We start from the raw sequence: 57,671 nt of genomic DNA on the forward strand, positions 1-57,671 counted from the left end.
TCATCATCTCCATTATCCTAAAAAATGAAAACAAGGCCTTTAAGGTCGAAAAATACGAACACAGCTATCCGCATTGTTGGCGTACCGATAAGCCCGTGCTTTACTATCCATTGGAAAGCTGGTTTATCAAAACTACCGCCTACAAGGATAAGTTAGTGGCCCTCAACAAAACTATCAATTGGAAGCCTGAGGCTACGGGAACGGGCCGATTTGGCAACTGGCTAGAAAATTTAGTGGATTGGAACTTGAGCAGGTCCCGATTCTGGGGGACACCCCTTCCGATTTGGAGAACAAGCGATGGATCTGAAGAAAAATGCATCGGTTCGATCTCCGAACTTAACACTGAAATTGAAAAGTCTATCGCTGCCGGTTTCATGGAGAAGTCTCCATTTGAAGGGAAGGAACTGGACTTGCATAGACCCTATGTAGACGATGTGATTTTGGTTTCTCCAAAAGGGGAAAAAATGTTCCGAGAGCCGGATTTGATTGACGTTTGGTTTGATTCTGGAGCCATGCCTTATGCACAATGGCATTTTCCTTTCGAAAACCAATCGGTGTTCAAACATAATTTCCCGGCGGATTACATTGCTGAAGGGGTGGATCAAACTAGAGGTTGGTTCTTCACCCTGCATGCTATCGCGGTAATGCTTTTTGACTCTGTTGCTTTCAAAAATGTGATTGCCAATGGGCTGGTTTTGGATAAAAATGGCAATAAAATGTCCAAGCGATTGGGTAATGCTGTTGATCCGTTCAAGACCTTGAAAGAATATGGACCAGATGCCCTGCGATGGTATATGCTGAGTAATGCCAATCCTTGGGATAACCTGAAATTCAATTTGGACGGGGTGACTGAAGTGCAGCGACGCTTCTTTGGTACCCTACAAAACACCTATAATTTCTTCGCGCTTTATGCCAATTTGGATGCCTTTGTCTATGACAAGTCCAAAGCGATTCCGGTAAAAGAGCGGGCTGAACTCGATCAGTGGATTGTCTCCAAGTTGCAGTCTTTGATTGCAGAAGTGGAGGAAGCGATGGATCAATACGATGCGACCCGAGCTACCCGAGCGATTATGAATTTCACGGTGGATCAATTATCCAACTGGTACGTACGCTTGGCTCGAAAGCGATTCTGGAGAGGGGATATGAATGAGGACAAGCAGGCAGCCTATGAGACCTTGTACGAATGCTTGCTTACCTTGACTCAATTGATGTCCTCCTTTGCTCCTTTCTATTCGGATTGGTTGTACCAAAATTTGACCGAAGCTGGGGGAAGTGGAGAAGATTCTGTGCATTTGACCGATTGGGTTTCTGCAGATCAATCCTTGATCGATGAGGATTTGGAGAGGAGCATGGAATTGGCGCAGACTATTTCTTCCTTGGTGCATTCCCTTCGAAAGAAGGAAAAACTAAAAGTTAGACAGCCTTTGCAGCGCATTTTGATTCCTGTACTCTCCAAGAAGACCCAGGCACAAATTGAACATGTGGCTGAGTTGATCAAAACTGAGGTAAATATCAAGGCGATAGAATTCCTGGATGATGCTTCCGGTATTTTGGTGAAAGAAGTGAAGCCAAACTTGCCGGTTTTGGGTAAAAAGTATGGCCCAAAAATGCGATTTGTGGTAGCGGCCATCAAATCTTGGGGTCAGGATGAAATCAATCAAATCGAGCGGGAGGGAAAATTCTCCATCGATGTGGAAGGTGAGTCCGTAGATATCCTTTTGGAGGAAGTTTTGATTTCTTCTCAGGATATTCCAGGTTGGTCCGTAGCTTCTGATGGAGGCGTTACGGTAGCTTTGGATGTGACCCTGACAGAAGAATTGAAGCAGGAAGGAGTTGCCCGTGATCTCGTCAACCGAATCCAAAATCTTCGTAAGGAGATGGGGCTGGAGGTTCAGGATAAAATTCATATACAAATAGCCGATGGTAATCCATTAGTAGACGCTTCTGTAGAAAATTTCGGTTCTTACATTCAATCTGAAACCCAGGCCCTGACTTTGCGTGTGACAGAGGAAGCGAAAGGCGGTACCCTTTTGGATATGGATGATTTTGAAATCGCAGTCAACGTCCTAAAGGCCGAAGGCAATTAATAAGATGAATAAATACCTTAAATATTTTGGGATCACACTTTTGGTAATCGCTATTGATCAGGCGGTCAAGATGTTGGTTCACTTCCAAATGGACTTTGGAACTCCAGGTCAGATCAAGATTTTCGGAGATTGGTTTAAGTTGCATTACACGACCAACCCAGGGATGGCTTTTGGAATGGAACTGGGAACTGAATACGGCAAATTATTGCTGACTTCTTTCCGCTTGGTTGCCATGTTCGGTATAGGTTATTATTTATACTATATCATAAAAAAGAAACAACATCCAGTATACATAGTATGTATTGCCATGATATTAGGAGGTGCTATTGGCAATTTGGTAGATTCAATATTTTATGGAGTTTGGTTGAATAATGCTCCTTATGATGCGCCTACACCTTGGCTTCATGGGCAAGTAGTGGATATGTTTTACTTCGATATCTGGGAAGGCTACATTCCTGAATGGGTTCCGCTGTGGGGAGGTTCTTATACAGCGCTATGGCCAATTTTCAATATAGCTGATGCTGCTATTTTCATCGGGGTAGCGATAATTTTGATCTTTCAGGGGAAATTTTTTCCTGAGAAACCAAAGGAAAACCTGTCTCATGAAAGCACGCAATTAGAAGAATAGACCCTTTTCTTTTCTAAATCATCAATAAAAACCCTTTTGTATCTCTGTCAAAAGGGTTTTTTTATTATTTTTCGAGCTATTACCTTTTCTAAATTACCCAAGGCATGCACTATTTATAGCCTTGGTCTTTATAATAAAGTAATATTTAGATGATTGTAGATCCCAGCAAGCCTTTTCAAATAGTATATTCTATTTTCAGTCATGAGTATTTAGGATTATTATTTGAATCCTTTGTAGTCCAGTTGGATGAGCAGGACAGGCTTTCGTTGGCTTATCAAAATATCAGTTCGGCAAATGCGAAGGAGTTTGATGCGGGTCTAGATGAGCGGGATTATGAATTGATTAAGCTGATGGATGCCATGCAACCGGAAGAAGTTATCAAGTTACATATTCCATCCAAGAAGAAAGTTCGTCCAAAAGATTACTTACAACAGGTTTTTGATGCTAAAACAGCAAATCCTACCGTACAGGAATTGGTAAAAGCCCGCTTGGAACGGCAGCGGTCAGCAATTTTGCCGAAGTTAATCGGACGTAGACTTTTTGAAATGGGCTCAGACGGAAGCCCTACCTGGAAGGAGATCGAAGTATTGCCGGAACCTGCTTCCATCATTTTTCACTTCCATAAAAATCCGGACAATACCCATTACTACCCTACCATTAAATACAAGGGTGAATCCATCAAGATTCATGGAAAAGGAGGGTACTTGTTGTGTAAAGATCCGGCTTGGTTCACTGTAGATGAGAAGCTTTTTCATTTTCACATTCCTGTGGATGGAATGAAGCTGCTGCCTTTCTTGAAAAAGAAATTTATTCTTATCGAGAAAAAAATGGAGCCTGTTTATTTCCGAAAATTCATGGCTCCCATGATGACACAATATGAGGTGGATGCACGGGGATTTGAGGTTTCCAGAGAACATGGAAAGCCCGAGCCCATCCTCCGTATCCATACCTTGGCAGGGAATGAAAATGGTCTTTTTGAAGGTGTCGCAGAAGACGGGGAAGAGTCCAAAATTGTTTTTGAAATTCGCTTTCAATACGGTGATGAAAACTACCCTTTGGGTAATTCCAATGATGCCGCTTCGAGTCAGCCCGTAACCCTAATTGAAAAGGATGGGGAGTTTATGTTTAAGCAAACGATCCGGGCTGTTCAAAAAGAAAAATCCATTGTTTCCTATATCAAGAAATTGGGGCTGAACTTGAGCCATGGAAAGGTAGAGCTGCCAAAAACCCAGGCATTTGAATGGATTGGAGAAAATGAGGAATTGTTGTCAGAAAAGAATATCAAAATCAAGCAGCGATCCAATCCAGATGGAAAAATCTATCATATCGGTAAGGCTCAAATTAGTATTGAGGTCAATGAAGGCATTGACTGGTTTGATGTGAAGGCCATGATTAAGTTTGGGGTTTACTTGGTCCCTTTTGCTAAAATCCGAAAAATGGTCATGAAAGGGCAGACTGAGTTTGAATTGCCCAATGGCGAAATGGCGGTAATTCCAGCTTCTTGGTTTGTGAATTATTCCGAGCTTTTCTCATTTATGGAGGAGGGAACTGTCGATGGCCAAGTCATTATGCGAAAGCATCACTTGGCCCTTGCTAAGCAGCTTGAGGAAGGAAATCTGGTGCAGCTCAGCTTGAGTCGTAAACTCGAAAAACTCCGGGATTTTGATAGCATCGATGATTATGAGATGCCTAGGGGTTTTGAAGGAACACTGCGTCCGTATCAAAAAGCTGGTTACAATTGGCTTCGTTTTTTGAATGAATTCCGGTTTGGGGGATGCTTGGCGGATGACATGGGTTTGGGTAAAACCGTTCAGACCCTTGCCCTTTTGGCCTATGAAAAGGAGGAGAATCCGGGTTTTTGTTCCCTCTTAGTAATGCCTACCTCCTTGATTTACAACTGGGAATTGGAGGCCAGAAAATTTTGTCCAGATCTTAAGATTTTGGTGTATTCAGGTACGCAGCGAATTAAAGATCCTTGGAAATTCCGGGATTATGATCTGGTACTGACTTCTTACGGAATCACTCGTTTGGACATTCATATTCTGAAGGACTTTTATTTCAACTATGTGATTTTGGATGAGTCACAGGCTATCAAAAACCCGAGCAGTAACATTGCTAATGCTGTCAATAAACTGAAAAGTAAGCAAAAGCTTATTTTGACGGGTACGCCAGTGGAAAATGGTACCATGGATTTATGGTCTCAGATGAACTTCGTTAATCCGGGACTTTTGGGTTCTCAGAATAGTTTCAAAAAGCAGTTCCTGCAGCCCATTGAAAAGCAAAATGACAAGGATAAGTCAGCCAAATTGCACGCACTGATCAAGCCTTTTATCCTCCGAAGACTGAAATCTCAAGTTGCTACTGATCTCCCTGAGAAAATCACCAATGTGAAGTTCTCGGCCATGACTGCGGAACAAGAGAAGGTTTACGAAGAAGTGAAGAACTACTACCGAGAGAAAATCATCGGCGAAAACCCACTTGCAAATTTGGGAAGGCAGCAGTTCACTTTGCTACGTGGCCTGACCCAGCTTCGTCAAATTGCTAATCACCCCAAATTGGTGCGGGATGACTACGAAGGAAATTCCGGGAAATTGGAGGATGTGACCTACATGCTTCAATCAACCATTTCAGAAAATCACAAGGTCTTGGTATTTAGTCAGTTTGTTCGGCACCTTTCCATCGTTCGAGAATACCTGGATTCCGAAAATATCGACTATTGCTACCTAGATGGATCCACCAAAGACAGACAGGCACAGGTGGAGCGTTTTCAGCAAGATGACAAGGTGAAGGTATTTTTGATTTCCCTAAAAGCAGGTGGTGTTGGCTTGAATCTGACCAAAGCAGAATATGTCTTTTTATTGGATCCTTGGTGGAACCCTGCGGTCGAATCTCAAGCAATTGACCGAGCGCACCGAATCGGTCAGGAGAACAAAGTCATTATCTACAAATTCATCAGTAGGGGATCTGTGGAGGAAAAAATCATGGCCCTTCAGGATCGGAAATTAGCCTTGGCGGGAGAACTCATAGGATCTGAGGAAAGCTTTATGAAAAGTCTCGATAACGAGGATATTCGGGCTTTATTGGATTAGAGAATTGGAAAATTGAAATATTGAAAAATTAAAAAATTGAAAATCAGTCTACTACGGCTTGATTTACAATTGTTAACCATAATTTATTCCCATTTGGTAATTTTCTCGAGGATATTTTTCTAAATTATTACAACGAATACCACTAACATTTTCCTGCACATGCCTAGAGCCAAATCCGATAAAGATCGGAAAATCTTTGTGCTAGACACTTCTGTGATTCTTTACGCACACAACTCCATCATGAATTTTGCCGAGCACGACGTCGTGATTCCGATCACAGTACTGGAGGAACTTGATCAGTTCAAAAAAGGCAATGACACTAAAAACTTTGAAGCCCGGGAATTTATCCGATTGTTGGATAAACTTTCGCAGGATCATATGATCCACGAATGGACTCCGCTCAACGGGAAGACCAAAGGGAACTTCAAGGTCTTGATGAATCCCGACAATAAGTTGAATGCCAATGTGATTTTTGGCGAGGAGAAGAATGACCATAAGATTCTGAATGCAGCCCTGTATCTCAAGGAGCATGAAAAAAATCGCCGGGTTATTCTGGTCTCCAAAGACATCAACCTACGATTGAAGGCCAAATCATTGGAAATCCATGCGGAGGACTACGAAACCGGCAAAATTAAGAATATCGATGAACTGGAGAATACCGGTACCTATATCTTAGAAGACGTAAACATCGAGGCCATCAATACCCTTTATGAAGTTGGGTTTGTCGAGTCTAAAATGGTCTTAGGTACCCGCAAGCGAAAAGCAAATGCATATTACATTCTTCGGAACAACAAAAACTCAGTTCTTACCTTTTACAATCCCGAGGAAAATATTTTGGAGCGTGTGGACAAGAAGTTGGCCTATAATATCAAGCCGAAGAATGCCGAACAGACCTTTGCCTTGCACGCCATCATGAATCCTAATATCAAATTGGTATCTATTCAGGGCGTGGCCGGTACAGGTAAGACCTTATTGGCTTTGGCTGGGGCGCTGGAGCAGCGACGTTACTACAAGCAGATTTTCTTAGCAAGACCTATTGTCCCTCTTTCCAACAAGGATATTGGTTACCTCCCAGGTGATATCAAGTCAAAGCTGAATCCGTATATGGAGCCACTTTGGGATAACCTGAAGTTTATCCAAAATCAATACAAGGAAACCGATAAGGAATACCAGAAAATCACCGAACTGGTCAATCAGGAAAAATTGGTGATTCAGCCTTTGGCCTATATCCGTGGGCGATCACTCTCCAATATCTTCTTTATTGTTGATGAGGCGCAGAACCTCACGCCGCATGAGATTAAGACGATTATTTCCCGAGCAGGTGAAAACACCAAGATCGTCTTTACGGGGGATGTGCATCAGATCGATACACCCTACTTAGATTCCCAATCCAATGGCCTTTCCTACTTGATTGATCGGGTGAAGGATCATCCGCTTTATGCACATATTAAGTTAGAAAAAGGAGAACGCTCAGAATTGGCCAATCTGGCAAATGAGTTGTTGTAAATATTGATATAATATACTTTCTAGGCCCTTGGATTCGTCTTTGGGCTTTTTTTATTTTAGCTACTTAGCTCTTCGGAATCCGCGATAGTTATCGGGAGCAATTCCGAAGTTATAACGTAGGATTTTTAATCCGATATTTTATCTATTACTTCTTTACCCTATCACCCTTTTTAAGAGCTTGTCCATTGTATCCTTCCTTGAATTCGACAGGGTGGGATTTGATACCATCCCTTCCTTTGATCGGAATTAAACTATTAAAATGAAGATGGGCTACATCCGTTTGGCCAGTCATCCCGGCAAGTCCAATAGGTTGCCCGATTTTTATCTGATCCCCAACCTGGACAAAACTTCCCTGGTGAGTCAAATGAACATATTGAAAAAACAAGCCTGAATCAGGATTGTAAATGGTGATAAAATTTCCAAATGGTCTCCATTTTTCTTCTTTCCCACCATGGCGGTATTGGTCTATCACACCAACCACATACCCGTCGCTCACGGATGTAACCGTATCCTTGACCTTTAAATTGAAATCAATGGCATATTGGGAAAAGTCGGAATTGTGGGTGTAATTAGAATTGTTTCCCTGAATGATTTTATATGTTTTGTTTTTGGGAAATGGAAGTTCAATGGGTAGCTGTACAATTTCTTTTTCCGGATCCCCCATGACAATATGGTAGCTGATATCATCCTTAAAACCCTTCAAATCTGAGAAAACCAAGGTGGTGTCTTTCTTTTCTTCCAGTAGAATGGGGCTTAGGGGGTCCACCATAGGCTTGATGGTGGGATGATCGCTGCTTAGCCAAATCCGAATAGGACACATTAAGGGGTTATCAAGTTTGATAGTCAAGCTATCCCCGTTCATTGTGTGCGACTTTTTCATCGAAAACTGACTGTATCGCTCTTTAGGAATTCCCTTTTCCGCGCAGCTAACTGTGATTAGGAAACAAATAATCAGTATAAGGCCCAAATACCCTCTCATCTTATGCTGTTTGTTTACGTAGTTGGAAAAAATTAATATCAGTTTAATTAATTTTTAGGGAATCTGGAAAACATCAAATTGGAATCTAGGCAGCCAGGGATTTAATTTTTCTTAATTATCACCATAAATGAAACCACTTGTAGGGCTCTTTTCTGTCCGTCCGCGTTAGAACACTGTCCGATAGCGTACAAGTATTTTAGTTAAAAGTGCTCTATTGATCTAATTTGGGGCTTTTTTGAGTTTGGTAGTCTTTTGGCATAAAGGAATATCACGAAAACAAACCAACTCTTTATTGCCATGAACACTTCAATTTTCACACAAAAAAATATCTGTGCGGCACTGGGATTAGCCATGGCAATGACCATTGTCATCAAAGCTAAAGTCGAAGCCAATCACATGGAAAATACTGCCCGATTTGAAACTACTAAACCAACACCACAAGTCGGAAGCGAAAGCGCCCAAGGTCCTGATATCCTTCAGGTGAACATTTACAAAACTGAAAAGCCTCAATTTACTGAGGCTTCCTAAAGACAAACTCGTAAGGGTTAATTTGGTTGATTGTTTGGTTAATTAAAAAAGGCGGATTTTATCTGCCTTTTTTTTGTAATTGGGTGGAATAGCTTCCGCTTATAAACTATTCCAAATTTCTTTTTTTCAGTTCCTTCTTTAGAGCCTCATATTGCTTTGGTTTCTTTAAGAACAAATAAATTAGAAACAAAGGAATTAAGGTCAGAAAGCCCCAAGCATTTGTGGCAACACTATAGACGACTATTCCGATTAGAAACCCAATAAAAAATGCGTCAATGATCGGTGAAGGTTTGTTGTTTTTTGCGGCCTCCAGCAACTCTTCGTCACTGAGTTGCGCTAGTTCTTTTTGGTTCATAGGATATCGGTTTTTCTATCTACTCTTTGCCTTGAAGTACTTGGTTTCCTTTTTTTGATGGCTTTTCCCCAGGATTAGATCTGCTTATTTATCAATTTTGCTGTAGCTGACTCGAGCTTTTGCTTTCCCTGTTGGGTTTGGATCTAGGTATAATTCATACCCTGCCAATAGTTTTACCTTTTTAGTCTTCCCTTTCGGAATGGATACTTCTTCTATCAGCTTTCCTTTGACTTGTACCCGGACCGAAAAACTCCTACTTCCAATATTTTCAACCAGTGCAAAGCAATCTTCCCCTTCGAAGGGATTGATAGTTGCGTCTTGGCCCGGACCTTTCCCGGTCATTAGCATGCTTTGAGAGGGTTCTAATACGAATTCTGTTTGAGCCAAAATTTCAGTATTGGAAAGGAAAATTATTCCAAGGATTAATATTAATGCTTTCATCTCAAATCTTTTTGTAAACGATAAGCCCAATAAATACCACAACGAGTAAAACAGAAATCAGGACGACAGTTCTCCAATAAAGTTTGTCAACCAGACTCTCCATACGGTCAAAAGTTATTTCTAGGCTTTGATTGGTCAAAACAGTAAGATCTTGAATGATTGCCTCCTGTTGTTTGGTAAGTTCCTCGCTTAATTCTCCAATGATAATAGCTCGTTCACTTTTTAATTCTTCCAAAACAATGGCCCGTTCTTGACGAATGGCCTGCAATACGGCGATACGCTCTGCCCGAATGTCTTCAAAAGCCGCCTCGCGTTGGTCATCGATTAATTCAGGGCTTGATTCAATAAATAAAACCGACCGTTCCAATAGCTGGGTTAGGGAATCGATACGACTGCTCAGTTCGGGGTTATTTAAGGTATTGTTTAATAAATACTCAGCTTCCCAACGCACTTGTTTCGGCAAAACCTCCATGTAAGAACTGACCTGAGAACGCAATCCATCCAGGCTTTGTGACATGTCTACGGCCAACCCTTTAAATGTTACCTTTTCGACCATTTGAATTTGAGTCATCAGCGGAATGGTAGACTTTCTGACAAAATAGGAGCTTGTGATAGGGTTTTTTTCCGCAAATTCGATCACCAACTTCCTCCCTTCGGAAATGTCTTTGTCGGGTACTAAGTCTCGGCCGATATTCAGTATTTCCTCCCAAAGCATATCAAGCGTTTGGATGGCGATCTTTTGATGTTCACCGAACAAATCCTTTCCCTTACCCTCCTCAAAGAATAATTTCATCTGGTAAGTGAAGACAGCCACATCGATGTAGCCTAGAAAAGGATCATTGTTGTAAATGGAGCCATTGGCAACAGGGATAGCGTTCATTTTCCAGATTAAGGCTTCTTGATCAATACGGGAATCTGAAGAAGCCCTGATGATGCTATCTGCTGATTCTGTAATGCTCCGTTCGAACCTGTAAAAAAAATCGTTCATCGTCTCTCGCAACTGAAGAGGAGAAAGTTCAATGGTTCCCTCGGCGGGGCCAACCGATTTTTTTTTAGTTTTTTGAGCCACTGCTGATTGGCTAATGAATAAAAAAAGGAGCAGTATCCTTAAAGCCAAGGATAGGTTAAAAGTAAAAATGGAAGTGCTAATTGAATATTGAGACCTCATAGTGCTTTCTTAAAATCATTGTTAATTCTGTCAGACTTTTCCTGTTCAGAAGAGGAGATTTCCTTTGTATGATCCCGAACCAGCTAGATTCATTTGTACCCGATCGGTTAAATGGGGCACGGTTTCACCGTTTTATAGAAGCCTTTTTCTTTCGGATCATCCTTTAGAAACAATAAGACTTTGTAATTCAACTGAATTAAGATAAGGCAAAAATGGGGGTTTATTCTGCTGGATTGAGTTTGGATAGTATAAAAGTTGGTTTTTCTAAAAAAAAAGAGTGAAAAAATCAGTTATTGAATCAGGTTTTTAATCTCAAGATTTAATTTTCATGCAAATTATTTCAGTATAACGGTCAAGTATAAGAGCAGTAGCGGATTTTAACCCACTAAACTGTCGGTTAGTAAGATACTTAATTAATAGCAATAGCGGTTTAAGTGCCAACTTGAAACGCTATTGCTTTTATACAATGTTGTAGGTAGTGTTTAACGTATTTCTTGATTAAAGTACAATGCCTTTTCTATCCAGAAATCAAGATCATCCTCGGCATCAAAACCATCTGGGTCTATATAAAGAAACCCAAGCATCACTTTACCAGTAAAGTCCATCTCTCGGCTCCCTTTATCGAAAATGAGCTGATCATGTGACGCTTTACCAACACGAACCATCAATCGATCCAATCCAGTTTTTTTATCAATATCTAATCCCACACACATTTTATGATTAACCATAAAAATGAGGCCGCCCATCATCTTTTTTTCTTCAGTCAGATTTGCCTTCTTTAATCGCTGACGAATGCGGTCAGCCTGATGTTCGCTGTATGCCATTTTATTGCTTTTCGGTTATCTGTTTGAGTCCTCCTAAGAATTCCTTTATGCCCGAGTTCCACTTTGGCCTTAGCAGGGCAAACATCAATTTACCTAACAACCCATACTTCATTTGAATATTCATCTTTTGAGTGACTCTCACTTTGTCGCCAACTTGCTCGAAGTTATACTCATGATAAAGTTTGTGCACAGGAAAGGAGCAAGCTGTTAAGGTGTATGTGAGCGCCTTGTTTTTTTCGTAAGTGGTACATGATTCTTCGAACCAATTCTTTCCATCTAACATTTCAACTTTTCTTGCCGCTCCAATCCCTGACTTATTAATTGTTGTGGCTAAAGATTTTTTTATAGTTGGGTCGTAGCTATCTAATTTATCTACGACAGCCAGTGCATCCCAAATTTTATCGATTGGGGCACTAATCTCTATTTCATTATACAATGAGTTCATAGCTTATATGGTTATTTATTTGGATTCTTTTCTAAACTCTTCAGCATCATAGTAAACTTTGATACTTTGGATTTTACCGTCTTTCGTCTCGTACCATTCGTTCATGTCTAAAGTGATGGTTTTTCCGGTTGGCATTTCTACATCAATTTCAACTTGAGTGATCACATAATTATCCACTTCTACGGCTTTAATCATACGCGTACCTCTTACCATTGACATAAAGCCTTCATTCAATTCAACGAATGCTTCCATCCCGCTTACTTGAGCTGCCGGACCATTAAAAGTGATAGTGTCAGAAATAAACTTTTTCCATGAATCCGTTCCGGATGCCATTCCTCCTCCGAAACCTTCGTGTACAATTTGCATTGGTGATTTTTCCATTTTTCCTCTTTTTAGAATATTTAACTTGTAAAAACGAAGCTAAATTAGATATTAACTTTGAAAAAACAAGTTAAATCAAAAATTTTCTTAATTTTGAATTATGGAAGTACGGTCACATTGCCCTATTAATTATACGCTGGAGCACTTTGGCGACAAGTGGTCATTTCTTATTATTCGGGATTTAATGTTTAAGGGAAAAAGGCATTACAATGAGTTTTTGGAAGCTGGAGAAAAAGTTTCAACGAGTGTATTAGGCGATAGGCTTAAAAAGCTGGAGGAGATGGGTATCATATCCAAAGGGGAGGATACCGTTAAGAAATCAAGGATTCGATATAGCCTTACTCAAAAGGGAATTGATCTTCTCCCCATTTTATTGGAAATGATTATTTGGGGTGGGCTAAATGATGATTTAACGGAATCGCCAAAGGAATTTATGGATCAAGCAATCAATCAAAAAGAATCGCTGATTAGTGAGATTAGGCAAAAACTGATAGCTGACCATTTATCAGGTTATTAAATTCCTTCATGTAGAAAAAGCGAGGTAAGGCCCCGCTTTTTTAACATGTGTAATTCTTGAAATTCTAAAAAGAAATTTTGTCTTTAAAATTGACAACTTTTGGTTTTGCCTTTGAAGAGTCAATTTCAAATCCGTCTGATTTTAAAAGTTCGGCTTGAAGTTCAACGTCGGAAGCAACTAGCTCTCCTTTGCCATTTAATACTTTGTAAGCACCTGAGTTTTTTTCCTCCATCATGTTTCTTAGCGTCTTTAAACTAGTTTTTGGACAAGCTGTAGTAACACCGAATTGATTTGCTATTGATTCACGGAGCATTGGAATTGTAGTTAGTTTCCCTTCCGGAAGTTTTGCGAGTTCATTCCTTATGGTTTCTTCTGAAGGTAAAACCATTTCTCCAACGCCAAGGTACTTTTCTAATCCCGAAGGTATTTTTTGAATCTTATTCATGTCTCTTATAATTTAATTGATGCTAAACTCTTTTCGGAATTCCTCAGCGTCATAGTGCACTTTAACTGACTTGATTTTGCTGTCTTCAATTTCATAAAATTCAGTCATGTCCAGTGTAATAATATTGCCTGTTGGTGTAGCAACTTTGATCTCAACTTCAGTAGCCACAAGATTTTCATTTGCTACATAACGTTTCATTTCTGCTCCACGAACCATTCCAAAGAAGTCTTCTGTTGTTTTGATATACTCCTCTTTTCCCAAAGCTTTGGCAGCTGGTCCTGTAAATGTAACATCATCAGCCAATAGGTTTTTCCAATTGTCATTTTGCTCTTGCATGGATTGAGCGTATGCTCCCCAAATTTGTTCTGCTTTTTGCATTTTCTTGAATTTTTAATGTTTAATAATTACCCTCTTTTTTGAGAGCTTCTATTACTTATACAATTCAGCAGATTTTTTTGAACGGGAAAATCGAAATTATTTTTAAGAGGTTGCTTTTTCAACCCAGGTGGGGATGTTTTCAAGAAAAAAAGTATGCAGTTCACTTGACCCTTGTAGAGGATCCGTTTCTTTAACAAGTTTCATTCTTAGATCAAGAAGTTTATCCTGATCGTTTGTTGATGATAGTTTTAATTCTTTTGCTTTAATATGCGCGTCCTGTTTTGGATTGAATATTCCATTTAAGGCTGTGCATTGATTACAAATACCATTCTTATTTATAAGAGCGCATCTGTTATCAAAAATCCTTTTCAGATTTTTTCTGGCATCAGCAATGCCGTGTTTCACCTTTCCTTCGCTTAACCCGGTAATTTCAATGATTTCCTCTTGTTTAAACCCATATACATCCTTGAGTAAAAGACAGATTTGTTGGGTTAATTCTAGAGTTTTGGTAATACAGGTAAAACAGTAATTGAGATGCTCCTTCATCTCAAAACGTGCGTCAGGAGTTGAATTGAAAACTTTGCCAATTTCCTCCATTCTTTCAGGACTGTTTGAATGATACTCTTGACAAATGGTTAAATCATTTTCACCCCATCGTTTCATTTTTGCCAGATAATTCTTACCGGTATTTATAGCAATGGTGAAGACCCATGTTTTCAGACTAGCTTTTTCGGGTTGAAATGAATCAAGATTTGACAATGCTTTGATATACGTATCCTGTGTCAGATCTTCCGCATCCTGTTTATTAGCTACCAGTCGATATAAAAACGAGGTTAATTCACTACTGAAGTTGACGAATTCAGATTGAAATATTTCTTGTTTCATCATTCGTTTCTTTTTTCATTTCCTAGAACGTTTAGTATATCAAATTAGGCGATTGAGGGATTCAAACTTATCAAACTGTTACAATTTTAAAGCGGATTACGGTCATAGAATTTGCTGTTATTACGCCAATTTTGTATATACATTGATCCCATTTTGTTGTTTTATTATGTCAAAATACAATTTTATTTTAGATTATTGATAGTATTAATAATATGTTCTCTAAAATTAATTTCCGCAGTATTATATCCAACATGTTGTAACCTTATATTTTGATTTTTATCAATTATCAATAATGTTGGCAACCCAAAATGACTCATTTTTAATTGCTTGAATATTTTACTCTCATGGTCGTAAACATAGTTGAATGTATAATTATTCTTTTTAATAAATGCTTCAAATTTTTCTGGCGTATCGTTGCCCTGGTCGGCATTGATGATATAGAACACAACATCGGCTCCTTCAAAATACGCTTTAATCTTATCGAGCTCTTTTAACTCTTGTATGCAAGGCTTACACCAAGTGCCAAAAAAGTCTAAAACAATAATTTTCCCGGCTAAGCTTTTTGAGTCTGTTAAATTTCCATTGACATCCTCCATTGTAAATTCCGGCAATTTATCGAATCGCTCTTTTGATAAACTACTTTCGAGACTATTGGGAATAACTTGTATTACTAAGAACAACATTCCAACCGCTAATATTCCCGATAAAATAATAATTGGTTGCTTGTATTTTCTCACTAGTACGCCAAACAGGCAGCTCACAAAATAAACAGGTACAAAATACCACAATACCGGCAGTTCTTTCAATACAATTAGTACAAAAAATGTATTAAAGGCTATTGCAATTAATACAGTTGTCAATAAAAAATGCCTTTTGCTTTCAGAGTGAATTATCCCTGCAGCAAAGAAAGTGCCTGCACCCAAAAATAAAAGTATTTGAAAATTCATGGTAATTTTCAACATCACAAATATTAAAATCAAGGTTATACCTATTCCTGTCGCTAGAGGCTTCAAATATGTTTTCATAATAAAATTTTATTAATACTTCAAAAATACGGCAGCAAAAGTAAGGGAAGGTATGTGTACAGGTATTAGGATTTACTTTTTTTCATTTTTCTAAATTCGGAAGGTGTTGAACCTGTATTTTTTTTGAAAACAGAATAAAATGTCGCTTTATTGGAAAAACCGGAATCATACATTATTTCTTTAATTGACTTTTCCGATTCGTTTAAACTTTGTTTTGCCAGCTCCAACCGATAATGATTAATGAAATTATAATAGTTCATTTTGAACTTTTTATTAATTATATGCGACAAGTTACGTGGCGAGATGGAAAGCTTGTCGGAAATATCCTGAAGTGTGATATCAAATTCGAGGTAAGGTTTTTCAGTGTTAAAATAAATTGTAAGCTTATCGACATAATCGTTAAAAACATCCTCTGGAATTGAATATTCAGTTGAAACACCGGATTCTGTATCTGTCTCTTTAAATCCTTTGAAAAGCCTGATTTGTTTTAATCCCAAAAAGTAAAAGCAATGAATAAGAATCAGTGTAAAAATATAGATGAGGAGTATAAATAAATCAGTGTTAATGATGGCTTGAAAATAACTTTCGAGAAGCGACACAAAAATGATAACTAATTGCAAATAAATAATGAGTACAAGCCAGAACAAACTAATTTTATGAAAAGACGAGGTGGCATTATACAACTGTCTTCGGTACGAGGAAATTAGCTTTAATGCCATCAACAGGTAAACAACAAAATGAACAGTTGCCAGCAGTCCGATTATATTAATTGCATTTTGGAATTTACTGGAGAATAGAAGTGGTAATATTAAAAAGGCAGGAATGAAATGAAAAGCAAGTTTTTTGAGATTAGTTGTTTCTATTGTTAAGCTCTTTGTATAGGTGTAATATAGTGGTCCGTATATAAATCCAAAGAAAGGCCCTAACATTATCTGAGCTATTTTTCCCTGATTCTCCAGTAGCATATAACTAAAATGCGTAATTATAGTTATACAAATCCCTAGGAGTATTTTGGTGAAAAATGGTTTAACATTTCTATTAAATAGGGTTGAAAATAGAAATACCAAAGATTGGTAGATTATCAAAACACCCGCTATATCAATTAGAGTGAATGACATTCGATATATGAATTATTATTCTTTTTATACATACAATTGCAATCCTCTGCTATCATTTAAATCGAAATTTCATAATTAACCCCTCTCTAGGTGTAGATTTTCATCAACACCTTTGAGGTTTAGATAAGCGCTGGGTGAAGTTTGTAACTTCACCCTAATATTCCTGCCAATTTGTAATTGGCTATCACACCCTAACCACCAATAATCTACCTCAATCAATCCTTTCATCCCTGAAAAATTACTCGCACTGGAATATAAATAATCTTCCACCTTTTCAACCAAGCCCGCTCTTACAGGATTCTCATGAATGTACTTCATCTTAATCTCAATCATTTCAGACCGAAACAATTCTATCGTATGATTTTCATGGGTCCAAAACTGCAAATCGCCTGATCGCTTATGAAACTCTGCATGATACTTAAAAATCACTTTCAACCATTCTTTTCTGCTCTCCTGAGGATTTTCTAAGATCAATTTCAGCAACTTTTTACTCGTAAACTTTTTATAATCCCGCACCCAATCCGAAAGCTTTCCGTCCTTTTGCTGGGCAACCAAATGAAGATGATTACTCATGATCACAAAACCATATAGGTAAAGACCTTTTTCCATTCGACAGAAGCTTAGATTTTCCAAGATAAAGTCCCTGTAAACTTTTCTGGTAAAAACATCTGCCCAACCCACTACTTGAAAAGTCAAAAAGTATGGCAATTCCTGATCTCGTATTTGATAAGCTTCACCCATAGGTCTACTAATTCATAGAAAAGCAAATTACAAATTTGAATTTATAGAAAGGGGTAGTTGCAAACTACGCCTAGCCTTATTCTGAACCTCAAAGTTTCTTAGTAGGGACTACCCCCAAGGGGGTGTATATTTCTGTCTTTCTACTACTGCTGTGATCCAGTAGCTCCTGAATAAATCTCAGGTCTGTGCCTCCCTCTAAAAGATGAGTGGCATAGCTATGCCTGAGCCAGTGAAGTGTCACAGGTTTTCTTATTCTTTCCTTTTTTATCGCTGACTTTAATACTTCCTGAAGACTGCCCTTATAGTATGCTTTCCGTAGCGGATTTTTAATAAAAATGGTCTTCATGGATCTAAAAATTAACGATACTTCAAGTTAAAAGAATTTTTTAAAATGAGCGCAAACACGGAATAGCACTGCTAGGGGTACAAAAAAATCCTGCCTCTTGAGAAGCAGGATTCATTGTGATTAGTGGGGTGATTAATCAACTTTCAGTAATCGTATTCAATTTTGCTAGGAAACTGTTGTAATACTGTCTGCCGACTTGGACCACCGCTCCGGATCGGAGGTTGATGTCCTTGGTATTGAAGCTTTCGATCTGTCCCAGATGTACGATAAAGGATTTTTGTACCCGAAGGAACAAATGGGATGGAAGGATTTCTTCAATTTCCTTCATGGATTTGCGGATGCTGAAGTTTCTGTTTTTGGTGAAAATGGTCACCATGTTTCCATTGGCTTCCACATAGTAAATCTCATCATAAGGAACCCGCTCAAATGCATTATCAGCTTTGATAAATACCGCATCCGTTACCAAGAAGGGGCTTTCATTTCCATTTTTCACCACTGCGGTTTCCACAGCCGGCTTCGTCCTTTTGTTGTAGAGGACGATTTCCACGATGGCGTGAATATCATTGGTATTGAACGGCTTGACAATAAAGCCTGCGGGAGCGATTCGCTTCGCACGCTCGATGATGGTCGGGTCACTATAGGATGTCACAAAGACCAAGGGGGCATCCACCATTTGCTTGACAATCTCGCCGAGCTCGATACCGTCCTTGTCTCCCTTCAATTTGATATCCATGAATATCAGGTCGGGGCGATACTTTTTGATGACCTTGATACACTGGTTGGCCGAATTGGCGATATCTATGTTTACATATCCGAGAAGTTCTAAGATCTCCTGGATATTTTCTGCGATACTGGGATCGTCCTCAACAATAAGAATCCGCTCGTCTTTCATAGCTTGATTGGCATAGATTAGTGAATAAAAGGGGAGGTTTTACCCATTGCAAAACCAATTTTTCACTAATTACAGCATTTAATTTTGGAAATCAAATGCTTTTTTTTGTCTATGAAATATTTTTAGAGGCTCATCATTTCTTTAAATCGGGCCGCTTGGCGTCGGCTCACTTCGATTCGATCTCCTCCTCTGAGGGTTACAACCAAGCCACCATTAAACCAAGGTTCGATGCCTTCTACCCAACCCAAGTTGATGATATGTTTTCGGCTGGCTCGGAAAAATGATTTTTCATCCAATCGTTCATCCAGGGCATTGAGGGACTTGTGGATCATCGGTTTCACATTGTCAAAGTACACTTTGATGTAGTTTCCGTCTGATTCGAATAGTCGAACATTGGCCAGGCGCACAAACCAGCAGCGATCACCGTCTTTAACAAATACCTGATCGTCCAGAGTGAGTTTTTTAGTGTTGTTGCTTTGAGCTTCTGCTTCGGCCTTTTGCTGCTTTTCGATTTTCCCGGTCAATTTTGTAATGGCTTCCTCCAAACGCTTCGGTTCGATAGGCTTCAATAGGTAGTCCAGGGCATTTACCTGAAAGGCCTTTAGGGCATATTCATCGTAGGCGGTGGTAAAGATGACATGAGGAACCGAATCGAGCTCTTCCAATAAATCAAAGCCTGTTTTTTCGGGCATTTGAATATCGAGAAAGATGACATCTGGCTGGAGTTGCTCGATTTTTTCTTTCGCATCTTCCACGTTTACTGCTTCTCCCACCACTTCTACTGTTTCCAGTTGGTTGAGAAGGTTGATCAGCTCTTTTCTTGCCAATCTTTCATCATCGATTACAATGGCTCGCATAATTATCTGTTTATGTTTCTAAGGTAACCCTTTGTTTGGGGATTTTTATTTCAGTGATTACAAATTCGTTTTCGGAATTGAATATCCGGAAGGTTGCTCGATCTCCGTAGATCAATTTGAGTCGCTGTACGGTATTGCTAAGTCCGTGACCACCATCCGCCTTAGGCTTCAGACTCGGAGGAACGGAAAGGTGGCCGCTGTTTTTCACCTGAATATACAAATCATCTTCCAGACCTTCCCTGCATTTGATCTCGATGATTCCTCCCTTCACCAAATTGGAGATCCCATGTTTAATGGCATTTTCCACAATAGTCTGAAGCATCATCGGGGGGATTTTGTAGGAATAAGCCTCGTCCTCGATCCGGTAAATGACCTTCAGCCGTTCCTCAAATCGGATGGATTCCAACATGAGGTAATCCTTGACGGTATTGAGTTCGTCTTCAAAATCGATGGTTTGTTTTTTGTCCATCATCAAGGAAAACCGGAGAATATTCGAAATCCGGGTAATGGCATTTTTGGCTTTATTCGGGTCTTCATCCACCAAGGCTCGGACGGAATTCAAGGCATTAAAAATGAAATGGGGGTTCAGTTGGCTTTTGAGATGAGCCAGCCGGATCTGGTTGATTTTTGCCTCATACTTCAAGGAAGTGTTGTAGTTGTCCAAGAAGTGGAAAAGGAAATAGAGCAAAAACCACATCACATAGAAAAGGAATGCGATGAAAAGGTTAGCCAGAATCACCAGGATTTGAAAGTCTTCTTCTGGGTTTAAGGTTCCAAAAGCAATGTTGATAAGAATCTGGGCGACAATGTTGACAAAACTCAAAGCCAACATGGCCATAATGGATTGAAAAAGTAATTGGGTGATTTTGAGCTTAAACCAATTGTATTGCTTGACGATGAAGCGTAGAAAGTGGGTGGCTAGCAAATTGAATACAGCCAATACGATCAAAGCCCAAATCTGAACTTTGGCAATACCTGTATCAGAAAGGGAGCCCAATACGATCTGTACCAGAGCGATGCTTCCCCAACCGAGGATTTGTAAGAGCCAGTATAAAAGATTTCGGTTCATCGAACCTTAAATATAAAGCAAGTGTGCCTTGCTGTTTTTCAGAATTTGATAAAAGGACGTATCGACTGATTGCTCCCTATTTTCAGGGATTTAACTCGAGCTTGAGAAATTTACCGGTATGGCTTTTTGGATGAGTAGCTACCTGTTCGGGAGTTCCTTCTACCACAATCTGTCCCCCTTGATCGCCCCCTTCCGGTCCCAAGTCCACGATGTAATCGGCTACTTTGATGACGTCTAGGTTATGTTCAATAATGAGGACGGTATTTCCTTTGTCAACCAATTTTTGCAAGACGTTCATCAACAACTCAATATCTTGGAAATGCAGTCCAGTAGTAGGTTCATCCAAGATATAGAAGGTTTTTCCGGTGTCTTTTTTAGAAAGTTCCGTCGCCAATTTCACACGTTGGGCTTCCCCTCCGGAGAGAGTGGTCGCATGCTGTCCTAAGGTGATGTAGCCCAAGCCCACATCATGTAAAGTTTTAATTTTTCGAAGGATTTTGGGTTGGTTTTCAAAAAACTCAACGGCCTGCTCCACGGTCATGTCCAAGACATCAGCGATGGATTTTCCTTTGAATCGCACTTCCAATGTTTCCCGGTTATAGCGCTTGCCTTTGCAGGTTTCGCAGGGAATATGCACATCCGGAAGGAAATCCATTTCGATTAATTTCATTCCTGCACCTTCACAGTCCTCACAGCGTCCTCCCTTTACATTGAAGGAGAAACGTCCCGGCTTGTAGCCCCTGATTTTGGCTTCTGGTAATTCGGTAAAGAGAGCTCGGATGTCAGAGAATACGCCGGTGTAGGTAGCGGGATTCGAGCGGGGAGTTCGTCCAATCGGGGATTGATCCACTTCAATCACTTTGTCCAAGTGCTCCAGACCAGAAATCTTAGCGTAAGGCATAGGTTCCTTTTTGGAACTGTAAAAGTGCTGCCTCAAAATCGGATAAAGGGTTTCATGGATGAGGGTACTTTTTCCGCTTCCCGATACGCCGGTAATGAGGGTCAATGTTCCTAAAAATATTTTTAAATCGACATTTTTTAGGTTATTCCCTGTCGCTCCCTCAAGCTCCAAAGAGACCCCTTTTCCTTTCCGTCTTTCTTCAGGAATAGGAAGCCCTAATTTTCCTTTTAAATAATCAGCGGTTACGCCTCCTTGTTTGAGGATTTCCTTGGGATGGCCTTGTGCCACGACATGCCCTCCATGACGTCCCGCTCCGGGTCCCATGTCCAAGACAAAGTCGGACTCGAGCATCATGTCCTTGTCATGTTCCACGACCAGCACCGAATTACCCAAATCCCGAAGACTCTGAAGTGCCTTGATCAATTTAACATTGTCTCGCTGATGCAGACCGATGCTAGGTTCGTCCAAAATGTACAAAACCCCGACTAACTGCGTTCCGATTTGGGTAGCCAAACGAATCCGCTGCGCTTCTCCTCCGGAAAGTGTCCTCAAAGGTCTATTGAGTGTCAAATAATCTAGTCCGATATCGAGTAAAAATCCGATTCGCTTTCGAATTTCCTTTAGTACTTCTGTTGCGATCAGCTGCTGTTTTTCACTCATTCGGCTTTCGATGTCCTCAAACCACAGCCCCAGATCACGGATATTCTTCATGGCCAATTCCCCGATATGGGTTTGGTCAATCTTAAAATGTAGTGCTTCTTTTTTTAGTCGGTAGCCTTGGCAATCCGGACAGGTTTTGGTTACTGTGAATTCAGATACCCATTCCTGTACTTTTTCGGAGCTTCCTTCTTGATGTTTTTGGAGGAAATTGATGATTCCTTCAAAAGTCGTATGCCATTTGGTACCCGGGTACTTTACGGAGTCTACCGCAACTTCCACCTGTGATCCGTACAAAAGGATATCGACGACTTTTTCAGGAAGTTTTTCGATTGGAGTACTCATGCTGCACTTGTAATGCTTCAGAATCGCATCGATTTTTTTGAAGATCCAAATGTCCCGGTACTCTCCAAGCGGAGCAATGCCTCCGCGGGTAATACTCAAACTAGGGTCTGGAATAATGCTTTCCTTGGTGATTTCTTCGGTAATCCCAAGGCCGTTACAGGTTGGGCAAGCTCCATAGGGACTGTTGAAAGAAAATAGATTGGGAGCAGGTTCATCGTAGGAAAGCCCAGTTTCCGGGTCCATGAGGTATTTAGAAAAATGGTGAATTGCACCTTCTTCGTCACGAAGCATCATGACACCTTTACCATGCTGGAGGGCGGACTTTATCGACTGTGTAATACGGTATCGATCGGATTCTTCTGCGACAATTCGATCAATGACGATTTCGATGTCGTGAATTTTATAGCGATCCACTTGCATTTTGGGGACCATTTCCATCACCACTCCGTCTACCCGGACCTTCGAAAATCCCATTTTTCGAATTTGCTCAAATAGTTCTCTGTAGTGACCTTTTCGGCCCTTCACGACAGGTGCTAGTAGGTAGATTTTCTTGCCGGAGAATTTTGAAAAAAGCTGCTCAATGATCTGATCTTCCGTTTGGCGGATCATTTTATTTCCCGTCAAGTAGGAATAAGCTTCCCCCGCCCGGGCAAAAAGCAAGCGCATAAAATCGTAGATTTCTGTGACAGTACCTACTGTAGAGCGTGGATTTTTTGAGGTGGTTTTTTGCTCAATGGCAATTACGGGCGAAAGTCCGTTGATTTTGTCAACATCCGGACGCTCCATTCCTCCCAAAAATGAGCGAGCATAGGCAGAGAAACTTTCAAGATACCGGCGCTGTCCTTCGGCATAGATAGTATCAAATGCCAAAGAACTCTTCCCGCTACCACTTAATCCGGTAACTACTACCAGTTGGTTGCGGGGGATTTTAACATCCAGGTTTTTCAGATTGTGTTCCCGGGCTCCGAAAATTTCTATGAATTCTTCCTGCGAGGCAGTGACTTGGCTCATAAACTTGAGAAGGAAATTTTAAATGGCGAAGGTAAGAAATTATTAAACCAAAAGGGACTGAAGTGCCAATAGGAACAACACGGGATTAGAGAATAGGTTTAGATTTTTTTACTGATGTTGATCAGCTCATTTATAGACAGAATCGAATAAAAGGATTTATAGAAAAATCAAAATGCAGTTTTATTAATACTTCGATAAAAAAAATTATATACATAATAAATACTTATTATCAATATAAAATTCTAAAATGATTCAAGCTGAATTAGCTCTACAAAACATAATTATGAATTGGTTTATGACGGATCACCAGTTTAATATGTGATAAAAGTCACTTTTTGGGTTAACTCTTGTCACTACTCACTAAGCTTTTGTCCTCTACTTTTGAACTATCCAATACGGATAAAACTCTTTAATGATTATGAAAAAGCTAAGCGCGTTATCACTAATTCTAGCCCTACTCTGGGGGATCAATCTCAGTCCAGTACTGGCTCAACAAAGTTACACTGTAAGTAAAGTTGAAGAAATGAAAGTTTCTGGAACATCCACTTTGCATGATTGGGACATGGTTGCCGAAGGCGGCGTGTCCGGACAAGCCATGATGAATATAGCGGATGGAAAGCTATCAGGAATCCAATCCTTAACCCTAACCATGGATGCCAAAGCCCTAAAGAGTGGGAAGTCCTCTATGGATAAGAATGCCTATGAGGCCATTATGGCTGATAAATTTCCCAAAATAACCTTTCAGCTTTCCCAGGTCGAACAAATTACACCGACCGCAATAAAGGCTAAAGGAAAACTCATTATCGCTGGAAATTCCCGGGATGTAAACTTGGAAGTCAATTACTCTATCAAAGGAAACCAAGTTTCATTCTCTGGAAAGCAGGATATAACCTTTAATCAATTTGCTCTGGAGCCGCCTACTGCTGTCTTCGGAACCATTAAAACCGGTAACGAACTCACATTGAGTTTCAACACCACTTATTCATTGAAAAATTAACCCTACTTAAATTCTATAACTATGAAAAAGTTAATCTACGGACTAGCTGCGGGGCTATTTGCTCTCACCGCCGTATCTACAACAGCCTTTGCTCAAGAAAGTGAATCTGATAAGCTTCAGTATTTCAGAGCAAACGACAAGCGAGGACTTAATGTCTTCGAAACGCCAAAAACAACAAATAGTACTTTCGAAAAAGTAAAGGTGTTTGTTGGTGGAGACTTTGCACTCCAGTTCCAATCTTTGAACCAGTCCAATAGCTTAAATAACCTAAAGGAATTGGGATCCAATGTGAACCTACCTACTGCTAACTTGAATATTAATACGCAATTGGCAGATGGATTGCGCTTACACTTGAGAACGTATCTTTCTTCCAAACACCACAATGAAGCTTGGGTGAAAGGTGGTCATATGCAAATTGATAAGTTGGACTTTATCAGTCCTGGATTCTTGGAAGGATTGATGAGCGTAGCAACCATTACAGTTGGTTTGGATGAATTCAACTATGGGGACGCTCACTTTAGAAGATCTGATAATGCCCGCGTAATTTTCAACCCATTCATTGGTAATTATATCATGGATGCCTTCTCTACCGAAGCCTTCGGAGAAATAACAATCCAGAAAAATGGATTTATCGGTGTCGTGGGTCTTACTAACGGTAAGCTAAACCAAAGTGTGGTTGTCGATGATAATACTGACAATAAGGCCTCTTTTTACGGAAAGTTAGGTTTCGACAAGCAGTTTAATGATGATGTTCGGTTCCGTTTGACAGGATCTTGGTATTTGAATAATGGTACAAGTACAGGTACTTATCTCTTTGGAGGTGACCGAGCAGGTTCTCGCTACTATAAGATTATGGAAGAATTGAATCCAGATAGAGTAAATGACTTCGAAGGAAGATTTAATCCTCGTTTCAAGCAAGTGTCTGCTATCCAATTCAACCCCTTCTTGAAAGTGTCTGGATTTGAATTCTTCGGGATCTATGAAATCGCAAGTAATTCAGAAGATCAAGGAAATGGTAAATTTACCCAATTTGCTGCTGAAGCTTTGTATCGATTTGGTACTACAGAGCAGTTTTACTTGGGTGGCCGGTACAACTCTGTTAATGGTAATCAGACCGAAGACGCTGCAGATTTGAAAATTACCCGTACCAATATTGGTGGTGGCTGGTTTTTGACAAACAATGTTCTGATCAAATTGGAATATGTCAATCAGCAATATAAGTCTGGGTTTGCTGCGGATAGCAAATACAACGGTGGTCAATTTAAAGGGGTTAACCTTGAAGCAGCCATCAGTTTCTAGGATACCATGAGTTGAATTTGTTAACTTTAAGGCTGGCATGCTTCAAACATGCCAGCCTACTAACATTCCCACACCATGAAAACCTTACTTTACATTTTTATTGGTTTTGTGATTTTTATGTCTGGTTTCCCCAAAGAAGTTAAGGAGGAAAACAAGTGGATTGTTTTAAAGGAAAGTGAAGTTTCAATTTTGGGTAGAACCAATATCAATACCTTTGAATGCCAATCCTTTCGCTATTCAGGAAATGATGTTTTGACGGAGGTCCTTTTACCTGAACAAAAATATGCAGTATGGTCCGGTGAGTTGGTGCTCTCCTCCGACAGTTTTGATTGTTTCAACCGGATTATGACCAAGGATTTTCAGGAAACCGTTCGAGCTGAAGAGCATCCCGAAATTCGTGTTCGGTTTTTAGATCTTGTCCGAAAAAATCTTGGCACCCCACAAGAAGTGTTGACCGGGAATGTTGAGATTACTCTTGCGGGAGTTTGTAGAAGATTCCCGATTTCCTGCCAATTATTTAAAGAAGAAAATGGGAAAACCATTTTGCAGGGTTCCCAAGATGTCAAATTTCAGGATTTTCAGATTGACCCCCCAGTCAAGTTTTTAGGTACTGTGAAAGTCCAAAATTCGATTAGTGTCCATTTCGGGTTGGTACTCGAAAAAGTATAATTTCTGAAAAGGTATTTTTTCTTGGTGTCTGGTTCTTCTTTTTAAGAATCCAATTCTGCCAAATTTTATTCTATTCTCCTTAGGGTTTCCGATCAAAAAAATTAATTTAGATCATAGATAAAAAATTTATTTATGAAAAGATACCCATGGATTCTATTCGCATTTTTTCTCATTTTTTCATGCGGAGAAAAGACAGAGTCCGTTTCCGCTCTACCGGCTCCGGTAATTAAGGTTGTCACTGTTCAATCTCAAAAAGTTCAACTTGAGAAAGATTTTGTAGCCCAAGTTTATGGAAAAGTTGATATTCCTATCCGTGCCCGGACAGAGGGGTATTTGGAAGGAATACACTTCAGCGAAGGAAAGTTGGTGCGAAAAGGAGACTTATTGTATACTGTCGATCAGGATCCTTTTCGGGAAGCCGTGAATGCCGCTGAAAGTCAATTGGCAGAAGCCAAAGTTGCCTTGACTCAGGCTGACAATGATTTGGCCCGCTATGAACCTCTAGCAGAAATTAACGCCATTTCTCAGAAAGACCTGGATGCAGCCGTTGCCAAACGGGATGCGGCAGAGGCAACGGTAAAGGCTGCACAAGCAAATTTGAATTTTCAAAATATTCAACTCGGCTATACACGCATTACTGCCCCTATTGATGGATTGATCGGGAAAACGAATGCGAAAGCAGGTGAGTTCGTCGGAAGAAGTCCTAATCCAGTTATTTTAAACACAGTTTCATTAATTGATTCGATTCGGGTTGAGTTTTTCTTGTCAGAAAATGATTACCTCAGTCTTTTCCGTGAGTATCAGGAGCAAAGCAATCAGCAGAAAGCTCAAATGCCGCTTCATTTGGTTCTGTCTGATGGAAGTATTTTTGATCAGGTAGGTTATGTGGATTTTATCAATCGGGAGATTGATAGTTCCACGGGGACTATTTTGATTCAAGCATCCTTTCCAAATCCCGATCGCTTGATTCGTCCGGGGCAGTTTGCTAGGGTGCGGGCAATCATTCAAGAGGTAGAAAATGGCTTGATTGTTCCTCAACGAGCTGTGAGTGAATTTCAGGGTAGGTTTTTCATTTTCAAGGTGGATTACAATAATGTGGTTTCTAGGCAAGAAGTTGAGATAGTAGGGAAATACAGGGATTATTTTTTGATTTCATCCGGAATTCAGAATGGAGATCGGGTTGTGCTGGAAGGCTTGCAGCTTGTACGAGACGGAATGACTGTCCAAGCTGAAGAAGTGGAATTTAACTCCCAATACAACGATTGATTCCATGAGCCAGATTGAAGAACCAAAGCATATCTTTTTTGTACGGAGACCGATTGTAGCCATTGTTATTGCGCTGTTTATGGTCATCGTCGGTGGGGTTTCCATTCTGGGACTTGCCATTGAGCAATATCCAGCCATTACTCCGCCTGTAGTACGGGTTAGTACTGCCTTTACCGGAGCTAATGCCATCAGCGTAGAACAGTCGGTGGCTTCTCCACTTGAACAGGAAATCAATGGGGTGGAAAACATGCTCTACATGAAGTCCACCAATGCCAACGATGGAAGCTTGGCATTAGATGTCACGTTTGACTTGGGGACGGATCCGGACATGAATACCGTATTTACCCAGACGCGTGCCGCTGCTGCTACACCAAAATTACCGGAGGAAGTAAAGCGGATCGGGGTGAAGACTCAAAAATCCATGCCCAATATCCTCATGTTGATTTCACTCACCTCACCAACAGGGGAGTATGATCAATCTTTCTTAGGGAATTATGGCATTATCAATGTCCAAGATCAATTGGCTCGGATTCGTGGAGTGGGTCGAGTACAGGTCTTAGGGGCCAGTGATTATTCCATGCGAATTTGGGTAAAACCGGACCGTTTGGCAAGATTGGGAATAACAGTTCCCGAAATCATGAATGCGATCCGGCAGCAAAGTGTCATCGCCCCAGGAGGAAAATTTGGGGCTGAGCCTGCTCCCGCAGGAACGGAGTTTACCTACACGGTTCGTCTTCCGGACAGATTGGTTTCTGAAGAGCAGTTTGGAAATGTAGTCATCCGGTCTGAGGCTGACGGTAGTCAGGTCAAAATCAAAGATATTGCTCGGGTAGAACTTGGCGTAGAGTCTTACAATGCCTTTACCCGCCTCAATGGAGATGAATGTGCAATTATTTCCATTTATCAATCGCCGGGATCCAATGCGGTTGAGCTTGCTGAGCAAATCATCTCAACGATGGATGAGTTGAAGAAGAATTTTCCAGAGGGCATTGATTATCAGGTCTCCTTGGATTCTACCGCGCCGATCACTGCAGGAATTGCAGAAATCATTGAAACACTCGTGATCGCCTTGGTGCTGGTGATTTTGGTTGTCTTCCTGTTTATTCAGGATTGGAGGGCTACCTTGATTCCAACCTTGGCAATTCCAGTCTCTTTGGTCGCAGCCTTTATGGTGTTTCCCCTACTTGGATTTTCAATTAACACGCTCTCACTATTAGGTCTTGTCCTTGCAATTGGAATCGTGGTGGATGATGCCATTGTAGTGGTAGAGGCAGTCCAGGTAAATATGCAAAAGGGTATGGGGCCCAAGGAAGCAACTACTGCAGCCATGAGGGAAGTAAGTGCTCCTGTCATTGCAACCACTTTAGTAATGGTAGCGGTTTTCGTACCGGTGGCAGCGATGGCTGGAATTACCGGAAAGCTCTACCAGCAATTTGCCATTACCATTGCGATTTCAGTAGTTTTTTCATCCGTTAATGCATTGAGTCTTAGTCCTGCACTCTGCTCTTTGTTATTGAAAAGTTCTTCTGGTCCACAAAAGGGACCTTTGGGACGGTTTTTTGGTACTTTTAACCGCTGGTTTGACACCAATACAGACCGTTACACGGGAGTTGCAAAGATGTTTGCCGGAAAGTTAAAGCGGGGAGTGGTCTACGTGGTCATTACCCTGATTGCTGCGGGGATTTTTGGGAAGATGGTTCCGGGAGGATTCCTTCCTGAAGAAGATCAAGGCTATTTATTCGTCAATGTTCAATTGCCCAATGCCTCATCCATGCAGCGTACAGACGAAGTTATGCGTCAAGTGGAGGAAATTGTGATGGCTCAGGAAGAAGTTGAATATGCGACAGGCCTTTCCGGATTTAGTTTGTTGGCTGGCTCCTTCATTCCCAACACAGGATTCATGTTTGTTACCCTGAAAAATTGGGATGATCGGGATGTCACGGCCGCAGAGATGATGAGCCGCTTGAATGGAATTTTTGCTACCCAAATTAAAGCGGGGCAGGTGGTCTGCTTTGGACCGCCGGCGATTCCGGGATTGGGGAATGGCTCAGGCTTTAGTATTATGATTCAGGACAGGGAAGGAAAAGATCCAGCCTATTTGGCGCAACATACCTATGCATTCATCGAAGCTGCCAAAAAACGTCCTGAAATTGCCTCCGCATTTACAACTTATCAGGCAGTTGTACCCCAGCGTTTTATTGAACTTGATGAGGAGAAAATCCTGAAAGCAGGCCTTCAACTCAATGATGTGTACAATACCTTTGCCGCCTATTTAGGAGGAGCTTATGTCAATGATTTTAACCGATTTGGTAGGTTGTATAAGGCATATATTCAGGCAGAGCCCGAATACAGGCAGGGCGAAGAGGGATTAGAACTCTTTTATATCAAAAATGCGGAGGGTAAACCGGTACCTATTTCCAGTTTTGTGACGGTCAAGCCCATAGCAGGTCCTGATTATACCAATCGTTTTAATCTTTACCGATCCGCTGAAGTGACAGGAAGTCCTGCCCCAGGTTTTTCTTCCACTCAAGCCTTAGATGCCTTGGAGGAGGTGGCAGAAGAAGTTTTGCCGGATGATATGACTTATAGCTGGAATGCAATGAGTTATCAGGAGCGGGCAGCCTCGGGTCAAGCAGGAATAGTCTTTGGGTTCTCACTCATCTTTGTCTTTTTGATTTTGGCAGCTCAATATGAATCCTGGTCCATGCCTTTTGCCATTCTACTGGGAACGCCTTTCGCACTCTTTGGGGCCTTCCTCTTTTTATATGTGGCGAGGCTTTTTGATGAACTTTATCTCAACAATATTTTCGCGCAGATTTCTCTTGTCATGCTGATTGCCATGGCAGCCAAAAATGCCATTTTGATTGTGGAATTTGCGAAGATCAAGTTCGATGAAGGACTGAGTTTGTTTGATGCAGCAGTGGAATCAGCAAAACTCCGTTTCCGTCCTATTTTGATGACGGTATTCTCCTTTATTCTAGGTGTTTTGCCTTTGATTTTGGCGAGTGGATCGGGAGCGATTGCTCGGAAAGTCATGGGAATGGCCCTTTTGGGAGGAATAGGAATAGCTACTTTAATAGGCTTGTTTTTGTATCCCATGCTTTTTGTCTTGGTGGGCAAATTGGCGCGGTATGAGCAAAATCGTGATGCGGCCCTTAAATCTGATGTGAAATGAGAAGGTTCATAGGAATAGTAGCAGTTGTTCTAGGACTCTGGTCCTGTAAATCCGGTCAAAATTATCAGGGAGTTGAAATGTTGACCTATGACACCTATAGGACAGATGAGTTAGATCGAAGCTTGGATAGCTTTCGCGTCAAGGTAGATACCCTACTAATTGATTCGGCCGTGAATATTGAGTGGTTTTCACTATTCCCGGATGAGGTTTTGCAAGAATTGGTTCAGAAGGCCTTGGAAAATAATCAGGATTTGGAAATAGCTGCTGAATCCATCCAACAAGCTCAAGCAGCTTTGGTAATTCAGCGTTCCCAAATGCTCCCATCCATTGGCTATTCAGGTGCAGCACAGCGGGGGAATTTTGCCGGATTTGACTTGGGTTCTACTCAAAATGTTTTTTCAGGGTTTGGCTCTGTCAATTGGGAAATAGATTTCTGGGGGAAATATAGACGATTAAATGAAGCCGCTCAGGCGAATATTCTTGCCTCTGAAGAAGGGCAAAGAGCCATAAAACTCAGCCTAATCAATACCGTAGCAAATGCGTATTTCCGATTGATTGAATACAAAATGAGATTGGAAATATCCGAGCAGACTCTCAGCCTTCGGGATAGTATGCTTTCCATTATTGAACAGCGATTTGATAAAGGAATCATTGCGGAAATTGATCTCAATCAAGCCCAGATTCAAAAAGCAATTGCAGCTGGAAGCATTCCGATTTGGGAACGATTAATCGTTTCTTCGGAAAACCTATTGAGCCGATTGACCGGGGAATTACCGGATCGAAAGGATATTGGGATAGCGCTCTTGGATCAACCTGAGGAAATTTCCTTTCCGGAAATCCTTCCTGGGGAATTATTAGTCCGAAGACCAGATATATTGATTGCCGAACAAGATGTGATCGCCTCCAATGCCCTTTTAGGTGCCGCGAAGGCGAATCGCTTGCCCAACATTTCCCTCTCAGGAGTCCTAGGGGTCGCCGGATCTCAGTTTTCCTCCTTGGGGAGTAACGGTGCTTCTTGGAACCTCGGCGGAAGTATTTTGGGGCCATTATTCAATTGGGGAGCGCTCCAACGCCAAGTGGATATTGAAGAAAGTCGAACCCGACAAGCTGTTTTGAATTATGAGCGCACGGTGTTGAGTGCCTATGAGGAAGTTGAAAACTTGCTTTACTCCATACAATCCCTGAAGCGTGAACTGGTGGCAAGAAAAGACCATGTAGAAGCAGCAGTAAAAGCTCAATTCCTTTCCCAAGAACGCTATAACCAAGGTGTTACTTCCTATTTAGAGTACTTGGAGTCCCAGCGGCAGGCTTTTGATGCGCAACTGAATTTTGCCGGAACCAAGCAGGAATTATTGAGCTCCTATGCTGCACTTTATGCCGCTTTAGGCGGTGGTTGGTAATGAGAGGTATTACTATTTCTCTATAATTATCGCGAGTTCACTCAGGCTCATTAGCTGAAAGCTGTTGTAACAAGAATCCTACACCTGCCTTCCAGGTCTTTGACCTTCAGGGCTAGGTGTAGGGTTTTTTCCATAATGGAATTACCATTCCCGACCGACTGGAATCACTTTCCAGTTCTGGTCGAAATAGGGGGTTTTTTCATAGAACCAGCGATAAATCCTCCTTGGGTTTTTGGCAAATTCAGGCTCTGCAATTTTTTTAGCTTCAAACTCTGCTTTCAAGTCCGGATTTTCTTCCAGCATCTGTGCTATCATGGGTTCCATGATGTAGGTTTCTATGTACTCCGTTTGGGAAAAAATTGGATTGAAATATCCCCATTGAAAAAAGCTATCCACAGATTCAGGTTCTAAAAGAATCACAATCAGCTCCCCCAAATCTTGGTCGGTTTTGATTCTTACCGAACCGGGAAGAAAGGTTTGGGTCCGATAGATTTTTTCCGATCCAAAATCCTGCACTCTCATCAATCCCTCGTAGGGCTGACTGACCATTTTGAAATCTGTCACTTTGGAATATTCTAATTTCAGCTCACGTGGCTGATCAAGAATTTCCATTTTCACACCATGGATTCGCAGCTTTTCGATCACTTCTCCCCATTCGGATGAAATCCAATAAGCCTTTGGAATAGGCACAGTCTGTACGGGTACATCCATCAAAAGCGAAGGAACCTGCTGCTTGATTGCTTTTCCTTCCCAAACGACATAGTCCGCACCCGTGATGGATGACTTTTCTTTCCTGGAAGCGATCCCCTTGAAATCCATGGTATCTGCCGGAGTATCCCGGAATTTATATTTAACTGCGATAGATTCTTTGGCTTGATTTTGATCTGATTGGATCGCTTGCTGAATGGGTTCATAGTGATCTGCGATGGATTTAATCGCTTGCTCCATAAATACATAGGTGCCCAAAACCCGCTGCTTAAATGGCTTGAGGGAATGATTTTCAATTAAAATCGAAGGAATATGTCTTGCATCTCCATAAGTATGCGAGAATCGTGGGCTGAAGGAAAAAGCAATATTTCCCTCTGAAAAATCATCTCCATTGGCTGCAAATAGCAGGGGGCCAGGGATATGTCCCCAGTCTTCCAAAGCCTGATCCATTTCAGGTTGAAAAGTTTCAGAAAGAAATTCGCTTATCGAAGGTGAATAGCCACCCGTTTTCACGTAGCCATAGGTGACATCGTATTGGTAATCCGCGCCGTCTGTCACATGTACATCGACGTACAGGTCAGGTTGATAGTCATTGAGCACTCCAATGACTGCCTGTACTCCTGCCGTTTCAATTTTTGAATAATCACGGTTGAGGTTCAAGTTCCGGGCATTGGTTCGCCATCCCATTTCTTTAGGGCCACGTTGATTTACCCGACCAAAGGGGCTTCGGCGCTCGTGTCCGTCCACATTCAGGATAGGGATGAAAAGAATATTCGCCTGGTCTAACAGGGACGCTTTATTTCCATGAATAATATCTCTCAATAGCATCATCCCTGCATCTTTTCCATCAATTTCCCCAGCATGAATTCCTCCGTGAAAGAACAATGTTGCTTTATTTTCTTTGGCTAATTCTTCTGAAGAAAATGCTTTGTTTTTGGAAGCAATCAGTAGAAAAATATCCCTTCCTTGTTCACTTTTGCCAATGGATTTCATCTCCAAAAGGGGAGAGGAATCTGCTAATCGCTGAAGCCAGGCCATGGTTTCCAAATAGGTAGGCGATTCAGTCAAATCGGATAATTCTCCCGGAGTTACCCAAGGATGATTATTTGGTACCACTAAGGATTCGGATTTCCCTGCCCAAGGCAAAAGTGGAGGCATTATTTCTTGACCAAGGCTAGCAAAAGACAAAAGGAAAGCGAAAATCGGAAGGAGTTTTTTCATGGTTTTTTGAATTGGTTCAGAAAAATAAAAGCTCAGCGGGGAAAATCCTCACTGAGCTTTGTATACGGTGAAAATTCTGTTCAGGGCTTAGTCTTTGTACATGATTTCATAGTACTCTTTGGCCATTCGGTTACTTTCAAAGAAACCGATGACATCTTTCATGCCCTTTTGTACGATAGTTCTCCATCGCTCTCGGTCATCATAATAAATCGGAAGGATCTCATTTTCCAAGACATCATAAAGCTTGTCCAAATCATAATCATCCTGATCTTCGACATGCATGGAAGCATAGTCAGCTGGAGGAACGATGAAACTATTTTTCCCATGCTCGGCAAATTCACAAATCCATCCGTCATAGGTAGAGAAATTCACTCCGCCATTCATCGAGGCCGTCATTCCAGAGGTACCGGATGCCTCGCGTGGTACTCTTGGATTGTTCAGCCAAATGTCCGAGGCCTGCTTCAAGCGCTTACTTAGCGTGAGCTCATAGCCTGTACAAACGGCCATATTAGGATAGTTTTTACTCAAATGCACCAGTTGATTGAATACAGAGATAGCATTGTAATCCAAAGGATATGGCTTTCCAGCCCAAATAATCTGAACCGGGAATTTGGTGTTTCGCATCAAGGCATCGAATCGGCGAACATCCCGGGTGATCAATTCTGCTCGCTTATAGCTTGCAAAGCGACGCGCCCACACGATCGTCAATACATTTGGGTTGAATAATTTTCCTGTCTGATCAGCCACGATTTCAAAGGCCCGTTTTTTCAAATACCACTTTCGGTCATCAAAACCTGCCTCGTCATCATTATCCATGAATCGATACAATTGCTTGTCTGACCAGTATTTGAAGTTTTGGGAGTTGGTGATGTGGGTGATTTCCGGGATGTTGGGATAGAATTTCCACATCTCCCGACTGACTTCTCCGTGCAATTTGGAAACCCCATTTGCCTTGCGGGCAAATCGAAGTGCTGCCAAACTGTGATTGAAAATATCTCCGGTAAAGCCGACCATGTCTTTGACTTCGTCTATGCTAAACCCATTGAAGAAGCTCATTTTGTTCAACAAGTGAATGTCATGTTTTTCATTTCCTGCTTCTTCCGGCGTATGTGTAGTAAATACCAAGCGCTTTTTGACCTCTTCCTTGTTGCCAAATTTTCGCATCAAATGGAAAACTGCACTGACACCATGCGCTTCATTCAAATGATAGACATCCGGGTTGAAATTCAGCTCATCCAATAATTTTGCTCCACCGATTCCAAGAAGCAAGCACTGAGCAACCTTAGCGGCGGTATCGGAGTCATACAATTTGTGCGTGATGGTTTGGCTGAGGTAATCATTTTCAGGTAAATCCGTACTCAATAAGAAAAGAGGAGCGGATTTGAAGGTATCCGGTGGAAGATACCAAGCCTTTACCCAAACCGGTACATCATGGACAGTTACCCGGAATTTGATTCCCGTATCCACCAAGAAGCTATAGGTCTTTTCGTACCACTCAGGTTTCAGAGTTTGATCTTGGTTTCGGGATTGGTCGTAATAGCCATACTTCCAAAGAATCCCGATTCCGATTAGATTTTGCCCCAATTCATAAGCACTTCGAAGGTGGGAACCTGAAAGGAATCCCAAGCCACCGGAATAAATTTTCAGCGGTTGGTGAATGGCAAACTCCATGGAGAAGTAGGCCACTTTTTTTGAATATTCTGAAGCGATCGGATAAGGAACGCTATAATTTTTAAAGTCGGTCATAGTTGTCAAAATTGGAAGCGCCTAATTTATGAGAAAAGGAATGGGAAATGGTGCTCTTTTAGATAAAAAATGAGGGATAAATCATGGAAATCGTTTGAAATAAAAATAAGCTGGGTAAAAAATAATTATTGGTCAGTTCGAGCGGAGTCGAGGAACTTTCGACTCCGCTCTTTTGACTTTGAAGAGGGTTAATAAATTATCGCTATCAAAATTTAGGCATTAAGAGCCGCTAGGCCATTCCCGTCTGGCTTGTTTTTAACTATACAGGTATCATTAAAGATCATCGTCTCTCCATTGTCGGCAGAGTAGCTTGGCCAATTTGGAAGAGCTCCTGCGTTCGGATTCCCAGTTTTCATAAAGGCTAATAGGGAGGCAGACATTTTATCTGATAAGCTTCGAGGTCGGACCCCACCGCCGGTGTGGGTATACATTCGATCTGTATTTTGATACCAGAAACAGATATCGATACAATGGAAAGCTTTCATTCGGCCATCATATAAATTAGGCTCCCATCCAAACCAAGCCAAATAAACAGGTGCATTTTGCTTGGATTTGGCATTGGCGGTATTAATGGCTCCTTGGCGATTGGATAAGATCATGGCCCACAAATCCGCAGCGGAAGCTTCCGGGAAGTCCTTACGATAGGCTGTTAGGATAGATTCGGATTTATCACCGAACCTACCTTTTAATTGTTCTACGACCCCAGCCCAATCAATTTTTTCCAATTCGGCATCGGTACGGGTTGGATTCCATTCATGGAAAGTCGTACAGATCATCAGAGGCATATCGGAGGCATGCGAGGCGGTTTCACTGAAAAATTCTCCTGTAGGAATATGGACACCATCTGCAACTGGGCCAAATCCTCCCCGAAATCCCGGTTGGGGGAATTCTTTTCGCATTCTCTCTAAGGCAACATAAGCGACATCCAAATATTCTCTCCAAGTTAATTCCTGAAGTTTGTCAAGGGTTTCTGGGCTTAAGCCAGCTGCCTCCATCACATATTTTCCGAGGGTTTGGGAATACTCTTTTGGTGTTGCTGTTAGCATGCTGCCACTGAGTGCCACACCTTTGTGCACAATTCCCTTAGAAGCAGGCATAGCCATGGCGCAGGTCACTTTGGCTCCACCTCCGGATTGCCCCATAATGGTGACATTACTCGGGTCTCCTCCGAAATTGGCAATGTTGTCCCGGACCCATTCCAAAGCAAAAATGATATCCAACATGCCTACATTTCCGGAATCTTTGTATTTCTTTCCTCCAACTCCTGAAAGATCCGTAAAGCCAATAGGGCCTAAGCGGTGATTGATAGAAACAAAAACGATATCCCCGTTTTTGGCAATGTTTTCACCATGATAACCATCTTGTTCGATGCCATTTCCGTTGGTGAATCCTCCTCCATGTAACCAGACCATGACAGGGCGCTTTTTCCCATCGGCTAGGCCATTGGTCCACACATTCAATCGAAGACAGTCTTCACTGACGTCATCATAGTTCCAATGATCCGCAAATGAATAATGAACATTTGCATAGCGGTTGTCCATGATTTGAGGAGCCGTATTTCCCCACCAGATGGTAGGTTTGATATCTGTCCAAGGTTCAGGTTTTTTGGGAGCCATAAATCGGTTTTTGCCGGATGTGTCTGCTCCGTAGGGAACTCCTAAAAAGGTATACACCCCATTGAGAATGTAACCTCTCACTTTTCCTGAGTCTGTTTCTGTGATCGCAATGTTGTCTCCGATTTGAAGAAATTGATCATCAGAATTTTGTGAAGCAGCAGATTTGGCCTGTGCGGAATGAACAAAAGGTACGGAGGCAGCCAAGGTGCCTACACCGACTTTTTTGAAAAATTCTCTTCGATTGGTATTCATAGGATTCTAGGTTTATTGTATCATTTTGAAAAAATAGTAAAAAATCATGATAATCAATAGATAAGAATATAATTCAATAGAAATAGGTGCAGAAAAGCTCACTTCCTCACCCTAAACTTTTTTTGAAATAATAAAGCCGGCTCCCAAAATCGGAGCCGGCTCATCTTGATACTTGCTACTAGCTACTAGCTACTAACAAGCTACTGTCCTACCATAAAAATGGCGTTGCTTAGGACGAGTTTTCCAGCCTCCCAGAAGCCTCTGAAAATCGGATTGTCCACAAAATAGATGAGTTCACCTCTTCCTTTGTTTTCTACACCGATGGCCATGGTTTCTCCCATTTGGGATTTGATTTTATAACCGATATAGCCTGTTCGATAAGAATCGGTATTGCTGATTTTGCCGGCATTGACTCCATCCGTCAAGTAGGCAAATTTGCTGGAATTGTTTTTCAAGGTGTAATACTTCCCGCCAGTGCCATAACCAAGGGGATGAGTCACATCCATGTCCACTTGGTAGATTGCTCCCGCTGCTCCACCGGCAATAGCCAATCGCTCTCCTTCTTGATATGGAGCTAGTCGTTCTACTTTTGCCAAGGTTTCGGCAGCCTTTTCGGCAGCTTTTTTCTCCTCCTCGGTATCGTAGGTTTTCAGATCAAATCCTTCCTTATTGGCAAACAAGTTCAAGGCTCCGTCAATAGCTATTAATTTTCCGCCTGCTCTAACCCATTCCATCACTTTTTCTTCGGCAGCTTTGTTTAGGCCACCTCCCCAGGTCGAAGGTAAAATCAGCACGTCATAATCGCTGAGGTCATAGCGGCCGAGATTCCCCATTTCGAGGTTTACCAGTGGGTAATCCAACTCTTGTTCGAAAAAGTGCCAGATTTCACCATAATTCAAGGAAGAAGTGCCTTCTCCGCCCACCAAGGCTACTTTTGGAGCTTGGATTACACGTATATTCGGTGAACCAAAGTCCTTTCCTTCTTCCATGTACCCGGTCATGGTTGTCTCCAGCTGAATACCAAATTTATTGGCCGTCTCTGTTACTTTCTTGTCGAAATCAGGAACGTACTCATTGCCTCCTTTGGTGATTAAAAGAGTGCCTGCAGGGAAGCTTTTGCCTTCGGTTTTGAAAGGAAACTCCGGATATTTCACCCGAATTCCTTGCTTCAGAAGAGCTGCCAAGAAGACCGCATCTCGAGTACCTTCCCAAGAAGCGATGTAAGCCACTGGAGTTTTACCAGCAGTATTTGGAGTGAAAGGATTTGCTTCATAGGCTCCTGCTGGATCCAATCGACTTTCTACCGCATAGGCAGAGACATTGTAGGCATAGGGTAATGCCCAGCTTGTGATATCATAAGTGATACTGTCATTCAACTGAGGGTTTGGCTCAAAGAAAACTTGCGCTAAGACTGCTTTGGGTTGATAGGCGGATACTACAATATCTTCTTCATTGGTAGAAAAGCTTGTGTTTTTTCCGCTTTGATACTCAAATCCACGCAATCCAGATCGATTCCCTGCTTTTCCATATCGAATTCCGTTTTTGTCAAGCAAGGCTAAAAGCTTGGAGACTTGGGCAGGATTGCTGTCCCCTTTGATGACAAAGCTCTTGTACTTTCCTTTTGGATTGGAAGAATTTTCTTGAAAATACTTGCTGTATTCTTCCAAAAGACGATCCGCATTCGCGCTTGTCACTTCTGCTGCAGACATGGCAGCAGTGTAATGACCCTCGATTCGGTAGCTCAGTGTGACGGTGTCCCCAATCGCATTGAATCCACCTCGGCCTGCACGGCCGCCGCCCCCTTGCTCAATAGTCATCCCAATGGCGCCATTGTACATGGGATAGGTGTCTCCATAGGATGGATAAAGGAGGTCAAAACGCTCTTTGGTAAAGTAAAAGCGACCCATTTCATCAAAATACTTGGCAGTATTCTTTCCGAAAATATCCTGAAACTCATGTTGCCAATCAGTCAATTGCTCGTGCAAAGGCTCAGCTGCTGGGGCCATATAAAAAGGATTATTGATGCCTTGCTCATGAAAGTCCAAGTGCAACTGGGGCATCCACTGCTGATACATTTTCAATCGAGCCTGAGATTCTACTTGTACTTGCCAAGCCCAATCCCGATTGAGATCAAAGAGGTAATGGTTTGCCCGACCTCCTGGCCAAGGCTCATTGTGTTCTGCTGACTGTAAATCGGGCTGCAGGATGGTGTTCATCTTTTGATTGTACCACATTGCATAGCGATCCCGACCGTCCGGATTGATAGCTGGATCGATGATGATTACCTGATTTTTCAGCCATTCCTGTGATTTTTGGTTGTTGGGATCAGCCAAGGTGTGGAAGGCCGAAATCGCTGCTTCCATCCCGACAGACTCATTTCCGTGCACATTGAAAGACATCCAATTGATAGGAATAGCTGTACTGGGTGTACCCTGTAGCAAACCGGCGCGTTTTAAGTTGTCCGTACGGATTTGCTCCAGTTGAGCCATGTTTTCGGCACTGGACAGGATAGCCAAAATCAAAGGTCGCTTTTCATTGGTCTCGCCATATTGGATAAGTTTCACATTGGGATTATTGGCCGCGACATGCTCAAAATAATCGACCATCCGGTGATGGGGTGTAAAACGGTCTCCGGGTTTATAGCCCAAAAACTGCTCGGGGGTTTGGATTTGTGCAAAAGTGACTTGCAGTCCAAACGTTAGGAATAGGAAAAGAAGTATTGATTTTTTCATAGGATAATTAATTGCACTTTAAACTACGTCTAGTGAGCCCCTAAAAACGAACTTATAAAAGAGGTGTCAAGGGGCATAGTTAGGTAGAAAACACCTAGGCGTCGAATTTAGGATTAAAAAAGTCTTTTGTAAAGCCGGAGATATAAATTCGGATCCTTTCAAATGATGGCTTTTTGATTAAAATTCACTTTCTTGGATTTACTTGAATCTAGGTAGCTTACATTCAAGATTTTGTAAAAAATGAGAAAAAGAGAACCCAGTATCGGACTTTTCATTCCTTGCTATGTGGATCAGTTCTTTCCGCAGGTGGCTGTTGCTACCTTAGAATTATTGGAGAAACTCGGCTGTAAAGTGACCTACCCTTTGGGCCAGACCTGCTGTGGACAGCCTTTAGCGAATGCGGGCTATGAACGGGATACAGCAGGTTCTACTCGACACTTTTTGGAACTCTTTAAGGGTTTTGACTATGTCGTCGCGCCATCTGGAAGCTGTGTGCTTCATGTGAAGGAGCATTTTCCCGAACTTAAAGGCTTGGAGGAGGATACCAAAGAAGTTCAAGAACGGATTTATGAATTGACTGAATTCATTATCGATGTCCTTAAAGTAGATGTTTTGAAAGGCTCTTTTCCCAAAAAAGTGGGCTATCATTCGTCCTGCCATGGCTTACGAGGCTTGCGTTTGGCCTCCAGTTCTGAGATGAATGTTTCTCCATTCAACAAAGCGAAGCAACTTTTAGAACAGATCGAAGGCTTGGAGTGGGTCGAATTGAGCCGAACAGATGAATGCTGCGGTTTTGGGGGTACATTCTCTGTGACCGAAGAGGCCCTTTCAGTGCAAATGGGAAAAGATCGTCTGGAAGATCATCAAAAGCATCAGGTGGAAATAGTCACGGGTGGAGATATGTCGTGCTTGATGCATTTGCAAGGTATTGCCGATCGATCAAAAAGTGATTTGAAATTTATGCATATCGCAGAAATTCTAAACCAATCCCTCGCATGAGTCATCCCAAAGCAGCAAGTCAGTTTCTGAAAGATCAGGCTAATTCCCATTGGCATGATGAGACGCTTTGGATGGTGCGCGAAAAGCGAGATATTATCAGTAAGACCATTCCAGAGTGGGAGGAATTGCGGAACCTCGCTTCACAGATCAAAGACAATGTACTGTCCAATCTGGATAGCTACCTGGAGGAATTTGAGGCAAATGCCCTAAAAAATGGAATCCAGGTCCATTGGGCAAAAGATGCCCATGAACACAATCAAATTGTACTCGGGATTTTACAGGAAAAGAATTGCAAGGCGATTGTCAAAAGCAAGTCCATTTTAACAGAAGAATGCCACTTAAATCCCTATCTCGAAAAAAATGGGGTGGAAGTGGTGGATACGGATTTGGGAGAGCGGATCGTTCAATTTCTTCAGCAACCTCCCAGTCATATTGTGATGCCTGCTATTCACTTGAAAAAGCGGGATATCTCAGCACTTTTTCATGAGAAATTGGATACAGAGAAAGGAAATGAAGATCCATCTTATTTGACGAATGCAGCAAGACTCCATTTGAGGGAGAAGTTTTTAGGCTCCAAAGTGGCTATTACCGGGGTCAATTTTGGGATTGCCGAGACCGGAGAGTTTGTAGTCTGTACCAATGAGGGGAATGCCGACATGGGCGTGCACTTGGCAGATGTACACATTGCCTGCATGGGAATCGAGAAGATTATTCCAAGGCGAAAGGATTTGGGAGCCTTTCTGCGATTATTAGCACGATCTGCTACCGGACAGCCCATCACCAATTACAACTCCCACTTTAGAAGCCCGGCTAAAGGAAAAGAAATTCATATAGTATTGGTGGATAATGGGCGGACCCTTCAATTGGGGCGTGAAAAGTTCAAGAACTCGCTTAAATGTATCCGCTGTGGGGCTTGTATGAATACATGCCCTATTTATCGTCGAAGTGGAGGCTATAGTTATGGAAGTACGGTGCCTGGACCGATTGGCTCCATCCTCTCTCCGGGCCTGGATATGGAAAAATACAGCACGCTGCCCTTTGCATCTACACTTTGTGGAAGTTGCTCGGATGTTTGTCCGGTTAAAATCAATATCCACGAGCAACTCTATGAGTGGCGGCAGGAAATCACCAAAAATCATGGGGAAGCTTCCAAATCAATAGCCATGAAATTGGCGAGTGTGATTTTCAAAAGTCCTTTGGCTTATCAATTTTCTGGAGCTATGATGCGTAAAGCGGTTCGGAATCTGCCTAAAGGCTTGATCTACAATCCACTCAATGCTTGGGGGAAAAACCGAGATCTTCCCGAAGCGCCTAAGGAGTCCTTTCAGGAATGGTATAAAAAAAATCGAAAATGAGTAGCCGAGAAGATATTCTGAATTCGATCCGTGGGATTCAACGAGAAAAGAAACCTTTACCTGACCTACCCGATTATCGGTTGGGTGACGATTTGGTGGATTTGTTTACCCGGGCAATTTTGGCCAATAAAGGAGAGGTAATGAATAGGGAAGAATTTGAAATCTGGTTGTCTTCTTCTGATTTCCAACAGATTGTTTCTATACCTGAATCCTTTCAATCTTATTCCACACAAGAACTTCCTGAGGATCCGCATCAATTGGACAATTTGCAGCTGGCTATTTTAGAAGCACAATTCGGAGTTGCCGAAAATGGGGCTATGTGGATGGATGATTCACAGCTTCCCCACCGTGTCCTTCCCTTTATCACCGAACATTTGGTATTGGTCCTTTCGAAGCAAAAGTTGGTAGATACCATGCATCAGGCCTATGAACGAATAGGAGATGAGCATTCAGGTTTTGGACTTTTTGTGGCAGGGCCTTCTAAAACAGCTGATATTGAGCAATCCTTAGTAGTAGGAGCCCATGGGGCAAAAAGCCTGCGGGTGGTGCTTATTTAGGATTTTTGGTAAAAGGTAAAACCCAATCTTTAGGCCAAGTAATTTAGAAAATTGGGATTTGAATTCAATCTTATTCCTAGAACGGAGGTTTTCCAACGAATGGAGATAATATTTAATTATCTTTTATTTCTTTAAGTAATTCCTTGTGAATACTCAAAACCTGAGGGATCAAGAGTAGATTGTCTCTGTTTTTGATGACAAAATCGGCCTTTTCATTTTTGGTCTCGTCTGGTAGCTGTTGATTGATGATATGGTTTACTTGGGTTTCCGTTCGGTGAGGGTCGCGCATAAGCACTCGTGCCATTCGTATTCGTAAGGGAGAACTCACATTGATCACCTTATCCAGTTTTTCTTCCCCTCCTGCTTCAAATATTAGGGCTGCCTCTTTAAGAACATAAGGAGCTGTTTGGGAAGTGGCCCAGTTTTCAAAATCTTCAGCCACTGCGGGATGCACGAGGCTATTAATCTTTTTGACTTTTTCAGGATCGACAAATACGGTTTGGGCTAAGTATTCCCGGTTTAAACTTCCGTCTTCTCGATAACTTTCCACTCCAAATGCTTCAATGATCGCGTTCTTTAAATTTTCATTAGTATTCATCAGCCATTTGGCTCGATCATCGGTATAGTAGACTGGAATGCCTAAAATTTCAAATAGCCGGGCGACGGTGGATTTGCCCGATCCAATTCCTCCCGTAAGTCCTATCAACCGGGGATTAGTTGCCATAGCTTAATTTGAGAATTGCGGGTTCGATCCGAACCTGATCCAAAAAGTTAGGGCGAGGGTTGACTTGAATGGCGATGGTGGAATCTTCCCGATTTCGCTGTGAATAGTTTAAAACAGCCTCAAATTCAAGATCTTTTAATTCCTCCGTATAGCGCTCATCTACCAAATAATACAGCATGATGGTAGGGTCTTCATCTTCAAGGTGGACGGTTCGTGGAAAATTCACTTTTTTGATCTTCATCCGCTTGTTTCCTTCCAGAAAAGCCACCACATCCACATGTACAGAAATGCTTTCTTCTTTAATGGAAATGAATTCTGAAAGTTCTTTTGAAACGCCCAATTTGACATTTTTGGTCAAATCTCTGTCAAGGCGTCTTTCATCTAAATTGACTGGAAATTTCCCGTCATAAATTTCTAGAATGGATTCTGCGCCGGTAACCGTAACTTCCTTTGGTTCAAATTCCGGCTCATTTAATAATCGGATATTTTTTCCCAAGCTATAACTCATGGAGTCCAAAGTAGGGCGCATTTTGATGGTGCGGATCCTGTCCACTTCGATATTCAGTGTATCATTGGAAAGCGATACGATTTGAGTTGGACTGAGGAATTCGGATAATTCCCTTCTTAAATCAGAAGGAATTAAATAATCTCGGGAGGAAGGTTGCTCCAAGTTGACAATAAATGGAGTCGTATTGAAATTGAAATATTTCCGAAGAAGGTCCCATCCATTTCCATTGATTTCAACTTCAATAGTAGCTGGAAGTGGAGCGACAGCAATGTATCGCTCCCGGTCGAATTCAAATTCGATGGGGTAATCGACAATAGTCGTGTAATCGTCCTTATTCAGGGCGTTTAAAATCCAAAAAGTGGTAGCCGCTGCTACACAGAGGACTACCACTTTTAGATTAGAGAGTTTTTTTGGAGAAATCCCTTTAGAGGACTTTTTAGTATCCGGCAAAATTCAACTTATTTAGAAGGCTTTTTTGAGAAATCAAGAGAAATCGCAGACTTTTCCACGGTGACTTTGAAGCCTCGGTCCAACTCTAGGGTAACCGTATCATTCTCTACAGAAAACACCTTTCCGTGGAGGCCACCGATGGTGACAACATTGTCCCCTTTTTTGATTTCTTCAATAAATTTCTTGGTTTCTTTTTGCTTTTTCTGCTGGGGTCTGATCATGAAGAAATACATAATCAGAATAATGGACCCAAATAGAAAAACCTGACCCATAATACCGGCCCCACCTGCGGGAGCCTGTACCAAAATGCTTGTTATCATCCGATATTATCGCTTAACAGGTCCAACAGGTGCTGGTCCTCCTGCCTTAGGAGTTACATTACCACGCAATCTCAATCGAGTAACAGTCGGGTTGGTATTCGCCTGAATAGTTACTGTAGGTGCCTGAGCTCCAGATTTTGCTGTAGAATTGAACACTACTTTTACAAAACCAGTCTCACCTGGATTGACAGGAGTTTTGGTCCAGTCAGGGCTTGTGCAACCGCAAGATGCTGTGATATTGGAAATGACCAAAGGAGCTTGACCATTGTTGGTGAAATTGAAAATTCGTTCCACAACTTCTCCTTCATTGATGGTTCCAAAGTTGTATTCCATTTCTTCAAATTGGAATCCACCTAGCGTCGAAGGATCGGCCGCTTGTGTGGTTTGAGCATTTACAGGGGTGATGGAAGATCCTTTTGCCTCCAATTGTGCGATTTTTTCTTCCAAAGCCTGGATTTTTTGCTCTTGCTCAGAACTTTGATTACAAGCTGTAGTAAAAGAGAGTGCTGCAATAGCACCGACTAAACCTAGGATTCTTGCTTTCATGTTAATTGTCGTTATTGATTTGATCGATTAATTTATTTACGTCTTTGAGAAGGTTTTCAGCCTTGCTTTTCGCTTCATTAATAACACGCTTTCCTTCGCTTTTTGCTTCATTCAGGTGAAGTTCCTTGCCTTCTACTAATTCCTGAATGAGTTCTTCCAATTCCTTTTTGTACTTGGAAAGTTTGTAGGAAAGTTTGTCTCTGGTATTGCTTCCGCTATCTGGCGCAAAAAGAACACCCAACGCAGTTCCTATTCCTGCGCCAACAATGAATGCTAAAAGTGAATTACTGTTCTTGTTCATGATTTCTTTATTTATTGTCTAACAAGCCTCTTCCGCTTTTACGGATTTTTCCTTGTTCTGTTAACTCTTTGGACATCACATCCAAAAGCCCATTGACAAATTGTTTACTTTTTGGTGTACTGTAGGTTTTTGAGATGTCAATGTACTCGTTGATGCTCACCTTCACCGGAATGCTTGGGAAAAGCTGCATTTCCGTAATGGCCATGGATATGATCACCTTATCGGTAAATGCTAATCTATCGATATCCCAATTCTTTGTTTTTTGAGCTATCAACTCCCGGTTTTCGCGATCTTTTTCAATGGTGAAGTTAAAGATATTTTGAAAAAACTCCTTATCCTCCTCCCAGTTCATGGCGATTTCAGGTAACGCTCCCTCTTCCGATTGGGCTGCATTTTTCAATACCTTGGCCGCTAAGCTTCGAACAACAGCTTTGTTCTCTGTCCAATTAAGGTCTTTTTCGGAGAAGTAGTTCAAAATCACCTCATTTTTAAACAAGATCTTCTTTAAGATGCCCTCTACTGCCTCTAAATCTTGTTCCAAGGTGGGGTTGGTGATTTTTATGTATGCTTGGTATTCTTCCGATGGTTTAATATAGTCTCTGAACCATTCTTTGATTTCAAGCTCTACATCTTCCAGGTCCACATTGTTTCGCGCAACCGCAGCTTGGTAAGCTGAAGAATGTTTAAGTTTATTTAGGACTTGATTGTGGTAAAGATTAAGCTCACTAGCAAATTCAACCGCGTTTTCCCCTGCCAATTTCCGCTTCTTTTCATGCTCTCTTCCTACATGCGTTGCAAACGCTTGGAGGAGTTCGATTGCCAGCAAATAAAGTTGTGGAATTCGCTCTGCAGAAGCGATCATATTTTTGAGTAAAAACTCCTGATCCTTCTTGTTGGCATTTCGGTATTGGACTATCGCTTCCTTTACCACTTGCTTGACCTTAGGACTGGCTTCTGCTGAATCGATAGCCAGGGTATTCTCGAGATTTTTTTCAAAAATCGACAAGGCCAATTCCGCTTCCCGATTCAAGGCAGCCTTATCCTGAACTTCCATGCTATTGAGGTCCGGAAGAAAGGATTCTTTGATGAAATCTCGGGAAAGATTATAGTTGGAAGCTTTGCACTGCTCAAAGGCATAAAGATTTTGAAAAGCTTTGACCCTGAGGATTCTTCGATTTAGCATAATTGATCAAACAAGCTGTAAATATAGGTATTTTAGGTGGGGTTCCCCCAGTAGATTTTTCATAAAAAAACCACCGGATACCAGTTCCGGTGGTTTCAAAATGGGATGATGGATTCCTTAGAAAGGAAGCTTTACCCTTCCGATCGCTTCAATACGTTCCTTAGCAGCTCGAATGGCCGCTTCTTGGGCAGGAATGTTTTCTTTTTCGGATTTATCCAAAATATGCAAACAGGTATCGTAGATCTTTTCGGTTTGCTTATAAACGGTCTCTTCTTGGTAATCACCATAGTATTCAGCACCCACATTGATGACACCACCAGCATTGATCAAGAAATCAGGAGCATAAATAATTCCTTTTTGCAAAAGGATTTGCCCATGCTTTTGCTCGTCTTTCAGCTGATTGTTGGCGCCGCCAGCGATAACTGCACATTTCAACCGATCGATCGTGTCATCATTTACTGTTGCTCCCAAAGCACACGGAGCATAGATATCCATTTCTAAATCATAGATGGAGTCAGGATCAACAGCCACAGCTCCTGTTTCCAAAGCCACCTTTTTCAGTTTATCCTCAAAAATATCGGTGATCAAAACCTCTGCATTTTCTTTCATCAGGTGTTGGATCAAGTATTTTCCTACCTGTCCTACGCCCTGTACCACGATTTTTTTACCGGAAAGGTCATCAGTGCCAAAGGCTTTTTTTGCGGCAGCCTTCATCCCTACGTAGACCCCATAAGCGGTTACTGGTGATGGGTCACCCGCACCCCCCTTGATTTGTGGCAATCCCGTCACATGACTTGTTTCCATGGCGATATATTCCATGTCAGCGGTGCTCATGTTGACATCTTCTGCGGTCACATATCGACCTCCAAGACTCTCCACAAAGCGTCCAAATCTTCTCAAAAAGGCTTCGCTTTTTAATTTCGGATCGCCAATGATCACAGCCTTTCCTCCTCCCAGATTCAGTCCAGCTAGGGAGTTTTTGAAGGTCATTCCTCGAGAAAGTCTCAGCACGTCGGTAATAGCTTCCGCCTCCGTAGCATAGGGCCACATGCGAGTGCCTCCCAAAGCAGGACCAAGTGTCGTATTGTGAATGCCGATCAAGGCTTTCAAGCCTGTGGCTTGATCATGGCAAATCACGAGCTGCTCGTGATCCATGGTCGTGATTTGTCCAAAGATGGACCCTTCTTGCAAGGTTTCGGAAGCTTTCGTTTCTAACATGTGAACTTCGCTGTTTAGATTGTGTTATATTTGGGTTGTTCCTTTCTCTAAAGAGTAGGTCGATACAAAATTAAATACTTTTATCGCCCAACAAAGGAATAAACTACCCAAGTTTCCTTAATCAATTTCTAATTTCAAAAGTTTTTATTTGGTGAAGCCGCTCTGGAGACTCAATAAATATTTATATAAATACAAGGGCTTGTTGCTTTTGGGTGTGTTTTTTACCGTCATTTCCAACATCTTCGTAATAATTCCTGCCCAATTGGTTCGATTAGCCATAGATTATGTGGTGGAAAGTTTTTCCATTTTTAAGCCAATTCAGCTGGGTGGAATGGGGGAGTTGGCCCAGGAAGTTTTTCTAAAATTTGTGTTTGTTTTTGGGTTTTTGATTTTATTGATGGCCCTGTTGCGAGGCTTCTTTCTCTTTTTGATTCGTCAGACGATCATCATAATGTCCCGTCGAATTGAGTATGATTTGAAAAATGAGATTTTTGAAAAGTACCAAAATCTGCCGCTGAGTTTTTATCGAAAGAACAGTACGGGCGATTTGATGGCTCGGATTACAGAGGATGTCAGTCGTGTACGGATGTATTTGGGACCGGCGATCATGTATGGGCTCAATTTGCTGATCTTATTTCCGCTGGTTATCAGCTACATGGTCATGGTGAATCCGGAATTAACCTTGTACTCACTCTTACCCCTGCCGATCCTTTCTGTCAGTATTTATTTTGTCAATAACCTGATTAACGAGCGCTCTGAAAAAATCCAACGGAGCCTTTCTGGGTTAAGCACCTTTGTTCAAGAAGCTTTCTCAGGCATTCGTGTTTTGAAAGCCTTTGTGCGGGAAAAAGACAGTGTTCGGGATTTTGCTACCGCCAGCGAGGATTACAAGGATAAATCCATCCGCTTAACCAAAGTAAATGCTTTGTTTTTCCCACTGATCATGGCTTTGGTAGGGATATCTACGATTTTGACGGTGTATATAGGAGGTCTCCAAGTAATCAATGGAGAAATCGGTTATGGTGTGATCGCGGAATTTATTTTGTACGTGAACATGCTTACATGGCCAGTCACTTCCTTGGGTTGGGTTACAAGTATTGTACAACGGGCTGCGGCATCTCAGGCTAGAATCAATGAATTCCTAGATGAGAAAAATGAAATTCAAAGTACCCAGGACATGAGAGAACCTATTCATGGGAAAATTACTGTTCGGGATGTGTCCTTTGTTTATCCAGACTCCGGAGTTCGAGCCTTGGATCATGTTAGTTTCGAGATACAAGCCGGTCAAACTTTGGGAATTATTGGAACTACAGGCTCGGGTAAGTCTACTATTGCCAACCTCCTAATGCGCATGTATGATCCAACTTCCGGAGAAATATTGATTGATGACCAGCCTATCCAGGAATTCAACATCTCATTTCTAAGAAAAAATATTGGATACGTTCCACAAGACGTGTTTCTCTTTTCGGATACGATCGCTAATAATATTGCCTTTGGTGTGGATCATCCCAATGATCAATTGATTCAGCAGGCAGCCAAAGATGCCGATGTGTACCAGAATATTGTAGACTTCCCCAAAGGCTTTGATACCATGTTGGGAGAACGGGGGATTACCTTATCCGGAGGGCAAAAGCAACGGGTATCAATCGCTCGTGCCATAGCCAAAGAACCTCAGATTTTAATTTTGGACGACTGTCTTTCAGCGGTTGATACTAAGACTGAAAACTCCATTCTTAATTCCCTCAAAAAAATCATGAAGGACCGAACCTCGGTGATTATTTCCCACCGGGTTTCTTCTGCCAAATTAGCAGATCATATCATCGTATTAGATGATGGTAAAATCATTGAGCACGGTAACCACCAAACCTTGATGGCCCAAAAGGGAACCTATGCTGAACTCTACGAAAAGCAAACTCAAGCGGGTGAGTCTGTAGAGTCCGAAATGGAATAAGTATCTAATAACCTGTTTTTCAGCAGATTTTTTTCTAACTTATTATTCTAAACCAATTGAAATTTTTAGCTATGGAAAAGGATAAAAAAGGGATACAGGAAATCGAACAGACTCTGCAGGAAATTGGGCATAAGATCGAGGAACTCATTCAAAAAGGAGCCGATGCGAGTGCCGATGTGAAAGTAGAAATCGAGAAAAAAATTGCGGCCTTAAAGGAAAACAAAACGACCTTAGAAGAAGAGCTGCGGAAAGGTAAAGCACTGTTGGAAAAAGAGTTTAATGAAAAGCGGGAAGAATATGAGCCTCGTCTAAAGGAATCAAAAGGATTTTTAAAAGAGGGGTTCAGGCAAATTGGATTAGCTTTTCAAGCACTTTTTGGAAAGAAATGATTCTAAAAAATAAAAGGCCGGTTTTTCCGGCCTTTTTTTATCGTTGACTAAGTGCATTACAGCGATCATAGGAAGGATCGATATCAATAAATACATCCTCTTTCGCGGTGACAAACCAACTCCCCAATAGCTCATCCTCTTTTTTACGAAGAGCCGCAGCTTTCATTTTTTCATAATCATCGTTGAGATTTGCCCGGTGTGCAGGGTATTTGGCTTGATAATACAGAATTCGGATTTTGGTTCCTTCCCTAGGATCTTCGAAACGAATAGGCTTGGTAATAGAGCCTACATCCATACTGTCGATGGTGAAATACAAAACTGGATCTTCCAATGTTCGAAGCGTCAAACGATTGGAGCTTGTTCCAGGATCGGTAAAAAATCCCCCGTTATCAGAAGTAGCTCGGTCATCAGAGTAATCTTTAGCAGCTTTCGCAAACTCAATGTCTCCATCCATGATTTCCGTTCGAAGACTATCCAAATAACGCTCAGTACGCATAATGTCTTCCTCGCTAGCCTTTGGGATTCTTAAGATATGGCGGGTATTGTAGGTGTTTCCACGGATCTCAAGAAGTTGAATCATATGAAAACCAAACTGTGTTTCAACAGGGTCACTGATTTCTCCTTGTCGAAGCCCCAATGCGGTTGATTCGTATTCAGGTGCCAATTGACCTCGTCCAAAAAATCCAAGATCCCCACCTTGGGCAGCTGAACCGGGATCTTCTGAGTATCTCCTCGCCAAATCTGCAAAGTCAGCCCGACCTGCTAAAATGTCTTCCTTAAATTTGAACAGCTGATCGTAAATTTCCTGTTTGGTTCGCTCATTTACCTCAGGCTTTTTTACAATTTGACCTACGGTAACTTCAGCAGAAAAGAAAGGTAAAGAGTCAGTCGGAATACTTTCGAAAAAGGCTTTTACCTCAGCAGGTGAGACCGTCACACCTTCTGTAATTTTATCCCTCATTCGTTGTACGATCAATTGCTCCTCAATGACATCGTACATCTCAGATTTTAACTGATCAGCCGTTTTGCCATACATCTGCAAAATCATATTCTCATCTCCTCCGATTTGCTGGAGGACCATTTGGAAGCGGTTTTCGGTTTGTAATTCCACTTCTGCATCAGTCACTACTACCGAGTCAATTTCGGCCTTTGCGACCATGAGCTTGTTAATGAGTAAAGACTCAAAAACTTCGCATCGGGTAGGAGGGGTGATTCCTTGTTGAGATTGAGCGATCGCCTCGATATAGGTACGTTGTACATCGGATTCCAAGACGATATTATTATCAACTTTTGCTACGATTTTGTCTAATACTTGACCAGTAGTGGCACCTTCTTCTTGGGCCAAGACAGGTTGTAGGCAAAAGATAATACTAATAGCTAGGAGTGTATGGTTTAGTTTACTCATTGTAAATATGAAAGGGCTAAGTCAGGGTGATTATTGATTCAAAGCAATAAACGCTTCTTCTTTGACTTCTTCGTTGATTTGAACAGGGTATTTTCCCCGTAAGGATTGGATCAATTGCTCATCCAAATATTCTTGATAATCGCGGATAACCAAACCTCTGGTCTCCTCGAATTTTTTGGGGCCTTCAGGAAACTTTTCCCCCAATAGAACCAAGTGCAAATGTCCATCAATTTCCAATTCCTGGTACTTTTGAGATAAGTCAACCTTCGAAAGAACCGGGTGCTCAGGTATCTCTATAATTCCGGATTGCATCTGAAATGCTAAAGGAGTATTTTCCTCGAAGTTTGTTCGAAAGTTCGAAACTAATTCTTCCGAATAACTCTGGTTCTGAAGCGAATTTTTTGCTGCCGCCAATCGGTTCATATCCAATACCTTTACGATAAGGGCTTCGGATCGTTCTTTCCAGAAATAGTTTTTCTGGTGATTTTCAAAGTATTGTTTTTGACCTAGGGAATCTTGAATACCTTTTTGCCAAACTTCTTCATTCATTAGTGAAAAAAGCAAAATTCCATCTCGATATTCCTTAAGGAGCATTTGATATTCGAGGTTATTACTTGCCAAATCCTTCTCTTCCAAATCCGCTAAGACATAAGAGGCAAAGCGATCAAACCAAAGATCGAAGTTTTTACCAGTTGAATTTAAAGGTTGTTCTTGCTCCTGAACGAATTTTAGAAAATCCTCAACTTGGTAGGCTTTTGATCCTGCTTCAAATAAAAACTCAGATCTCCATCCATTATTGTCAATCTCTGTTTCAAAATTATTGGGTGAAATTGGATTGAGAGCCTGTTCCAGGTTGCTGACCATTTCTACATTTTCCTGAAAACCATATCGGGACTTTTGAATGGCAAGTTCCTGGGAATGTATCATGGAAGATCGAGAATCTCTCAGGATTCGGGATCGAATCATAGGTTCCATTTGTTCAAAGGAATCCATAGGTTTTTTACCCTCTAAGCGAAGTATATGGTAGCCAAATCGGGTTTTTACCGGAGGGGAAACTTCTCCCTCTTCAGTAAGTGAGAAGGCTGCCATTTCAAATTCAGGAATCATGTTGCCTACAGAAAACCAAGGCAATAAACCACCCTTCTGATTGGTTCCGGGATCCTCTGAGTAGTTACTTACAATTTCCTCCCATTGAGTAGTAGGTTTTTGGATTTCTGTATAGATATCGGAGATTTTTCTTCTGGCTCTATCTTCAGCAAGGGTATCCGATTCATCAACCCGAACCAAGATATGGGATACTTGAACTTGACCGGGATTAGCCCGTCGGTCTTGAACTTGAATAATGTGATATCCAAAACTAGTCAACACAGGATCCGATACTTCCCCGGACTGCAGCATGTAGGCAGCGTCCTCAAAAGGCTGAACCATTTGAAGTGCTGTAAAATATCCCAAGTCTCCCCGGTTGCTTTTTGCAGAAGGATCCTCTGAATATTCGACAGCCAAATCATTGATTGAAGCTCCGTTTTGGATGTCCCCTTTCAGTTTGATGGCCATTTTTAAAACAGCTATCGAATCATCCGCACTGGCATTTGGGGGGAATCGAAGTAAAATATGGCTAGCACGGATAACTTCCTGCATTCGGGAATAGGCTTTCCGTAACTCTCCTTCTTCCAAAGAGTTTTTAATCAAATACGGGGCTTTCAGTTGCTCTTTGAAGGATTCAAATTCCCGCTGAAATTCGGTGGTTTGGTGTAGGCCTTGTGCTTCCGCTTCGGTGACTTTGAGTTTGTAATTAATAAATAGCTCGAGATTGTCCTCGAATTCTTCTCTGGAAAGTGCTCCTGCATTTCCTTCTGAATTGATGCCTTTGCCCACCAAATAGATAAACTCATTGAGTGAGATTTCCTGATTGCCTACTGTCAATAATGGCTTATTTTGGGCTATAGAAGCCTGTATTGTAGCCCCCAATAGAGTAAAAGCAACCGCAAGGTTAAAAAGAAGGGCCGAAAAAGACCGATAGATCATGAATTGTTGAGCTTTCTATTTCACTGCAATGTTACAAAAATATGAGGATTTTGGGTGAAATGCCCGAGCTTCCAGTGATTTAACAAGAATTAGGAGCCAAAAAATTTTGTCAATCTGCAGGTATTGGTGCCTTCTTGGGATTCAAATTCGATTTCATCCATAATCTTTTTTACTAATATGATCCCTAAACCACCCTTTCTTTTCTCAGAAACGACCGTTTTCAAATCAGGGGCTTCATAGTCAAGAATGTTAAAAGCCTTGCCTCGATCTTGGATTTCGAAAATCACCCGATCTTCTTCATTGATTAAGTTTAAGGAGATTTGCTCCTGTTCATTACACTGATGAGAGTGAATAATCAGGTTTGCGCATACTTCTTCTACTGCCAAGGTTACTTGGTGCCTGTCCTTTTCTGAAAGTTTTATTTGAGAAAGGTTCTTGTTCAGAAATTTCCTCAATTCCGAAAGGGCAGTGGTTTGACAGAAAAGCTGAATTTTATGCTCCATGGCTTACTTATCGTTCAAGGCAGCTTCTTTGTTTGGGAAAATCGGAATTAAGCGATCCAATCCTAGAATCTTAAAAACTTCCAATACCCGAGGGCTCAAGGAGAAAATCTTCAGGCTTACTCCTCTTTCCTGAAAATCCTCTAGGTAAGACATAAATACCCCGAGACCGGCAGAGGAAATGTATTCGATGAAGGACCCGTCCACAAGAATTGATTTAGCTCCTTCCTCAAGCAATTTCCGGATGGATTCATCTAGTTGGACGGAGTTACTTGCATCAATTTCTCCTTTGGGTATTAAAATGTGGTTTGGGTTCTCCAGTTGGGTTTCTATGGATAGCATATCTTCTTACTTAATTGAATTTTACAACCATTAAGGAATAATCATCATCGATAAGTCCATCCCCGCCTACAAAGTCATGTAGGGTATCGATCAGTTTGGTTTGAATTTCTCGTGGGGATAGGTATTGGTTCATTTCCACAAGGGCTCGGATTCTTTCAAATCCAAATTGCTGTGATTTTTGATTTTTGGCTTCTACAATTCCATCGGTGAAGAGGACTAAAATGTCTCCTGAATGATATGTAAACTCTTTTTCCTCAACGTGTTTTTCATAGTGCATGTTTCTTAAAATTCCCAATCCCAAGCCCCCGATTTCAAGATATTTTGCTTTTTGATCTCCCGAACGGTATAAAAGTGTGGGCACATGCCCTGCGCGGGCATGACAAACCTGATGGTTTTGGGTATCAATAATAAAAATAGACGCTGTAATGAAGTGATTTCGCTCCAAGCATCGGCTTAATGCGGCATTCGAGCGGGTCATAAATTCTTTTGGACTCAAGTTGAGTTGAATCAAGCTTTGAAAAACCCCTTTCATTTGAGCCATATGGAATGCCGCAGAAGTTCCTTTCCCGGAAACGTCACCTATGATGAAAACGAAGCGATTTTGATCCAATTGGAAGGTGTCGTAATAATCCCCTCCAACTTCATCGGCAGCATTGGAATAGGCACAGATTTCGAAAGCCTGATTGTGATCGAGTTCATTGGGAAGAAGAGCTTTCTGTACCCGCTGGGCAATTTTCAATTCCTCTTGGTATCGCTCATTTTGGATTGCCTGATTGAGGAGCCGGTGGTTTTCTACGGAGATGCTCGCCTGTCGGGAAAAAGTCTCGATGATCGTCACCATTTCCTTATTAAACCCATCCTTTAGTTCTTTGCAAAGCACCAATCGACCGATAACAGCTTTATTGACTACCAGTGGAACAAGAAGAAGCGATCCAAATTTTGGGTGCTTGATTTTTAGCGGTAAAGGGCTTAAAAGTTCTGCTTTGGTATCTTTTGCCCAGTTTTGGGCAGAAGTATTGGACTCAATAAGCTCTGCCAATTCCTCTCGTTCCTTAGATTCTATCCAACGCTCTTGAAGAACAGCTTGATTCCGTTCCGATTGATATAACTCCAGCCAGGCTCCATCTGCAAAAGAAGCGCTCATGGAGGAGTCCAATAAGATGTCCAACACCTTTTCTTCATCCTCGTCCGGTTGGATGGATTGACTTAATCGCTGGAAGTTGATGGCCTCGGTCAGCTTCTGTTCGAATACGGAAGAGGTAGGTAGATTAAATAGGGTGACTAAAAAGCTGAAAAGGGCATAAATGAGGATAAATACAAATAAGGAAATCAGAAACAGGTTGTCCAGTAGATTGATGGGGTACGTTTGCTGAGCACTTGAATAAGCATTTGTCTGAAGAAATAAATACACCGAGCAGACGATAATCAATGCCAAGAATAGCAAGGATTTCCATTTTTCCTTAAAGGTTAAATAGGGAATCCATTTCAGGTTTACGGATAGAAAACCTCCAAGAATGGTAAGGATAACAAAGCCAAAAATAAAGCTGTAGCCAAAGGTGTTTTGGCTGAAAAAAACAAAGAACATCGCGAATAACAGCCCGATTTCATAGGTCTGCCATTGCTGAACTACCTGCTTTGTTTTTTGATAGAGGATTAATTTTTTCCAGAGAAGGGTGGTAGATATCAAAAAAATGGAAATCAGCGCGAAATGAACATGATAAAAGAAATTCCGAAGGAAAGGCTCTTGGCCCAGTTTGCTATCCCCCAAAAATTGATAAAAAAGCTGAATGACAAGGAAGGCTGCCGATGCGAAAATTCCAGTGGAAGCAGCGCGCCACAAGAGATTTATAAATTCATTTTGGGTGTTTTTCTGAAGGTTGTAATTATAAAACAGGTAAACCGTCAAAAAGAAAAGGATTTCTAGAATCCAGGTGAATTCGGGGGCAATTCCCGAATTTAGGTTATTGATAACGCCGAATAAGCGAACTAAATCCACAAATAGGAGCGCAAGCCAAACCAAAATGGAAAGCAACAGGCTCAGTCTTCCGATATGTATGGAGGGAAGTTTGATCATGGATTATTCATCCCAATATTACTCAAAGGGATTGGAAAAATTCGGGGGAAACCTAAAATGCTAACTCCAAGGGTGTTAAAAAATTTTAATGGCTTCCAATTTTTTTACAAACAGACTAAGTCAAG

52 protein-coding genes (2 of these 52 only partly in view) are annotated in these 57,671 nt (G+C 41.5%); 17 read left to right on the forward strand and 35 right to left on the reverse strand.

The genetic code is table 11. The annotated features are described in order from the left end of the window. The 4 genes from ileS to HWE15_RS10265 all read left to right on the forward strand — a co-directional run. Positions 1 to 2,087, forward strand: the 3' portion of a protein-coding gene (gene ileS, locus HWE15_RS10250) for an isoleucine--tRNA ligase (RefSeq protein WP_290507434.1). The gene continues 1,297 nt to the left of window position 1, outside the view; the window shows 2,087 of its 3,384 coding nt (coding positions 1,298-3,384); the start codon falls outside the window, past its left edge; the stop codon is at positions 2,085 to 2,087. Between the two features lie 4 nt (positions 2,088 to 2,091). Then, positions 2,092 to 2,715 (forward strand): lipoprotein signal peptidase, encoded by a 624-nt coding sequence (locus HWE15_RS10255; protein WP_290507435.1) that lies wholly within the window; start codon positions 2,092 to 2,094, stop codon positions 2,713 to 2,715. A gap of 149 nt (positions 2,716 to 2,864) precedes the next feature. Then, positions 2,865 to 5,804, forward strand: coding sequence for a DEAD/DEAH box helicase (locus HWE15_RS10260; protein WP_290507436.1), 2,940 nt, complete (start codon positions 2,865 to 2,867; stop codon positions 5,802 to 5,804). 159 nt (positions 5,805 to 5,963) lie between these two features. After that, the gene (locus HWE15_RS10265; RefSeq protein WP_290507437.1) at positions 5,964 to 7,310 is read left to right on the forward strand and encodes a PhoH family protein; all 1,347 of its coding nucleotides are present in this window, start codon (positions 5,964 to 5,966) and stop codon (positions 7,308 to 7,310) included. Positions 7,311 to 7,455: 145 nt separating this feature from the next. On the opposite strand, the gene HWE15_RS10270 is transcribed toward HWE15_RS10265, so the two are convergent. Then, the gene (locus tag HWE15_RS10270) at positions 7,456 to 8,190 is read right to left on the reverse strand and encodes a M23 family metallopeptidase (protein ID WP_290507438.1); all 735 of its coding nucleotides are present in this window, start codon (positions 8,188 to 8,190) and stop codon (positions 7,456 to 7,458) included. Between the two features lie 396 nt (positions 8,191 to 8,586). On the opposite strand from HWE15_RS10270, the gene HWE15_RS10275 reads away from it, so the two are divergent. Continuing rightward, positions 8,587 to 8,817, forward strand: coding sequence for a hypothetical protein (locus tag HWE15_RS10275; protein ID WP_290507439.1), 231 nt, complete (start codon positions 8,587 to 8,589; stop codon positions 8,815 to 8,817). A 106-nt stretch (positions 8,818 to 8,923) separates the two neighbouring features. Here the strand turns inward: HWE15_RS10275 and HWE15_RS10280 are convergent, their stop codons facing one another. The 6 genes from HWE15_RS10280 to HWE15_RS10305 form a co-directional block, all read right to left on the reverse strand. After that, complete coding sequence (locus HWE15_RS10280; protein ID WP_290507440.1) at positions 8,924 to 9,172, reverse strand: FUSC family protein; 249 nt, start codon at positions 9,170 to 9,172, stop codon at positions 8,924 to 8,926. A gap of 84 nt (positions 9,173 to 9,256) precedes the next feature. After that, positions 9,257 to 9,613, reverse strand: a complete 357-nt coding sequence (locus HWE15_RS10285) for a hypothetical protein (protein ID WP_290507441.1) — start codon at positions 9,611 to 9,613, stop codon at positions 9,257 to 9,259. A 1-nt stretch (position 9,614) separates the two neighbouring features. Next, on the reverse strand, positions 9,615 to 10,601 hold the full coding sequence (locus HWE15_RS10290) for a hypothetical protein (protein WP_290507442.1): 987 nt from the start codon (positions 10,599 to 10,601) through the stop codon (positions 9,615 to 9,617). Positions 10,602 to 11,263: 662 nt separating this feature from the next. Continuing rightward, on the reverse strand, positions 11,264 to 11,605 hold the full coding sequence (locus tag HWE15_RS10295) for a TfoX/Sxy family protein (protein ID WP_290507443.1): 342 nt from the start codon (positions 11,603 to 11,605) through the stop codon (positions 11,264 to 11,266). Position 11,606: 1 nt separating this feature from the next. Then, positions 11,607 to 12,050 (reverse strand): SRPBCC family protein, encoded by a 444-nt coding sequence (locus tag HWE15_RS10300; RefSeq protein ID WP_290507444.1) that lies wholly within the window; start codon positions 12,048 to 12,050, stop codon positions 11,607 to 11,609. Positions 12,051 to 12,065: 15 nt separating this feature from the next. Then, on the reverse strand, positions 12,066 to 12,431 hold the full coding sequence (locus HWE15_RS10305; RefSeq protein WP_290507445.1) for a nuclear transport factor 2 family protein: 366 nt from the start codon (positions 12,429 to 12,431) through the stop codon (positions 12,066 to 12,068). A gap of 100 nt (positions 12,432 to 12,531) precedes the next feature. Here HWE15_RS10305 and HWE15_RS10310 point away from each other — a divergent pair, with 100 nt between their 5' ends. Beyond that, entirely contained in the window at positions 12,532 to 12,948 is a 417-nt protein-coding gene (locus HWE15_RS10310; RefSeq protein ID WP_290507446.1) for a helix-turn-helix domain-containing protein, read from the forward strand. Between the two features lie 64 nt (positions 12,949 to 13,012). Here HWE15_RS10310 and HWE15_RS10315 read toward each other — a convergent pair whose 3' ends face one another. The 11 genes from HWE15_RS10315 to uvrA all read right to left on the reverse strand — a co-directional run bounded on the left by HWE15_RS10315 (position 13,013) and on the right by uvrA (position 23,618). Continuing rightward, positions 13,013 to 13,393: a hypothetical protein gene (locus HWE15_RS10315; protein ID WP_290507447.1), complete on the reverse strand. Its 381-nt coding sequence runs from the start codon at positions 13,391 to 13,393 to the stop codon at positions 13,013 to 13,015. Positions 13,394 to 13,405: 12 nt separating this feature from the next. Next, on the reverse strand, positions 13,406 to 13,771 hold the full coding sequence (locus HWE15_RS10320) for a nuclear transport factor 2 family protein (protein WP_290507448.1): 366 nt from the start codon (positions 13,769 to 13,771) through the stop codon (positions 13,406 to 13,408). A 102-nt stretch (positions 13,772 to 13,873) separates the two neighbouring features. Beyond that, positions 13,874 to 14,659 carry a sigma-70 family RNA polymerase sigma factor gene (locus HWE15_RS10325; protein WP_290507449.1) on the reverse strand — a complete coding sequence of 262 codons (786 nt, stop codon included), beginning with the start codon at positions 14,657 to 14,659 and terminating at the stop codon, positions 13,874 to 13,876. A 179-nt stretch (positions 14,660 to 14,838) separates the two neighbouring features. Continuing rightward, the gene (locus tag HWE15_RS10330; protein ID WP_290507450.1) at positions 14,839 to 15,681 is read right to left on the reverse strand and encodes a TlpA disulfide reductase family protein; all 843 of its coding nucleotides are present in this window, start codon (positions 15,679 to 15,681) and stop codon (positions 14,839 to 14,841) included. 65 nt (positions 15,682 to 15,746) lie between these two features. Further along, positions 15,747 to 16,646, reverse strand: a complete 900-nt coding sequence (locus tag HWE15_RS10335) for an AraC family transcriptional regulator (protein WP_290507451.1) — start codon at positions 16,644 to 16,646, stop codon at positions 15,747 to 15,749. 228 nt (positions 16,647 to 16,874) lie between these two features. Then, on the reverse strand, positions 16,875 to 17,540 hold the full coding sequence (locus tag HWE15_RS10340) for a transposase (protein ID WP_290507452.1): 666 nt from the start codon (positions 17,538 to 17,540) through the stop codon (positions 16,875 to 16,877). A gap of 88 nt (positions 17,541 to 17,628) precedes the next feature. Further along, on the reverse strand, positions 17,629 to 17,898 hold the full coding sequence (locus tag HWE15_RS10345) for a tyrosine-type recombinase/integrase (protein WP_367203927.1): 270 nt from the start codon (positions 17,896 to 17,898) through the stop codon (positions 17,629 to 17,631). A gap of 124 nt (positions 17,899 to 18,022) precedes the next feature. Continuing rightward, a complete protein-coding gene (locus HWE15_RS10350) occupies positions 18,023 to 18,778 on the reverse strand; it encodes a response regulator (protein ID WP_290507453.1) in 756 nt (251 codons plus the stop codon). A 122-nt stretch (positions 18,779 to 18,900) separates the two neighbouring features. Continuing rightward, positions 18,901 to 19,635, reverse strand: coding sequence for a response regulator (locus tag HWE15_RS10355; RefSeq protein WP_290507454.1), 735 nt, complete (start codon positions 19,633 to 19,635; stop codon positions 18,901 to 18,903). Between the two features lie 10 nt (positions 19,636 to 19,645). Beyond that, positions 19,646 to 20,704 carry a sensor histidine kinase gene (locus HWE15_RS10360; protein ID WP_290507455.1) on the reverse strand — a complete coding sequence of 353 codons (1,059 nt, stop codon included), beginning with the start codon at positions 20,702 to 20,704 and terminating at the stop codon, positions 19,646 to 19,648. 82 nt (positions 20,705 to 20,786) lie between these two features. Continuing rightward, positions 20,787 to 23,618, reverse strand: coding sequence for an excinuclease ABC subunit UvrA (gene uvrA / locus HWE15_RS10365; protein WP_290507456.1), 2,832 nt, complete (start codon positions 23,616 to 23,618; stop codon positions 20,787 to 20,789). A gap of 418 nt (positions 23,619 to 24,036) precedes the next feature. Between uvrA and HWE15_RS10370 the strand changes: the two genes are divergently transcribed. The 6 genes from HWE15_RS10370 (at position 24,037) to HWE15_RS10395 (ending at position 32,424) form a co-directional block, all read left to right on the forward strand. Further along, entirely contained in the window at positions 24,037 to 24,615 is a 579-nt protein-coding gene (locus HWE15_RS10370) for a YceI family protein (RefSeq protein ID WP_290507457.1), read from the forward strand. A gap of 21 nt (positions 24,616 to 24,636) precedes the next feature. After that, positions 24,637 to 25,914: a hypothetical protein gene (locus tag HWE15_RS10375; protein WP_290507458.1), complete on the forward strand. Its 1,278-nt coding sequence runs from the start codon at positions 24,637 to 24,639 to the stop codon at positions 25,912 to 25,914. A 75-nt stretch (positions 25,915 to 25,989) separates the two neighbouring features. Continuing rightward, complete coding sequence (locus HWE15_RS10380; RefSeq protein ID WP_290507459.1) at positions 25,990 to 26,583, forward strand: hypothetical protein; 594 nt, start codon at positions 25,990 to 25,992, stop codon at positions 26,581 to 26,583. A 132-nt stretch (positions 26,584 to 26,715) separates the two neighbouring features. Continuing rightward, entirely contained in the window at positions 26,716 to 27,849 is a 1,134-nt protein-coding gene (locus tag HWE15_RS10385) for an efflux RND transporter periplasmic adaptor subunit (RefSeq protein WP_290507460.1), read from the forward strand. Positions 27,850 to 27,853: 4 nt separating this feature from the next. Continuing rightward, the gene (locus HWE15_RS10390; protein ID WP_290507461.1) at positions 27,854 to 31,024 is read left to right on the forward strand and encodes an efflux RND transporter permease subunit; all 3,171 of its coding nucleotides are present in this window, start codon (positions 27,854 to 27,856) and stop codon (positions 31,022 to 31,024) included. Beyond that, positions 31,021 to 32,424, forward strand: a complete 1,404-nt coding sequence (locus HWE15_RS10395) for an efflux transporter outer membrane subunit (protein WP_290507462.1) — start codon at positions 31,021 to 31,023, stop codon at positions 32,422 to 32,424. The genes HWE15_RS10390 and HWE15_RS10395 overlap by 4 nt, the downstream gene beginning before the upstream one ends. A gap of 141 nt (positions 32,425 to 32,565) precedes the next feature. Here the strand turns inward: HWE15_RS10395 and HWE15_RS10400 are convergent, their stop codons facing one another. The 4 genes from HWE15_RS10400 to HWE15_RS10415 all read right to left on the reverse strand — a co-directional run bounded on the left by HWE15_RS10400 (position 32,566) and on the right by HWE15_RS10415 (position 40,699). Continuing rightward, a complete protein-coding gene (locus HWE15_RS10400) occupies positions 32,566 to 34,353 on the reverse strand; it encodes a M14 family metallopeptidase (protein ID WP_290507463.1) in 1,788 nt (595 codons plus the stop codon). 87 nt (positions 34,354 to 34,440) lie between these two features. Further along, a complete protein-coding gene (gene glgP, locus HWE15_RS10405; protein ID WP_290507464.1) occupies positions 34,441 to 36,099 on the reverse strand; it encodes an alpha-glucan family phosphorylase in 1,659 nt (552 codons plus the stop codon). A 212-nt stretch (positions 36,100 to 36,311) separates the two neighbouring features. Beyond that, on the reverse strand, positions 36,312 to 37,967 hold the full coding sequence (locus tag HWE15_RS10410; protein ID WP_290507465.1) for a carboxylesterase family protein: 1,656 nt from the start codon (positions 37,965 to 37,967) through the stop codon (positions 36,312 to 36,314). Between the two features lie 200 nt (positions 37,968 to 38,167). Beyond that, positions 38,168 to 40,699, reverse strand: a complete 2,532-nt coding sequence (locus HWE15_RS10415) for a M14 family metallopeptidase (RefSeq protein WP_290507466.1) — start codon at positions 40,697 to 40,699, stop codon at positions 38,168 to 38,170. Positions 40,700 to 40,939: 240 nt separating this feature from the next. Here HWE15_RS10415 and HWE15_RS10420 point away from each other — a divergent pair, with 240 nt between their 5' ends. From HWE15_RS10420 to HWE15_RS10430, 3 genes are read left to right on the forward strand one after another with little or no spacing between them, the layout of a single operon-like run. Further along, positions 40,940 to 41,698, forward strand: a complete 759-nt coding sequence (locus HWE15_RS10420) for a (Fe-S)-binding protein (protein WP_290507467.1) — start codon at positions 40,940 to 40,942, stop codon at positions 41,696 to 41,698. Beyond that, on the forward strand, positions 41,695 to 43,053 hold the full coding sequence (locus HWE15_RS10425; RefSeq protein WP_290507468.1) for a lactate utilization protein B: 1,359 nt from the start codon (positions 41,695 to 41,697) through the stop codon (positions 43,051 to 43,053). The genes HWE15_RS10420 and HWE15_RS10425 overlap by 4 nt, the downstream gene beginning before the upstream one ends. Then, a complete protein-coding gene (locus HWE15_RS10430) occupies positions 43,050 to 43,610 on the forward strand; it encodes an LUD domain-containing protein (RefSeq protein ID WP_290507469.1) in 561 nt (186 codons plus the stop codon). Before HWE15_RS10425 ends, HWE15_RS10430 begins: the two co-directional genes overlap by 4 nt. A 112-nt stretch (positions 43,611 to 43,722) precedes the next feature. Here the strand turns inward: HWE15_RS10430 and coaE are convergent, their stop codons facing one another. The 7 genes from coaE to HWE15_RS10465 form a co-directional block, all read right to left on the reverse strand. Then, positions 43,723 to 44,334 carry a dephospho-CoA kinase gene (gene coaE, locus HWE15_RS10435; protein ID WP_290507470.1) on the reverse strand — a complete coding sequence of 204 codons (612 nt, stop codon included), beginning with the start codon at positions 44,332 to 44,334 and terminating at the stop codon, positions 43,723 to 43,725. Continuing rightward, positions 44,324 to 45,292, reverse strand: a complete 969-nt coding sequence (locus tag HWE15_RS10440) for a YbbR-like domain-containing protein (RefSeq protein WP_290507471.1) — start codon at positions 45,290 to 45,292, stop codon at positions 44,324 to 44,326. Before HWE15_RS10440 ends, coaE begins: the two co-directional genes overlap by 11 nt. Positions 45,293 to 45,300: 8 nt before the next feature. Beyond that, the gene (gene yajC / locus HWE15_RS10445) at positions 45,301 to 45,612 is read right to left on the reverse strand and encodes a preprotein translocase subunit YajC (protein WP_290507472.1); all 312 of its coding nucleotides are present in this window, start codon (positions 45,610 to 45,612) and stop codon (positions 45,301 to 45,303) included. Positions 45,613 to 45,618: 6 nt separating this feature from the next. Next, entirely contained in the window at positions 45,619 to 46,158 is a 540-nt protein-coding gene (locus tag HWE15_RS10450) for a DUF1573 domain-containing protein (protein WP_290507473.1), read from the reverse strand. Between the two features lies 1 nt (position 46,159). Beyond that, positions 46,160 to 46,459, reverse strand: coding sequence for a YtxH domain-containing protein (locus HWE15_RS10455; protein WP_290507474.1), 300 nt, complete (start codon positions 46,457 to 46,459; stop codon positions 46,160 to 46,162). A 7-nt stretch (positions 46,460 to 46,466) separates the two neighbouring features. Then, positions 46,467 to 47,642 carry a transcription antitermination factor NusB gene (gene nusB, locus HWE15_RS10460; protein ID WP_290507475.1) on the reverse strand — a complete coding sequence of 392 codons (1,176 nt, stop codon included), beginning with the start codon at positions 47,640 to 47,642 and terminating at the stop codon, positions 46,467 to 46,469. Between the two features lie 117 nt (positions 47,643 to 47,759). Continuing rightward, positions 47,760 to 48,860, reverse strand: coding sequence for a Glu/Leu/Phe/Val dehydrogenase dimerization domain-containing protein (locus tag HWE15_RS10465; protein ID WP_290507476.1), 1,101 nt, complete (start codon positions 48,858 to 48,860; stop codon positions 47,760 to 47,762). 151 nt (positions 48,861 to 49,011) lie between these two features. On the opposite strand from HWE15_RS10465, the gene HWE15_RS10470 reads away from it, so the two are divergent. Together HWE15_RS10470 and HWE15_RS10475 are read left to right on the forward strand one after the other, a co-directional pair. Continuing rightward, positions 49,012 to 50,811 (forward strand): ABC transporter ATP-binding protein, encoded by a 1,800-nt coding sequence (locus tag HWE15_RS10470; RefSeq protein ID WP_290507477.1) that lies wholly within the window; start codon positions 49,012 to 49,014, stop codon positions 50,809 to 50,811. Between the two features lie 71 nt (positions 50,812 to 50,882). Then, positions 50,883 to 51,200: a hypothetical protein gene (locus HWE15_RS10475; protein ID WP_290507478.1), complete on the forward strand. Its 318-nt coding sequence runs from the start codon at positions 50,883 to 50,885 to the stop codon at positions 51,198 to 51,200. 37 nt (positions 51,201 to 51,237) lie between these two features. Here the strand turns inward: HWE15_RS10475 and HWE15_RS10480 are convergent, their stop codons facing one another. The 6 genes from HWE15_RS10480 to HWE15_RS10505 all read right to left on the reverse strand — a co-directional run. Then, positions 51,238 to 52,605: a peptidylprolyl isomerase gene (locus HWE15_RS10480; RefSeq protein WP_290507479.1), complete on the reverse strand. Its 1,368-nt coding sequence runs from the start codon at positions 52,603 to 52,605 to the stop codon at positions 51,238 to 51,240. A 30-nt stretch (positions 52,606 to 52,635) separates the two neighbouring features. Then, a complete protein-coding gene (locus HWE15_RS10485) occupies positions 52,636 to 54,630 on the reverse strand; it encodes a peptidylprolyl isomerase (protein WP_290507480.1) in 1,995 nt (664 codons plus the stop codon). Positions 54,631 to 54,719: 89 nt separating this feature from the next. Then, positions 54,720 to 55,133 (reverse strand): ATP-binding protein, encoded by a 414-nt coding sequence (locus HWE15_RS10490; RefSeq protein WP_290507481.1) that lies wholly within the window; start codon positions 55,131 to 55,133, stop codon positions 54,720 to 54,722. Positions 55,134 to 55,136: 3 nt separating this feature from the next. Further along, positions 55,137 to 55,472, reverse strand: a complete 336-nt coding sequence (locus HWE15_RS10495) for an STAS domain-containing protein (RefSeq protein WP_290507482.1) — start codon at positions 55,470 to 55,472, stop codon at positions 55,137 to 55,139. 10 nt (positions 55,473 to 55,482) lie between these two features. Then, positions 55,483 to 57,546 (reverse strand): PP2C family protein-serine/threonine phosphatase, encoded by a 2,064-nt coding sequence (locus tag HWE15_RS10500; RefSeq protein WP_290507483.1) that lies wholly within the window; start codon positions 57,544 to 57,546, stop codon positions 55,483 to 55,485. 104 nt (positions 57,547 to 57,650) lie between these two features. Next, a protein-coding gene (locus tag HWE15_RS10505; RefSeq protein ID WP_290507484.1) for a DUF721 domain-containing protein crosses the window boundary here: on the reverse strand, positions 57,651 to 57,671 show its 3' portion. It continues 285 nt past the right edge of the window; only the last 21 of its 306 coding nucleotides appear in the window; its start codon lies beyond the right edge, outside the window; the stop codon is at positions 57,651 to 57,653.

Source organism: Algoriphagus sp. (assembly GCF_013373065.1).
GTDB lineage: Bacteria > Bacteroidota > Bacteroidia > Cytophagales > Cyclobacteriaceae > Algoriphagus.

What these genes read in the sequence shown, in the direction of transcription:
- HWE15_RS10280 (WP_290507440.1), bottom strand. Translation starts at nt 9,172, where the DNA reads ATGAACCAAAAAGAACTAGCGCAACTCAGTGACGAAGAGTTGCTGGAG.
- HWE15_RS10350 (WP_290507453.1), bottom strand. Translation starts at nt 18,778, where the DNA reads ATGAAAGACGAGCGGATTCTTATTGTTGAGGACGATCCCAGTATCGCA.
- HWE15_RS10390 (WP_290507461.1), top strand. Translation starts at nt 27,854, where the DNA reads ATGAGCCAGATTGAAGAACCAAAGCATATCTTTTTTGTACGGAGACCG.
- HWE15_RS10275 (WP_290507439.1), top strand. Translation starts at nt 8,587, where the DNA reads ATGAACACTTCAATTTTCACACAAAAAAATATCTGTGCGGCACTGGGA.
- HWE15_RS10295 (WP_290507443.1), bottom strand. Translation starts at nt 11,605, where the DNA reads ATGGCATACAGCGAACATCAGGCTGACCGCATTCGTCAGCGATTAAAG.
- HWE15_RS10315 (WP_290507447.1), bottom strand. Translation starts at nt 13,393, where the DNA reads ATGAATAAGATTCAAAAAATACCTTCGGGATTAGAAAAGTACCTTGGC.
- HWE15_RS10340 (WP_290507452.1), bottom strand. Translation starts at nt 17,540, where the DNA reads ATGGGTGAAGCTTATCAAATACGAGATCAGGAATTGCCATACTTTTTG.
- HWE15_RS10270 (WP_290507438.1), bottom strand. Translation starts at nt 8,190, where the DNA reads ATGAAAAAGTCGCACACAATGAACGGGGATAGCTTGACTATCAAACTT.
- HWE15_RS10400 (WP_290507463.1), bottom strand. Translation starts at nt 34,353, where the DNA reads ATGAAAAAACTCCTTCCGATTTTCGCTTTCCTTTTGTCTTTTGCTAGC.
- HWE15_RS10300 (WP_290507444.1), bottom strand. Translation starts at nt 12,050, where the DNA reads ATGAACTCATTGTATAATGAAATAGAGATTAGTGCCCCAATCGATAAA.
- HWE15_RS10335 (WP_290507451.1), bottom strand. Translation starts at nt 16,646, where the DNA reads ATGCTACTGGAGAATCAGGGAAAAATAGCTCAGATAATGTTAGGGCCT.
- HWE15_RS10450 (WP_290507473.1), bottom strand. Translation starts at nt 46,158, where the DNA reads ATGAAAGCAAGAATCCTAGGTTTAGTCGGTGCTATTGCAGCACTCTCT.
- HWE15_RS10305 (WP_290507445.1), bottom strand. Translation starts at nt 12,431, where the DNA reads ATGGAAAAATCACCAATGCAAATTGTACACGAAGGTTTCGGAGGAGGA.
- HWE15_RS10310 (WP_290507446.1), top strand. Translation starts at nt 12,532, where the DNA reads ATGGAAGTACGGTCACATTGCCCTATTAATTATACGCTGGAGCACTTT.
- HWE15_RS10480 (WP_290507479.1), bottom strand. Translation starts at nt 52,605, where the DNA reads ATGAGTAAACTAAACCATACACTCCTAGCTATTAGTATTATCTTTTGC.
- HWE15_RS10415 (WP_290507466.1), bottom strand. Translation starts at nt 40,699, where the DNA reads ATGAAAAAATCAATACTTCTTTTCCTATTCCTAACGTTTGGACTGCAA.
- HWE15_RS10425 (WP_290507468.1), top strand. Translation starts at nt 41,695, where the DNA reads ATGAGTCATCCCAAAGCAGCAAGTCAGTTTCTGAAAGATCAGGCTAAT.
- HWE15_RS10485 (WP_290507480.1), bottom strand. Translation starts at nt 54,630, where the DNA reads ATGATCTATCGGTCTTTTTCGGCCCTTCTTTTTAACCTTGCGGTTGCT.
- HWE15_RS10355 (WP_290507454.1), bottom strand. Translation starts at nt 19,635, where the DNA reads ATGCGAGCCATTGTAATCGATGATGAAAGATTGGCAAGAAAAGAGCTG.
- HWE15_RS10395 (WP_290507462.1), top strand. Translation starts at nt 31,021, where the DNA reads ATGAGAAGGTTCATAGGAATAGTAGCAGTTGTTCTAGGACTCTGGTCC.
- uvrA (WP_290507456.1), bottom strand. Translation starts at nt 23,618, where the DNA reads ATGAGCCAAGTCACTGCCTCGCAGGAAGAATTCATAGAAATTTTCGGA.
- HWE15_RS10430 (WP_290507469.1), top strand. Translation starts at nt 43,050, where the DNA reads ATGAGTAGCCGAGAAGATATTCTGAATTCGATCCGTGGGATTCAACGA.
- HWE15_RS10410 (WP_290507465.1), bottom strand. Translation starts at nt 37,967, where the DNA reads ATGAATACCAATCGAAGAGAATTTTTCAAAAAAGTCGGTGTAGGCACC.
- HWE15_RS10475 (WP_290507478.1), top strand. Translation starts at nt 50,883, where the DNA reads ATGGAAAAGGATAAAAAAGGGATACAGGAAATCGAACAGACTCTGCAG.
- HWE15_RS10385 (WP_290507460.1), top strand. Translation starts at nt 26,716, where the DNA reads ATGAAAAGATACCCATGGATTCTATTCGCATTTTTTCTCATTTTTTCA.
- HWE15_RS10375 (WP_290507458.1), top strand. Translation starts at nt 24,637, where the DNA reads ATGAAAAAGTTAATCTACGGACTAGCTGCGGGGCTATTTGCTCTCACC.
- nusB (WP_290507475.1), bottom strand. Translation starts at nt 47,642, where the DNA reads ATGCTAAATCGAAGAATCCTCAGGGTCAAAGCTTTTCAAAATCTTTAT.
- HWE15_RS10500 (WP_290507483.1), bottom strand. Translation starts at nt 57,546, where the DNA reads ATGATCAAACTTCCCTCCATACATATCGGAAGACTGAGCCTGTTGCTT.
- HWE15_RS10490 (WP_290507481.1), bottom strand. Translation starts at nt 55,133, where the DNA reads ATGGAGCATAAAATTCAGCTTTTCTGTCAAACCACTGCCCTTTCGGAA.
- HWE15_RS10325 (WP_290507449.1), bottom strand. Translation starts at nt 14,659, where the DNA reads ATGATGAAACAAGAAATATTTCAATCTGAATTCGTCAACTTCAGTAGT.
- HWE15_RS10455 (WP_290507474.1), bottom strand. Translation starts at nt 46,459, where the DNA reads ATGAACAAGAACAGTAATTCACTTTTAGCATTCATTGTTGGCGCAGGA.
- HWE15_RS10370 (WP_290507457.1), top strand. Translation starts at nt 24,037, where the DNA reads ATGAAAAAGCTAAGCGCGTTATCACTAATTCTAGCCCTACTCTGGGGG.
- HWE15_RS10330 (WP_290507450.1), bottom strand. Translation starts at nt 15,681, where the DNA reads ATGAAAACATATTTGAAGCCTCTAGCGACAGGAATAGGTATAACCTTG.
- HWE15_RS10285 (WP_290507441.1), bottom strand. Translation starts at nt 9,613, where the DNA reads ATGAAAGCATTAATATTAATCCTTGGAATAATTTTCCTTTCCAATACT.
- HWE15_RS10255 (WP_290507435.1), top strand. Translation starts at nt 2,092, where the DNA reads ATGAATAAATACCTTAAATATTTTGGGATCACACTTTTGGTAATCGCT.
- HWE15_RS10495 (WP_290507482.1), bottom strand. Translation starts at nt 55,472, where the DNA reads ATGCTATCCATAGAAACCCAACTGGAGAACCCAAACCACATTTTAATA.
- HWE15_RS10260 (WP_290507436.1), top strand. Translation starts at nt 2,865, where the DNA reads ATGATTGTAGATCCCAGCAAGCCTTTTCAAATAGTATATTCTATTTTC.
- HWE15_RS10320 (WP_290507448.1), bottom strand. Translation starts at nt 13,771, where the DNA reads ATGCAAAAAGCAGAACAAATTTGGGGAGCATACGCTCAATCCATGCAA.
- coaE (WP_290507470.1), bottom strand. Translation starts at nt 44,334, where the DNA reads ATGGCAACTAATCCCCGGTTGATAGGACTTACGGGAGGAATTGGATCG.
- HWE15_RS10290 (WP_290507442.1), bottom strand. Translation starts at nt 10,601, where the DNA reads ATGAACGATTTTTTTTACAGGTTCGAACGGAGCATTACAGAATCAGCA.
- HWE15_RS10420 (WP_290507467.1), top strand. Translation starts at nt 40,940, where the DNA reads ATGAGAAAAAGAGAACCCAGTATCGGACTTTTCATTCCTTGCTATGTG.
- yajC (WP_290507472.1), bottom strand. Translation starts at nt 45,612, where the DNA reads ATGATAACAAGCATTTTGGTACAGGCTCCCGCAGGTGGGGCCGGTATT.
- HWE15_RS10360 (WP_290507455.1), bottom strand. Translation starts at nt 20,704, where the DNA reads ATGAACCGAAATCTTTTATACTGGCTCTTACAAATCCTCGGTTGGGGA.
- HWE15_RS10265 (WP_290507437.1), top strand. Translation starts at nt 5,964, where the DNA reads ATGCCTAGAGCCAAATCCGATAAAGATCGGAAAATCTTTGTGCTAGAC.
- HWE15_RS10380 (WP_290507459.1), top strand. Translation starts at nt 25,990, where the DNA reads ATGAAAACCTTACTTTACATTTTTATTGGTTTTGTGATTTTTATGTCT.
- HWE15_RS10465 (WP_290507476.1), bottom strand. Translation starts at nt 48,860, where the DNA reads ATGTTAGAAACGAAAGCTTCCGAAACCTTGCAAGAAGGGTCCATCTTT.
- glgP (WP_290507464.1), bottom strand. Translation starts at nt 36,099, where the DNA reads ATGACCGACTTTAAAAATTATAGCGTTCCTTATCCGATCGCTTCAGAA.